Here is a 55802-nt window from a genome sequence, read left to right as displayed (position 1 = left end):
TCATCGCGGTCATCTCGGCCATCGCCTCGATCAACCCGATCTGGTCCATGGGTCCCTACCGGCCGGACCAGGTGTCCACGGGCGCCCAGCCCGACTGGTACATGGGCTTCTCCGAGGGCCTGATCCGTGTCATGCCGGGCTGGGAGATCAACTTCTGGGGTCACACGCTCGTCCTGGGTGTGTTCATCCCGCTGGTGATCTTCCCGTTGGTCCTGGTCGCGATCGCGGTCTACCCGTTCATCGAGGCCTGGGTCACCGGTGACAAGCGCGAGCACCACATCCTGGACCGCCCGCGCAACGCTCCGACGCGTACGGCCTTCGGTGTCGCCTGGCTCACGGTGTACTTCGTGCTGCTGATCGGTGGCGGCAACGACCTGTGGGCCACGCACTTCCACCTGTCGATCAACTCGATCACCTGGTTCGTCCGGATCGCGTTCTTCGTCGCCCCGGTGCTCGCGTTCATCGCGACCAAGCGGATCTGCCTCGGCCTCCAGCGCCGCGACAGGGACAAGGTGCTGCACGGCCGCGAGTCGGGCATCATCAAGCGCCTGCCGCACGGTGAGTTCATCGAGGTGCACGAGCCGCTCAGCCAGGACGCGCTGCACACGCTCACCGCGCACGAGCAGTACGTGCCGGCCGAGATCGGCCCGACGGTCGACGACAACGGCGTCGAGCGCAAGGTGAAGGGCTCCGAGAAGCTGCGGGTCAAGCTGAGCAAGGCGTACTTCGGCGAGGAGTCCCAGATCCCCAAGCCGACCGTCGAGGAGTACAAGGAGATCACGAGCGGCCACGGCCACCACTGATCGCTGCGCTCGCCACGCGCACCGAAGGGCCCCGTCCGAACACCGGACGGGGCCCTTCGGCGTGCCCTGCGGCTGGATAGGGTGGGGCCACACTCTTCTACGACATCCTGGAGCGGCCTTATGAGCGCTGTGACCCCCGCTGGAGGCGACATCGCGGCGGGCCGTTCCTGGCCCGAGGTACTGAGCGCCCTGCTCGCCGGGCAGGACCTGAGCTCCGGTGACACGGCGTGGGCCATGGACCGCTTCATGAGCGGGGAGGCCTCGGACGCCCAGATCGCTGGCTTCATGGTGGCGCTGCGGGCCAAGGGGGAGACGGTCGAGGAGATCACCGGTCTCGTCGAGGCGATGTACGCGCACGCGCAGCCGCTGGACATCCCCGGGCCCGCCGTCGACATCGTCGGCACCGGCGGCGACCGGGCGAAGACGGTCAACATCTCGACGATGTCCGCCATCGTGATCGCGGGCACCGGGGCGAAGGTCGTCAAGCACGGCAACCGGGCCTCGTCCTCGGCGAGCGGTTCCTCCGACGTCCTGGAGAAGCTCGGCATCAACCTGGACCTGTCGCCCGCGCGGGTGGCCCAGGTGGTGGAGGAGGCCGGCATCACCTTCTGTTTCGCGGCCAGGTTCCACCCGTCGATGCGGTTCGTCGGCGGGGTCCGCCGGGACCTCGGGATCCCGACCTCGTTCAACCTGCTCGGCCCGCTGACCAACCCCGCGAGGGTCACCGCCTCGGCGGTCGGCTGCTTCGACACCCGGATGGCGGGGCTCATGGCCGGAGTGCTCGCCGAGCGCGGCTCCTCCGCGCTGGTCTTCCGCGGTGACGACGGTCTCGACGAGCTGACGACCACGGCCACTTCACGGGTGTGGGTCGTCCGCGACGGCAAGGTGCGCGAGGAGGCCTTCGACCCGCGGGACGTCGGTCTCGAACTGGTGCCGGTGGAGGCGCTGCGGGGCGCGGACGCCTCGTTCAACGCCGAGGTCGCCCGGCGTCTGCTGGACGGCGAGACCGGAGCGGTGCGGGACGCGGTCCTGCTCAACTCGGCCGCGGCGCTGGTGGCGTTCGCACCGACGGAGGCACCGCTCGTGGACCAGATCCGGGTCGGCATGGCGAAGGCGGCCGAGTCGATCGACTCCGGCGCGGCCAAGCGGACCCTGGAGCGCTGGGCGGCGGCCAGCAACGCCTGACGCCACCGGCTGTCGTCCCGCGATCCGGACACGGGTTGCGGGACGACGATCACATCGCGTACGTTCTTTGACCAGGTCATGAGTGACAGTCATGAGGCCCCGGCCGACTGTCCGGCAACCCTCCGTCCGTGGCGGGGTGCCCCGGGTGAAGACCAGGCCGTAGGCAGCGAGGTCTACGGCAAGCGCGGGCCCCTCTCGAATCCAGGGGTCCTGGTCGTTCGAGGGAGTCTTCCGTGAGCAAGCGAATGCGATAGGGCTGCCGAGCCCCGCCTCCGCGCACCCTTTTCCTCATCTCCGCATGCCCTGCTTCGGCATGCTCTCTCACGGGAGTTCCCCATGTCTGTCTCCACCGCTGCCGCCGCCCAGACCATTTGTGCCCCGCTGCCCGTTCTGGGAAGCGATGTCACCGTCCCGCTCGTCACCGGCGGCGAGGTCACCTACGCGGCCCTCGACTACGCGGCCAGCGCCCCCGCGCTTCAGCGCGTGTGGGACGACGTGGCGGCCTACGCCCCCTACTACGGCAGTGTCCACCGCGGCGCCGGCTACCTCTCCCAGCTGTCGACGGACCTCTTCGAGAACGCCCGTAAGACGATCTGTGAGTTCCTGGACTGCCGCGCCGACGACCAGCTGATCTTCACCCGCTCGACCACGGACTCCCTGAACCTCCTCGCCGCCGCCCTCCCCGCCGACTGCCAGGTCTTCGTCTTCGAGACCGAGCACCACGCGAGCCTGCTGCCCTGGCAGGACGCCCGCGTCACCTACCTCGACGCCCCGCGCACCCCGGCCCAGGCCGTCGAGACCCTGGAGAAGGCCCTGGCGGCCCGCGACCCCTACGGCCCGGCCCTGGTCTGCGTGACCGGCGCCTCCAACGTCACCGGCGAGCTGTGGCCGGTGCGTGAGCTGGCCGCCGCCGCCCACGCGCACGGCGCCCGGATCGTCCTGGACGCCGCCCAGCTGGCCCCCCACCACCCGGTCTCCGTGCGGGACCTGGACGTCGACTGGATCGCCTTCTCCGGCCACAAGCTGTACGCGCCCTTCGGCTCCGGTGTCCTCGCGGGCCGCGCCGACTGGCTCCAGGCCGCCGACCCCTACCTCGCCGGCGGCGGCGCCAGCCGCAAGGTCACCCGCCGTACGGACGGCGGCGTGGACGTCGAGTGGCACGAGACCGCGGCCCGCCACGAGGCCGGGTCCCCGAACGTGATCGGCGCCTACTCCATCGCCTCGGCCTGCAAGGCGCTCACCGAGGCCGGCTTCGACACCCTGGTCGCCCGTGAGCGGCACCTGATCGAGAAGGTGAAGGCCGGCCTCGCCGAGGTCCCGGAGGTCCGGATCCTCTCCCTCTTCGGGGACGACGCCCCGCGCGTCGGCGTCATCTCCTTCGTCGTCGAGGGCTGGAACAGCTCCCACTTCGCCGCCGCCCTCTCCGCCGAGTACGGCATCGGTGTCCGCGACGGCCTCTTCTGCGCCCACCCCCTCGTCCGCACCCTCCTCGGCAGCGACCCCCAGACCCAGGGCGAGTGCGGAGCCCCGGAGGCCGCGCCCGGCGAGAAGTCCCTCAACGCGATCCGGGTGAGCTTCGGCGCGGGCACGCCGGACGAGCACGTCGAGCGCTTCGTGACCGCCGTCAAGGAACTCGTCCAGGACGGTGCGAAGTGGAAGTACCGCACGGAGGACGGCCGTTGCGTCCCGGCGGTCTGACCTGCTGACAGGCCTGCTATACCCTGCCTCCTCGACAGGTTCACGCCGACGGGGGAGCAGGAAGTGCAGGTGCTGCGCGCGACGGACCCACGCAGGATCGGCCCGTACGAGGTACGCGGCCGACTCGGCTCGGGCGGCATGGGCGAGGTCTATCTCGCCGAGTCACGGGCGGGACTGCGGCTGGCGGTGAAGGTCGTGCGGTCCGAGTACGCCCAGGACCGCACCTTCCGCGCCCGGTTCCGGCAGGAGGTGCGGGCCGCGCAGACGGTCGGCGGGACGGGGACGTACACCGCGCGTGTGGTCGACGCCGACCCCGAGGGCGAACACCCCTGGATGGCCACGGAGTTCGTGGAGGGCCCCAACCTCAGGGACGCGGTGCTGGACGGCGGGGCGCTGCCGGAGACGGCGGTACGGGTGCTGGCGGCGGCGCTGGGTGAGGCGCTGGGCGCCATCCACGCCAAGGGCATGGTCCACCGGGACCTCAAGCCCTCCAACATCCTGCTCGCCCCCGACGGCCCCCGGGTCATCGACTTCGGGATCGTCCGGGCGCTGGAGGCCACGGCGATGACCCGCACGGGCGCGATCGTCGGCTCGGTCGGCTATGTCTCGCCCGAGCAGATCCGCAACGGCGGCCAGGTCGGCCCGCCGAGCGACGTCTTCGCCCTGGGCGCGGTGCTGGCGTACGCGGCGAGCGGCCGCGAGCCCTTCGGCGAGGGCCAGGACTCGGTGATCCTGCTGCGCGTGCTGACCCGGGACTTCGATCTGAAGGGCGTCCCGGACGGGCTGCTGCCGCTGGTGGAGTCCTGTCTGCGGGACGAGCCGGGCGAGCGGCCGACGCCGGAGGCCGTCATCGGGGCCGTGGGGCATACGCCGGGAACGCTGCGGGAGAGCGTACGGTCCGGCTGGTTCCGGGACGTCCCGGCGGAGTCCGTGGCGGTCAAGGGTGACGAACGGTGGCTTCCGCAGGGGGAGTCGGGGGAGCGGGAGAGCCGGGTCGAGTACGTGGCGCCGGTGACGGCGACGGACATGCCGGTGCCGGGTGTGGTGGTGCCGGAGGTCCCGGTGACGGCCGTGGTCCCCGGTTCCGCGCCCGCGCCTTCGCGGCGCCGGCTGTTGCGGGCCGTGGCGGGCGGGGGCGTGGTCGCCGCCGTCGGGGGAGCGGGCGGCTGGTGGTGGTTCGGGAGGCCGGACGTCGACGCTGAGGGGAAGGTCGGGAGCGCGAGTGCGCCGGGGGCCGTCGCGCGAAAGGCGGCCGTGAGCTGGACGTACGAGGCCGGCGGCGCGCCGAGCCTGAGCGGCGGCCCCTGCGGGGTGCTCTCCGCCGACGGCCGGACGCTGTACGTCGCCGTGGCCGACGGGACCCTGCGGGCCGTGGGCAGCGACGGCAAGGAACGCTGGGGGGTGCCCCTCATCAAGGGGGAGGCCACCGTCACCAGGCCGGTTGTCACCGCCGACGGGATCTTCGTCGCCGTGGTCACCGACACCGTGAACGCGGACGGGGAGCCGGCCGAACCGGGCCGGCTCATCGCGGTGAGCGCCGAAGGCGAGCAGATGTGGACGAGGGCTCTGCCCAGCCCGTACTTCCGGCAGCCCGTGGCACTCGCAGGCGCCGTCGTCGTCGGTTCCGCGGTGCGCGCCTTCGACGGCGCGGGTGTCGTGCAGGCGTACGACAGCCGGGGCAAGGTGCGCTGGGACGCCTCGGTGGGCGGTGCGCCGACCGAGGAGCTCGTCGTGGCCGATGGCGTCCTCTACGTGCCCTGCTACGACAACCACCTCTACGGGATCACCGACGAAGGCGCCGCCAAGCCGTTCGACGCCCTGCTGGACGGTGATGCCGGCCGCCCCGCCGTGAGCGGCGACACCGTGGTCGTGAGCACCGGGAACCAGGCGAACGAACTGTTCGGGCTGGACCTGGCGGGCCGCCTGAAATGGAGGGAGCAGGGCATCGCCGGTTCCTACGTCCCGGCGAAGGCGGCCACCTTCGACTTCCTGGGGGTGACCGCCGCGGAGGCGACGCTCCGGGCGATCACGAAGGACGGCGAGGTGGCCTGGACGTACGGCGGAGGCGGGGCCTTCTCGGACCCGGTGCTGGTGGACACCACCGTCTACGTGCGCACGGACACCGAGATCCACGCCCTCGACGTACAGGGCAAGCGGCTCTGGAAGGCCGAGGTGGGTGCCGATCCGGGCGTCCTGCTGAGCCCCGTCGTCCGCGGCCGCCGTGTCTACGCCGGCACGGCCAAGGGCATCACCGCCCTCGACGTCACCGCCTAGCTGTCGAGCCCGATCGCGAACGCCGCCTCCAGGTCGTGCTGGGAGTACGTGCGGAAGGCGACGTGGGTGTCGGTGCCCTCGACGCCCGGGATCTTGCTGATGCTGCCGGGGATGACCTCGGCGAGGTCCTCGTGCTGCTTGACCCGGACCATGGCGATCAGGTCGTAGGTGCCGGTGACGGAGAAGACCTCGCTCACGGAGTCCAGGGCCGCGATCGACTCGGCGATCTCGGGGATCCGGTCCACGCTGGTCTTGATGAGGACGATCGCGGTGATCACTGCTGGTTCTCTCCCTCGGGGGCCGCTGCTGGGGCGGTCTTCACTCTAGTGGCACGGCCGAATCGCACCCAGGCGAAGGCGAAGCCCAGGCCGAAGCCCACGAGGTGCGCCAGATACGCCACTCCCGGGCCCTGCGACGCCTGTCCCGCCGCCAGCCACTGCAGGGTCGCCCAGAAGGGCAGCACGACCCAGGCGGGGAAGCGCAGCGGGAGGAAGAAGAGGAACGGGAGCAGGCTTGTCACCCGGGCCCCGGGGAACAGATAGAGAAACGCTCCGAGGACCGCGGAGATCGCCCCCGAGGCTCCGACCAGTGACTGCTCGGAGTCGGCGTTGGCGGCCGCGTAGCCCAGCAGCGCGAGATAGCCGCAGCCCAGGTAGAAGAGCGTGAACTGGACGCGGCCCATCCGTTCCTCGGTCAGCACGCCGAAGACGTAGAGGAAGAGCATGTTGCCGAGGAGGTGGACCCAGCTGCCGTGGACGAAGAGCGCTGTCGCCGGGGTGAGCACGGCTCTGGCGGAACCCTCGAACAGTTCTGCGGGGACTACGCCCCAGCGGTGGAAGTAGGCGCGCTGGACGGCCGTCAGCGCGTCGCCGGAGCCGTACGCCGGATTGAGGCCCGCTGCCGGGCCGACCACGAAGAGCGCGCAGCACAGGGCGATGAGGCCGTAGGTCATCGGTGCCGACCGCCACAGCGATCTGCTCGCCCGGCCGGCCACCACGCTCCAGTTGCTGATCATGAACACAGAGCATGACGTAACGGGACGCAAGCCGACAGACCGCCTCGCCGCCGTGGACGGACCAGCGGCGAGTCCCCGCCAGGCCGTAGGGTTACGGCCACACGCGCCGGGAGACCGGCGCGTCGCGGACAATGGAGACCTAGAAGGAATGAGCACAGTCACGATGACGGTTCCCCTGCCGACCGCCTCGACGCGGTGGCGCTGCACCCTCTGTGGCAACCTCACGCGCTTCGATGTGACCCGCTCGTCGAAGGTCGTCGAGTACGTCCACCTCGACCTCGCCGGTGAGCCGAAGGTCGAGGAGCGCGAGGTGGTCAGTGAGACCATCGAGTCGGTGCGCTGCCGCTGGTGCAATGCCGTGGATCAGGTGGAACTCGTGGACAGGCCGGGCGCCGGCTCCTGAGGGAGCGGGCCCTGCGGAACGGTTGGGGTGTTGACGGATGGTGGAGAGCGCAGGCGGGGGGCCGGGCGACGGCGCCGCTGAGGTGCTCGACCGTCCGCTGCCCGACGGCGTCCGCCGCCGGGTCGTGCAGATCGTGTCCGACGGTTTCGGCGGGCTGACCGTCGGCGAACTGCCCGCACAGCTCAGACAGTACGCGCGCTTCGCGCCCAACCGGCGGGCCAAATTCGCCGGCAACGCGATGGCCGCGGCACTGGAGACCGATCCGCTCTTCCGGCAGCGGATCGGGGAGAAGTTCAGAGAGTCCCAGCCGGAGCTGTCCGGCGCCCTCGACTCCGGCGCACCGCCCCCGGCCGCGGATCCGCTCGACGTGGCGGCCGCGGCCTATGTGCTGCGCCCCACCGGCTGGGTGAAGCTCGTGACGGCGGCCGGCGAGGAGGCCCAGCGGGCCGACGCCGAGCGCGCCGACGAGGAGAGCCGCGCCGAGCTGGAACGGCTGCGTGAGGAGCTCGCGCACGCGCGCGAGCACACCCGGACCGAGACCGAGCGGCTGCGCACCGAGCTGGAGTCGGCGAAGAAGGAAGCCGAATCGCTGCACCGGAAGCTGCGCGCCGCCCACAGCGACGTCAAGCGCGGCGAGGCCGCCCTGCGCAAGATCCAGGGCGAGATCGAGACCGTACGCGCCGAGGGGCAGAACCAGGTCTCCGCCGCCGAGGTCGAGGCCCGGCGGCTCAAGGCCCGCCTGAGCGAGGTCGAGGCCGCCCTCGAGGCCACCCGCAGGGCGGCCCGCGAGGGGCGCAGCGTCGAGGACATGCGGGTGCGGCTGCTTCTGGACACCGTGCTCGACGCGGCCCAAGGGCTGCGCCGGGAGCTGGCCCTGCCGCCGGTGTCCGTACGGCCGGCCGAGACCGTCGACGCGGTCGAACCGGGACGAATGACCCCGAAGGACATCGCGGCGCGGGCCCTGTCCGAGAACGACCCCGCGATCCTGGACCAGCTTCTCGCCCTGCCGCAGGCGCACTTGGTGGTCGACGGCTACAACGTCACCAAGACCGGCTATCCCCAGATGCCCTTGGAGAAGCAGCGGCTCAGGCTCCTCGGTCAGCTCTCGCAGCTCGCCGCCCAAACCGGGGCAGAAGTGACGTGTGTCTTCGACGGGGCGGAGCTGGCCGCGCCGGTGCTGCTCGCGCCGCCGCGCGGAGTGCGGGTGCTGTTCTCCAAGCCCGGTGTCACCGCTGACGAGTTGATCCGCCAGCTGGTGCGCGCCGAGCCGCCGGGGCGGCCGGTCATCGTCGCCTCCACCGACCGCGAGGTCGCCGACGGGGTGGCCAAGGCGGGGGCCCGGCCTGTCGCTTCGGCGATGCTTTTGAAGCGGCTGTCCTGATCGTCAACTTCCAGGTTTAATGCCCGAATTAGCGCAATCGTCACGCAACGTAGCGTCAATCCGGCATCACTGCTCGTGAGTTGTGTGTAAAGAATGCAGCCTGTGACGGGTTTTTTCTCGTGAGGATTTGAACTGATCACAAGAAGGTCACTAGGGTCTGGGCTCGAACCTCCGAACGGGTGATCACTCACAAGAAGGAGCTCACCTCCGTGGCGTCCCACCGTCGACCCAAGCAGCCGAGCCGCACGCGCGTGACCGTGCTGACCACAGCTGCTGCCGCTGCAGTCGCTCTGAGCGCCAACGCCGCCAACGCGGCACCGAGCGAGAAGCCCAGCAAGGACGAGGTCAAGTCCAAGGTCGACAAGCTCTACGAGGAGGCCGAGCAGGCCACCGAGAAGTTCAACGGCGCCAAGGAGAAGCAGGAGAAGCTCCAGAAGGAGATCTCCACGATCCAGGACAACGTCGCCCGCGGCCAGGAGGAGCTCAACGACCTCCGGGACTCCATGGGTCTGGCCGCCGCCGCCCAGTACCGCACGGGCAGCATCGACTCCTCCCTCCAGCTCTTCCTGTCGTCCAACCCGGACGACTACCTGGACAAGGCGTCCACCGCCGACCAGCTCAGCGCCCAGCAGGTCGACGCGCTGAAGAAGATCCAGGAGAAGCAGCGCGAGCTCGCGCAGGAGCGCTCCGAGGCCTCCGAGAAGCTCAAGGACCTCTCGAGCACCCGCACCGAGCTGGCCAAGAAGAAGAAGGAAGTCCAGGGCAAGCTCGCCGAGGCGCAGAAGCTCCTCAACAGCCTGACCGCCGCCGAGAAGGCCGCCCTCGCCGCCGAGCAGGACCGCGCCAGCCGCTCCTCCGCCGAGCGGGTGGACCTCGGCAAGTCCACCCCCGCCTCCGGCCGGGCCGCCGCCGCCTTCTCGGCCGCGCAGTCCCAGCTCGGCAAGCCGTACGTCTACGGCGCCACCGGCACCGCCTCCTACGACTGCTCGGGCCTGACCTCCTGGGCCTACGCGCAGGCCGGCGTCGGCATACCGCGCACCTCGGAGGCGCAGGCCAACTACGGCACCCGGATCTCGCAGAGCCAGCTCCAGGTCGGCGACCTCGTCTTCTTCTTCAACGACCTGCACCACGTCGGTCTGTACGCGGGCAACGGGCAGATCATCCACGCGCCGCGCAGCGGCACGGTCGTCCGCTACGAGTCGATGAGCACGATCGGCGGCCCGTTCATGTTCGGCGTCCGCGTCTGACCCCGAGCGGTCCGAGATCAGGACACCGCACCGCCCGAACGGGCGAATCATGACAACCTGAACTGACCCCGCGCCCCGCCTATGACCTGCGTCAGAGGCGGGGCGTCGCGTTGTGCGCCCCTGACGGTCGTTGGTGAGGGCCCCTCCACGGGGCTACTGTCTGCCGCGTTTCCCTGTCCGCCAGCGGAAGGAGTGCGGCTTCCCGTGGGGTTCCATCGCCGCCTTGTACCGTCCGGGTTCGACCGGGGCGCGTCCGCCGCGCTCTGTGTCCTGTCAGCCACCGCCGCGGCCCTCGGAGCCGTACCGGCGTCGGCCGTGCCGCACGACGACACCCGTGCCGAGGTGGACCGTCTCTACGAGCAGGCCGAGCAGGCCACCGAGGCCTACAACAAGGCCGACGAACGGGCCGACACCCTCCGCAAGCAGGTCTCCACCGCCCAGGACCGGATCGCCCGGCAGCAGGAGCGCATCAACTCCATGCGGGAGGCGCTCGGTTCGCTGGCCGGCGCCCAGTACCGCGCCGGAGGTCTCGACCCCTCCCTCGCCCTGCTGTTCTCCGACGACCCGGACGACTACCTCGACAAGGCCGCCGCCCTCGACCGGATCAGCGCCCACCAGGCCGGTGAGCTCAAGGACCTCCAGGAGGCGATGCGCGAGCTCACCCAGGAGCGCACGGAGGCGGCCGGGCAGCTCTCCGAGCTGGAGAAGAGCCGCAAGGCGGTGGCGACCCACAAGCGGACCGTCGAGAAGAAGCTCGCCAAGGCCCGTGAGCTCCTCAACTCCCTGCCGTCCGCGGAGCGCGCCGCCTACGACCGGGCCTCTCGGTCGGGCCGTGCGGACATGCCCGACCTCGGCGGCGTGGTCCCGCCCAACGGCAGGGCCGGTGCCGCGGTCGCCGCCGCCCGCGGCGCGCTCGGCAAGCCGTACGTCTGGGGCTCCACCGGCCCCTCGGGCTTCGACTGCTCGGGCCTGATGGTGTGGTCGTACCGTCAGGCCGGTGTCTCCCTGCCGCGCACCTCGCAGGCCCAGCGGCATGCCGGCCGCCAGGTGCCGCTCTCCCAGGCCCAGCCCGGTGATCTGGTCACCTACCGGTCGGACGCCAGCCATGTCGGGATGTACGTGGGCAACGGCCAGGTCATCCACGCCCCCTACCCCGGCGCACCCGTGCGCTACGACCCGGTGGGCATGATGCCGGGGGCGACGGTCACCAGGGTCTGACCAACGCCTCGGTGCCGCCGTACGATCGGCGAATGGCTGGTCGAAGGCGGGCGTCGAAGCACGGTGTCGTGGCGCTGTGCCTGCTGCTGGTCTCCTTGGTGGGATGCGGCGGCAGGCCCGTCTCCGACACCGCCAGGACCGATGTCCAGCGGCTCCTGGACCGGCGCTCGGCCGCCGTCCTGGACCGGGACCGGGCGGCCTTTCGCAGGACGGGCGACCTGGACTGGTTCGAGAACGCCCGTGGGGTGCCGTTCGCGGCCTGGTCGTACCGTCTGACCGCCCTGCACCGCGACGGGGCCACGGCCACCGCCGAGGCCGCGCTCGACTACCGGATACAGGGCTACGACAACGCACCGGTCAGCGTCGGCCGCACCCTCACGCTGAGCCTGGACGCCGGCGGCCAGTGGTACGTGGACACGGAGAGGCCCGCCGAGAAGTCCGCCGAGCAGCTCTGGGACCAGGGCGAGGTGGCCGTCGTGCGCGGCGAGCACAGCCTCGTCCTGGGCGCCGAGCAGTCGACCGAGGCGCTGCACTCCTACGCCGATCTGGCGGACCACGCCGTTCCGGCCGTCTCGGCGGCCTGGGGCACCGACTGGTCCCGGCATGTCGTCGTCCTCGTCCCGAGCTCCCTGGACGGCATGGCGGCGCTGCTCGGCTCACCCGCCTCCTCGTACCGCGGGATCGCGGCCGTCACCACGGGCGAGACGGGCGCCCCGGCGAGCGCGCCCGCGGACCGGATCATCGTCAACCCCGACGCGTACGGCGTCCTCGGCGATGTCGGCAAGCAGGTCGTGCTCACCCACGAGACCACCCATGTCGCCACCCGCGCCCACACCAGCGCCGCCACGCCCCTGTGGCTGTCCGAGGGGTACGCCGACTTCGTGGGCTACCTCGGCTCCGGCCGCTCGCCCGCGCAGGCCGCTCCCGAACTCTGGCGGGCCGTGACCGACGGGCGGGTGCCGGCGGCGCTGCCCGAGGACGGGGACTTCGGCTTCAGCGGCGAAGCGACCGAGCTCGCCCAGGCCTATGAGAGCGGCTGGATGGCGTGCCGGATGGTCGCGGAGCAGTGGGGCGAGCCGAAGCTGCGGGAGTTCTACGAGGCCGTGGGCGCCCACAAGGAGCGGGCCGGGGCGGTCGAGGACGCGCTGGAGCGGGTCCTGGACACCGACCTGGTCGACTTCACCGCGCGGTGGCGGGACTATCTGCGCGCTCGGCTGGGCTGACCGAGCTGCTCGATCGCCTCCGTCAGCCAGGCGCGCTCCGCCGTCCCGGTGGCTCGCGCGACCCGCAGCATCCCCGCCCGGAACAGGTCGTCCGTCTCCTCCGCGCGGACCGGCTCGCCACGGTCGTAGAAGAAGCTCGTGGGCGCGTTCAGGAAGTCCAGGCGGCGGCGCAGCACCTCGGCCTGTTCGCGGCGGTCCGGCAGGTGCCGTAGGAACGACAGGACCGTGTTGAAGCGGACCTGGTCGGTGATCTCGGCCTGCTTGGGGTGGCGCAGGCGCTCCAGCAGCTCCTCGCGGCCCTCGTCGGTGAGGGAGAGGATGCGGCGGGGGGCCGCGCTCGCGCCCGGCTCCTCGTGCTGGTCGAGCTTGCCGGCCTTGATGAGGCGTGTGATCGCCGGGTAGAGGGCGCCGTCGCTGACCGGGCGGACATGGCCGCTGAGCGCCTTGATGCGTTCCTTCAACTCGTAGCCGTGCAGGGGCTCTTCGGCCAGGAAGCCCAGGATCGACAGCTCCAGCACCGTGATTCCTCCTTGCGGGTGTCGTGACGCCATGCTACCTCTTATCGAGCTACCTCGAATCGAGGTAGCTCGATAAGAGGGGGTCCCCACGTGGACAGTCACCGCAAGCAGCTCATCGCCCTGGCCCACCCCGTCTACTTCTCGCTCCTCGCCCCCGTCGCCGCCGGGATCATCAACACCGTCTGGGTCTCCCGGCTCGGCGGCCCGGCCGTGGCCGCCGTCGCGGTGGCGACCAACACCGAGAACGTGCTGCTCGGCGTCGCCCTGGTCTTCGGCTCCGGTACGACCGTGCTGGTCGCGCACGCCCGCGGCGCGCGGGATCCGGGGGCCGTGCGGGCGGCCGTGCGCGGGGGCTGGGCGGTGTTCTGGCTGATCACCCCGCTGGTGGCGGCGGGCGGATTCCTGCTGCGCGAACCCCTCGCCCGGCTGGTCCTGGGCGGGGGCGCGGCACTGCCCCTGGCGGTCGGCTACTTCGCGGTCTCGATGCCGGGCATCGCCGTCTTCTTCGCCCAGCAGCTGGTCGACGGGATCCTCAAGGGCACGGGGGACACGAGGACCCCGATGCGGCTGGCGCTGCTCGCGAGCGGGCTGATCCTGGTCTGCGACCCGTTCCTCATCCACCTCTACGGCGTCCAGGGCGCCGCCGCCTCGACGGTGCTGTGCCGGGGCGTGGCGTTGGGGGCGGGGCTGGTGGCGTTGCGGCGGAACGCGCTGCTGCGCACCGCCGCCGGGCCCGGGGTGGCCTTCCGCAGGACACTTCGCACGGGGCTGCCCATGGCCGCCGACTTCACCGTGCGACAGAGCGGGGCGCTGGTGCTGGTCGCGATCGTGGCGCGGCTGGGGGTGACGGCGGTGGCCGGGTACTCGATCGCGTACAAGGTCATGTACGTGGCCACCATGGGCTTCTACGCGGTACGCCAGGCCGCCTCCATCCACACCGCGCATCTGGTGGGCGCGGGCCGGGACGCGCGGCGGGCGATCGGGCGGCAGGCCGTGCTGGTCTCAGGAGGGTTCGCGCTGGGGGCCGCCCTTCTGCTGGCCCTGACCGCCCCCTGGATCATGGCCGCCTTCGGCGCCGGACCCGGCGTCGCCCGGGACGGAGTGCTCTTCCTGCGCTGTGTCGGCCCCTATCTGCTGCTGATGGCCTGCTTCATCGCGCTCGGCGGGGTCTTCGAGGGCAGCGGAGGGGCGCCGGTGCTGCTGCGGGTGACGCTGCTCGGCACGGCGGTCCAACTGCCGCTGGCGTACGGGCTGTCCGGGCTGGGGCTGCCCGGGGTGTGCCTGGCGCTCGCGCTGTCCATGGCGCTGCAGTGCGCGGTGGTCGCCCTGCTCGCGGCCCGGCGTCAGGAGGTGACCGAGGTCTTGGTGGCGCGGGCCTCGGTCTGAGGGGCGGAGCCCCGCTCCGCAGCGGTCGGTGTCAGGGGGAGACCGAGGTCTCCTCGGTGGTGAGCGTGGCCTGCGCGGGCAGCGGCTTCTCGGCCTCGGACGACACCGTCGAGCGCCACAGCTCCACGGCCGCGAGGACGGCCGCCGCGACCAGCAGGCCGTTGCGGATGAACAGCAGCGTGACGCCGAGGCCGTCGCTGGCGACGACGTTGCCGAAGTAGATCGGGAACTCCAGCACCGTCACGAAGGACGCCACCAGCACGATCAGGGCGGGCACCCCCATCCGGCTCGCCCGGAAGCACAGGCACGCGGCCGCGAGACCGATCAGCCACACCATGTACTGCGGGCTGATCACCCGGCTCGTCGTGGTGAACATCAGCACCGCCACGAAGGCCGCGTCGGCCGCGGTGTGCGCCTGGAAGCGGGTGGCCGTCAGCCGCCACAGCAGCAGCCAGCCGAAGGCGAGACCGGTCAGGGCGAGGGCGGCCGTACTGACGACGTTGACCCAGGGGCCGAGGAATTCGACCGAACCGTAGTTGAGCAGCACCTGGCCGTCCCAGCCGTACTGCCGGGCCACATGGAAGACGAGGGAGCCCAGCGACTCCACCTCGGTGCCCCGGTCGGCCTGGAACGTCAGGAAGGCGAAGGCGCCGGGCATGGACACGGAGAACAGGGCCGCGAGGCCGGCCGCGGTGACCGCCGTCGCCATCCAGGTGCTCCGGCTGCGGACGGCGACCAGCAGCAGCACCGGCCACACCTTGAGCATCGCCCCGAGGCCCACGAGGATGCCCGCCACGCGAGGGTGCCGGGCGCCCGCGAGCAGCGCGGCCACCGCGACGGTGGTGACCATCACGTCGTAGCGGGCGTAGACCGTCGGCCCGAGCAGCGGCACGCCCACCACCCACACCCAGACACCGCGCAGCGAGCGACCGGGGCGCAGGCCCGCGTACAGGAGCAGGGAGAAGGCGACCAGGTCGGCGAGGAAGGCGAGGAGGAAGAACGCCGTCGCGTACGGGAGGAAGGGCAGCAGTCCGGGGGAGAGGATCGCGAGCGCGGCGGCCGGCGGGTACTGCCAGGTGACGTCGTCCAGCGGGAACGTTCCGGTGCGCAGGACGTCGTACCAGCCCTGGTAGATCACGGAGACGTCGCTGGTGACGTCCGGGCCGGGGAAGACGAACACCTTGAGCACGAACAGGAGCAGCAGCAGCCGCGTCAGGCCCCAGGTCACCAGCAGTCCGGCCGGAGACCGCCTCGCACCCGCAATGTTCACCGGAGCCCCTGTTCGCCCGTCGCCGTTCCCGAGATTGCCACTCTTGAGATGGCCATGATGTCCCGTCCACCTGTGTGCTTGCCATAAACGCGGCCGTGCCGAGCCGTGGGCGGGCCGTGGAGCGGGGCGGGCGGGTGCTTTGGATAGGGTCGGCGGCGATGCACAAGACCCTGATCGTGACGAACGACTTCCCGCCCAGGCCGGGCGGTATCCAGGCATTCCTGCACAACATGGCGCTGCGGCTGGACCCGGAACGGCTCGTCGTCTACGCGTCCACCTGGAAGCGCGGCCGCGAGGGCGCCGAGGCTACGGCCGCCTTCGACGCCGAACAGCCCTTCACCGTCGTACGCGACCGTACGACGATGCTCCTGCCGACGCCCGCGGCCACGCGTACGGCCGTCGGACTGCTGCGGGAGCACGGCTGTACGTCGGTGTGGTTCGGTGCGGCCGCGCCGCTCGGGCTGATGGCGCCCGCGCTCCGGAAGGCCGGGGCCGAACGGCTGGTGGCCACGACCCACGGGCACGAGGCGGGATGGGCCCAGCTGCCCGCCGCGCGGCAGCTGCTGCGCCGGATCGGGGAGGGCACGGACACCATCACCTACCTCGGCGAGTACACCCGGTCGCGGATCGCCGGGGCGCTGACGCCCGCGGCGGTCTCGCGGATGGTGCAGCTGCCGCCGGGGGTGGACGAGAAGACCTTCCATCCGGGGTCGGGGGGCGCTGCCGTGCGGGCCCGGCTCGGGCTGACCGACCGGCCGGTGGTGGTGTGTGTCTCGCGGCTCGTGCCGCGCAAGGGGCAGGACACGCTGATCCTGGCGATGCCGCGGATCCTCGCAGCCGAGCCGGACGCGGTGCTGCTGATCGTCGGCGGGGGGCCGTACGAGAAGGAGCTGCGCAGGCTCGCCGCGCAGACCCGGGTCGCCGACTCCGTCCGCTTCACCGGTGCGGTGCCCTGGTCCGAGCTGCCCGCGCACTTCGGCGCGGGGGACGTCTTCGCCATGCCCTGCCGGACCCGTCGGGGCGGCCTCGACGTCGAGGGGCTCGGGATCGTGTACCTGGAGGCGTCGGCGACGGGGCTGCCGGTGGTGGCGGGGGACTCGGGCGGTGCCCCGGACGCCGTACTGGACGGCGAGACCGGCTGGGTGGTGCGGGGCGGTTCGGTGGAGGAGACGGCCGAGCGCGTCGTCGTACTCCTCGCGGACGCGGAACTGCGGAGCCGGATGGGGGAGCGGGGGCGGGAGTGGGTCGAGGAGAAGTGGCGCTGGGATCTGTTGGCGGAAAAGTTGAAGACGTTGCTATAGCCGGAAGCGGATAATCCGCCGATGCTGCGCGCATGACAGCAAAACTGATGCAGCGTCAGCTGACGAGACGTCACATACTGGGCATGGCCGCCCTCCAGACGGCCGCCGCCGCAGGTCTCACCCGCATCGGTCTCCAGTCGGCACAGGCCGTAGAACCGGCCGCCGTCGACAACGCCCCCGCCATCGTGGTCGGTTCGGGCTACGGCGCCGCCGTGGCCGCCCTCCGCCTCGGTCAGGCGGGCATCCGCACGATCATGATCGAGATGGGCCGGCTCTGGAACACCCCCGGCTCCGACGGCAAGGTCTTCTGCTCCACCGCCAATCCGGACCAGCGCTCCATGTGGTTCCGCACCCGCACCGAGGCGCCGCTGGCCACCTTCCTGTGGCTGGACGTCGTCAACAAGGACATCAGCCTGTACCCGGGCGTCCTGGACCGGGTGCGCTTCGCCAACATGTCCGTGTTCGTGGGGCGAGGCGTCGGCGGCGGCTCCCTGGTGAACGGCTGCATGGCGGTGACCCCGCTGAAGTCGTACTTCGCCGAGCAGTTCCCCACCGTCGACGCCGACGAGATGTACGGCACCTACTTCCCGCGCGCCAACTCCATGCTCGGCGTCAACACCGTCGACCCCACGTGGTTCGAGTCGACGGAGTGGTACCGGTTCTCGCGCATCTCCCGCAAGCACGCCCAGAAAACCGGCCTGAGGACCACCTTCGTGCCCAGCACCTACGACTTCGCCTACATGCAGAAGGAGGCCGCCGGCACGGCGACCAGGTCGGCTCTCGCGCAGGAGGTCATCTACGGCAACAACCACGGCAAGAAGAGCCTCGACAAGACGTATCTCGCCGCCGCGCTCGGCACCGGCAACGTCACCATCAACACGATGGAACGGGTCAGGGCCGTCAGCCGGGCGAGCGACGGGACGTACGTGCTGACCGCCGACCGCATCAACGACGCCGGCACGGTCGTCGAGACCAAGCAGTACAGCTGCACCTACCTCTTCCTCGGCGGCGGCAGCCTCGGCACCACCGAACTCCTCGTCCGGGCCCGCGACACGGGCACCCTGCCCGCCCTGGACGCGAGCGTCGGCGCCGGCTGGGGACCCAACGGCAACACCATGCTCGGCCGGGCCAACCACCTGTGGGACACCGTCGGGGCCAACCAGTCGACCATGCCGGTCATGGGTATCGACGACTGGGCGAACACCGCCAACCCGGTCTTCGCGGAGATCGCTCCTTTACCCACGGGACTGGAGCACTGGGTCAGCCTCTATCTGGCGATCACCAAGAACCCGCAGCGCGCGACGTTCACGTACAACAGCGCCACGGGCGGCGTGAACCTCGGCTGGACCGCCGCGCAGAGCGCCGTGTCGTCGGGCATGGCCAAGAAGCTGTTCGACCGGATCAACTCGGCGAACACCACGATCTACCGGACCGACCTGTTCGGCTCGAGCAACCGGACCTTCGCCGACGACTTCACCTACCACCCGCTGGGCGGCTGTGTGCTGGGCAGGGCGACCGACAACTACGGGAGGGTGAAGGGGTATTCGAAGCTGTACGTCACCGACGGCTCGCTCGTGCCCGGATCGATCGGGGTGAACCCGTTCGTGACGATCACGGCGCTCGCCGAACGGACGATGGCGCGGGTCCTCGTGGAGGACACCGCGCCATGACGCTCTTTCAGCGAGCCTGCTACTTCTGGTAGATCGCCTCGACCTCGTCCGCGTAATCCTTCGCCACCACGTTGCGCTTGAGCTTCAGGGACGGCGTCAGGTGGCCCGAGTCCTCCGTGAACTGGGAGGAGAGAATGCGGAACTTCCGCACCGATTCCGCCTTCGACACCGCGGCGTTGCCGTCGTCGATCGCGGCCTGGATCGCCGCGTTCAGATCCGGGTCGTCGACCAGCGACGCCGCGGTGACACCCGCCGGCTTGCCGTGCTCGGCCGCCCAGCGGCCCAGGAACTCCTCGTCGATGGTGATCAGCGCGCCCACGAACGGCCGTCCGTCGCCCACCACCATGCACTCCGCGACCAGCGCGTGCGCGCGGATGCGGTCCTCGATCACGGCCGGCGCGACGTTCTTGCCGCCCGCGGTGACGATGATCTCCTTCTTGCGGCCGGTGATCCTGAGGTAGCCGTCCTCGTCGAGGGTGCCGATGTCACCGGTGTGGAACCAGCCGTCGGCCAGCGCCTCCTCGGTCGCGCCCGGGTTGTTCCAGTACCCCGTGAACAGGTGCTCGCCGTGCAGCAGGACCTCGCCGTCGTCCGCGATCCGGATCACCGAGCCGGGCAGCGGCTGGCCGACCGTGCCGATCTTCTGGCGGTCCCAGGGGTTGAAGGCGGTGGCCGCGCAGGACTCGGTCAGGCCGTAGCCCTCCAGGACCGTGAAGCCGATGCCGCGGAAGAAGTGACCGAGGCGCTCACCGAGCGGGGCGCCGCCGGAGATGGCGAACTCGCCCTTGCCGCCCAGGACCGCGCGCAGCTTGCTGTAGACCAGCTTGTCGAAGGTCTTGTGCTTGATCTTCAGACCCAGCGACGGGCCCGAGGGGGTGTCCAGCGCCTTGCTGTACGCGATCGCGGTGTCCGCGGCCTTGTCGAAGATCTTGCCCTTGCCGTCCGCCTGCGCCTTGGCCCGGGCCGAGTTGTAGACCTTCTCGAAGACGCGCGGGACACCGAGGATCAGGGTCGGCCGGAAGGAGGCCAGCTCGTTGGTGAGGTCCTTGATGTCCGGGACGGTCCCCAGCTTGATCGGCGCCATCATCGGGGCGATCTGCACGAGGCGGCCGAAGACGTGCGCGAGCGGCAGGAAGAGCAGGACGGAGCATTCGCCGGTGCGGAAGAGCGGGCGCAGGCGCTCCACGATGTTCCCGCACTCCGCGAAGAAGCTGCGGTGGGTCAGCACACAGCCCTTGGGGCGGCCGGTGGTGCCGGACGTGTAGACGATGGTCGCCGGGTCGTCGGCCTTGGCGAGCGAGCTGCGCTCCTCGACGGCGGCGTCGCTGATGTCCTTGCCGAGCCGGCCCAGCTCCTCCACGCCCCCGGCGTCGATCTGCCAGACGTGCTTGAGGGCGGGCAGCCCGTCGCGCACCGACTCGACGGCGGCCACGTGGGTGTCCAGCTCGACGACGACGGCGGTGGCGCCCGAGTCGGAGAGGATCCACTGGACCTGCTCCGCCGAGCTGGTCTCGTACACCGGCACGGTGATCGCGCCCGCGCACCAGATCGCGAAGTCGAGCAGCGTCCACTCGTAGCGGGTGCGCGACATCAGGCCGACCCGGTCGCCGGGCTGGACACCGGAGGCGATGAGCCCCTTGGCGGCGGCGTGGACCTCGGCCAGGAAGGTCGTGGCGGTCACGTCCTGCCAGACACCGCCCACCTTGCGGGCGATCACGGCGACGTCGGGATGCTGCGCGGCGTTTCTACGGACGATGTCCGTGAGGTTGCCGTCCGCAGGGACCTCGTACAAAGCCGGAAGGCTGAACTCGCGCAAGACTGCTGCTCCTCATAGGGCGCCGGCGCCACGACGTTGTGCGATGCGACGGTGCGGTCCAAGGCTCGGGCAGGTGCTCGGGATCTTCGGTGGTTGCGCCACTTGTTGAAATCCTGAGCACGACTGGACTGCCCGGACGTTACCCGCCGGTATGGCGTCTCCGACAGGGGGGTCCGGCGAGATGTTCGCTGCGTCACACAGATTGGTGCTTCTTTTCGCGCACAGTAGTCCACCCATTTGATGACTAGCCAGTAACCGCAGGCGCCATCGGCACTGTTCACGTATGCCGCACACGCCTACCCTTGATCGCCATGGCACCCACACCGGCCGGTAACCGGAGGACACGCGTACATGTGGTCAGCGACGTGCACGGCAACGCCCGTGACCTGGCCAGAGCCGGCGAGGGCGCGGACGCCCTGATCTGTCTGGGTGATCTGGTCCTCTTCCTCGACTACGCCGACCACTCGCGCGGCATCTTCCCCGACCTGTTCGGAACGGAGAACGCCGACCGCATCGTGGAACTGCGCACCGCCCGCCGCTTCGAGGAGGCCCGTGAGTTCGGCGCCCGGCTGTGGGCCGGCATCGGCACCGACCGGGCGGCCGCGATCGAGAAGGCGGTACGCAAGCAGTACGCCGAGATGTTCGCGGCCTTCCCGACACCGACGTACGCCACCTACGGCAACGTCGACATGCCGCCCCTGTGGCCCGAGTACGCCGGACCGGGCACCACCGTGCTGGACGGCGAGCGGGTGGAGATCGGAGGACGGGTGTTCGGATTCGTGGGCGGCGGGCTCAGGACCCCGATGCGCACGCCGTACGAGATCAGCGACGAGGAGTACGCGGCGAAGATCGAGGCGGTCGGCGAGGTCGACGTGCTGTGCACACACATCCCGCCCGAGGTGCCGGAGCTGGTCTACGACACCGTCGCGCGCCGTTTCGAGCGGGGCAGCCGGGCGCTGCTGGACGCGATCCGGCGCACCCGGCCCCGGTACGCCCTGTTCGGGCACGTCCACCAGCCACTGGTGCGACGGATGCGGATCGGGGCGACCGAGTGCGTCAACGTGGGGCACTTCGCGGGGAGCGGCAGGCCCTGGGCCCTGGAATGGTGAGTGGGCGGTGAAGTCGGGCGCTCACGTGCGCGGTAGCCTTCACGCTGCACACACGTGCGCAGCACGACCTGCCCTACCGGCCCGCATCTGGAGGAGCCACAGCGATGGCGGAACATACCAGCTCGAGCATCACGATCGAGGCGGCACCGGCCGATGTCATGGGGGTGATCGCCGACTTCGCCCGCTACCCGGACTGGACCGGCGAGGTGAAGGAGGCGGAGGTCCTCGCGACCGACGCACAGGGGCGTGCCGAGCAGGTGCGGCTCGTCATGGACGCGGGGGCGATCAAGGACGACCAGGTCCTGGGATACACGTGGACCGGTGACAACGAGGTCTCCTGGACGCTCGTGAAGTCCCAGATGCTGCGGTCGCTGGACGGGTCGTACATCCTGAAGCCGGTGGGCAGCGGGTCGACCGAGGTCACCTATCTGCTGACGGTCGACGTCAAGATCCCGATGCTCGGGATGATCAAGCGCAAGGCCGAGAAGGTCATCATCGACCGCGCGCTGGCCGGGCTGAAGAAGCGGGTGGAGTCGGGGACGAAGTAAGGGGACTACCGTTCAGTCCCATGCGCACCCTCCTGATCACCGGGCCTGGCGGTAGCGGTCGTACGACCGTCGCGGCCGCCACCGCTCTCGCCGCCGCCCTGTCCGGCGTTCGCACGCTCGTGCTGAGCGCCGATCGCACCGACAGCCTCGGCGCGGTGCTCGGAACGGCGACCGGGGCGGCCCCGGTGCAGGTCCGTGAGGGGCTCACCGCGTGGCGGCCCGACGCCACCGCCGGGTTCCGGGACGACCTCGCCGCCTTCCAGGAGCGTGCCGCCAACGTTCTCGATCTTCTCGGTGCTTCCCGGCTGGACGCCGAGGAGGTCACCCCCCTCCCCGGCGCCGAGGAACTGACCCTGCTGCGCGCCCTGCGCGACGCGGCCCTCTCCGAGCGGCACGAACTGCTCGTCGTGGACCTTCCGCCCACGCCGCAGGCGCTCGCGCTGCTCGCCCTCCCCGAGGAACTCCGCCGCTATCTGCGCCGTCTCCTGCCGCCCGAGCGACAGGCGGCCCGTGCGCTGCGGCCCATGCTCGGACGGCTGGCCGGGGTGCCGATGCCCTCGGAGTGGCTGTACGAGACCGCCGCGCGGTGGGACACGGAACTGGCCGCGGTCGAAGCGGTCGTCACGGACCGGAACACCGTCGTACGGCTGGTCACCGAGCCCGGCCCGGCCGGCGCCGACGCCGTGCGCTCCGCCGGCCTCGCCCTCGCCCTGCGCGGTCTGCGCCCCGACGTCCTGGTGGCCAACCGGGTCCTGCCCGAGCAGGCGCACGACACCTGGCTCGCCGGTCTCGCCGCCCAGCAGCGCAAAGCGCTGGAGGAGTGGCAGGAGACCCACGACGTACGACCGGTCCGCCACCTCGGTCACGACCCGCGCGGCACCGACGACCTCGCCGCCCTCACCGTCCCCGGTGTCGACGACGCCACCTCCGCCGTCGAGTGGTCCATCGACGACCGCCTCGCCGACGACGGCGTCAGCCGGGTCTTCGTATGGCGCATCCCGCTCCCCGGCGCGATACGCGACGAGCTCGACCTCATCCGGCGCGGCGACGAACTCGTGGTCACCGCCGGACAGTTCCGCCGTATCGTGCCCCTTCCCTCCGCCCTGCGGCGCTGCACCGTCGCCGGCGCCGCCCTGCGCGACGGAGAACTGTGCATCCGGTTCGCGCCGGACCCCGACCTCTGGCCGGAGACACGGTGAACGTGGTACGCCCATTCGGGTAACGTCGTAGGGACGAACCGCAGTCAGGAGTCCGTCATGAGCGAAGAGCTCCCCCCGTCAGACGCCGTCGGTCGTGAGGCTGTCGACGAGGTGCGGGCCACCGACGCCGACGCCTGGGCGACGGCGTGTGCCGAGGATCTCGCGGCGGAGAAGGCCCGCCGTCGCGCCGAGTACGGCCAGCCCGCGGGCTCGGCCGCCGAGGAGCTGCGCAAGCTCGTCGACGCCGTCAGCGACAAGCTGTCCTCGATCCAGTCGCCCCTCTTCGGAGCGGTCGCGGGACCCGCCGCCCAGCAGGTGGTGCACCAGGTCGTCCAACAGGCCAAGGCCGCCGTCGAGCCCGTCATCGAGCGCAACCCCGACGTCTTCGACCACCTCGCCGCGGCGGGCACCGAACTGCTCGCCGCCTACCGCTCCGCCGTCCAGGCCCAGGAGCAGCGCTGGACCCAGCGGAACACCGATCAGAAGGACCCGGAAAAGCCCCGCCAGGACCGGGGCGACGACTCCGGCCCCGGGGAGCGCATCGACCTGGACTAGAGCGCCCCTCGGGTGGACGACGGGAGTCTGGCGGCAGGCCCTCGGGTACGGTGGGCCGTAGCGGGGCTCGACCGAAACTGAGGGATTCATGGGACTCACCATCGGCGTCGATATCGGCGGCACGAAGATCGCGGCCGGCGTGGTCGATGAGGAAGGCAACATCCTCTCGACCCACAAGGTGCCGACCCCGGGCACGCCCGAGGGCATCGTGGACGCCATCGCCTCCGCGGTGGACGGCGCGCGCGCCGGGCACGAGATCGTCGGCGTGGGTATCGGTGCGGCCGGTTACGTCAACCGGCAGCGCTCGGAGGTCTACTTCGCCCCCAACATCGACTGGCGCAACGAGCCGTTGAAGGACAAGGTCGAGGCCCGCGTGGGCCTCCCCGTCGTCGTCGAGAACGACGCCAACGCGGCCGCGTGGGGCGAGTACAAGTTCGGCGCCGGCAAGGGCCACCGCAACGTCATCTGCATCACGCTCGGCACCGGCCTCGGTGGCGGCATCATCATCGGCAACAAGCTGCGCCGCGGCCACTTCGGTGTCGCCGCCGAGTTCGGCCACATCCGGATGGTCCCGGACGGCCTGCTGTGCGGCTGCGGCTCGCAGGGCTGCTGGGAGCAGTACGCGTCGGGGCGTGCGCTGGTGAGGTACGCCAAGCAGCGCGCCAACGCCACCCCGGAGAACGCCGAGCTCCTTCTCGGCCTCGGTGACGGCAGCCCCGACGGCATCGAGGGCAAGCACATCTCCATGGCCGCCCGGCAGGGCGACCCGGTCGCCGTGGACTCCTACCGTGAGCTCGCCCGCTGGGCCGGCGCCGGCCTCGCCGACCTCGCCTCCCTCTTCGACCCGTCGGCCTTCATCGTCGGCGGCGGCCTCTCGGACGAGGGCGAACTGGTCCTCGACCCGATCCGCAAGTCCTACAAGCGCTGGCTCGTCGGCGGCAACTGGCGCCCGGTGGCGGATGTGATCGCGGCCCAGCTCGGGAACAAGGCCGGACTGGTGGGCGCGGCGGACCTGGCAAGGGAGCCCGACCCGATCATGTGATCGGGGGCGCGGTGGCCCACTCAGGGGCGCGGGGCTGTATAAAACATGCGGCTCCGCCGCGTGGGCGCGACGAGCCACGACGATCCGGCAGTCGCGCACACACCTCGCGCCCCGAGCCTTCAGGCGCAAAAATCACCCCATGGCATTCGACGATTCCACGCTCGTCCGAGTCCTGAGCTACAACGTCCGCTCCATGAGGGACGACACCGAAGCACTGGCCAGAGTCATCCGCGCCTGCGCCCCGGACCTCGTCCTCGTCCAGGAAGCCCCCCGCTTCTTCCGCTGGCGCAAGAAACTCGCCCGCCTGGCCCGCGCGGCGGACCTCGTGACCCTCACCGGCGGCGCCACAGCCGCGGGACCGGCGATCCTGTGCAACCTCCGCACCACGGTCGAGCGCACGGAAGACGTCCTTCTCCCGCTCACCCCGGGACAGCACCGACGCGGCTTCGCCACCGCGGTCGTCCGGATCGGCGGCGCCCGCCTCGGCGTACTCAGCTGCCATCTCTCCCTGCGGAAGGACGAGCGCTACGAGCAGGGCGGCATGCTCCTGGACCGCCTGGCCGCACTGGGCGTGGAGCACGCGATCGCGGGCGGCGACCTCAACGAACGCCCCGGCGGCCGCACGTTCACCCGTCTCTCCGACACCCTCCAGGACTGCTGGGCCACGGCCCCCGACGGCGCCGAGCACACCTGGATCCGCACCGAACCCCACCAGCGCATCGACGCGATCTTCGCGACGAAGGGCATCGAGGTGCTCGGCTGCGGCGTACCGCTCGAACTCCCCGGCGTCACCGGAACAGACTTGAGGGCGGCCACGGACCATCTTCCGGTCCTGGCCACCCTCAGAGTTCCGGCGGGCTGAGACTCAGACGACCGCCCCGCGCCCCGGGTCGTCGTCCTCGTCCTCATCCGTCCGCATCCGCATCACCAGCGTCGCGAACCCGCCCAGGAAACCGCCGATGCCGATGGTGGCGAGCCACCAGGTCATGTCCCAGCTGAGCAGTATCGCCAGCAGGAGCAGCAGGGGGCCGCCCAGGACAGCCAGCCACGCGAACTTCGCGGTGGTGTCCGCGGCCGGCAGCGGCGGCGGCTCCGGCGGGACGAAGTGGCCCTCGTCGTCCTCGTCGAAGTCCTCCTCCACCGGCTCGGGCGCCGTGTAGTCACGCGGGCCGACACCGGGAGCGAAGGCGACGGAGCTGCCCAGCGGCTTGGCCGAGGCGGGCTTCTCCGGCTTCTCGTCCTCCTTCGGCTCCTCGGAGTTGGTCTCCGGCTCCAGCAGCGCCAGGTCCTCCACCGACTTGAACGGCTTGGCGCCCGGCGGATCCTTCGGCTCCTCGCCGTACCCGGCGACGATCGCCTCCCAGGCGGCCGCCTCGTCGAAGGGCACGCCCTGCTCGTCCGGCTCACGGTCCTCGCGGTCGGAGTCGCTCTCAGCCACGTGCGGCCGTCCCTTCCTTGCCGATACCGGTTGCGAGCCGGCCGATGAACGCGAAGCTCTCCTCGAAGATCCGCTCCGCGTCATGGTCCAACGTCGCCACGTGGTAACTCTGTTCCAGCACGATCTCCGATACGTCCGTCGAGGACACCCGGCTCAGCACGCGCGCGGAGTCGGCCGCCGGCACCACATGGTCCTCGGCGCTGCGCAGGACCAGCAGCGGCTGGGTGACCTGCGGGAGTTCGCCGTCGACCAGGCGGAAGAACTGCCGCAGAGAGTGCGCGGAGTGCAGCGGCACCCGGGTGTACCCCAGCTCGTGGGCGCCCTCCTTGGCGATGTCGTCGGCGATCCCCGGCGTCGTCCGCAGCAGATGGCGCACCACCGGAAGGGCGTACGGCGCGAGGCCGTGCATACGGTTCGCCGGGTTGACGACCACCACTCCGGCGACCTCGTCGCCGTGCTTGGCGGCCAGCCGCAGGGCGAGGGCGCCGCCCATGGACAGTCCCGCCACGAACACCTGGGAGCAGCGCTCGCGCAGGGCCCGCAGCTCGCGGTCGACCTCCGCGTACCAGTCCTGCCAGCCGGTGAGTGCCATGTCCTCCCAGCGGGTGCCGTGCCCCGGAAGGAGAGGCAGCGACACGGTGAGACCGCGCTCGGCGAGGTACTCCGCCCAAGGGCGCAGCGACTGCGGGGAACCGGTGAAGCCGTGGCAGAGGAGGACGCCTGTCTCCCCGCCCTCGTGGCGGAACGGCTCGGCTCCAGCAAGGACCGGCACCTTCGGTCTCCTGTTCATGAGAAGGATGTGAACGAGTCCAGGTGAGGTTCACCGTACGCGACCGCACTGACACCGACCAGGGTCGTCGGGCCCTTTGCCGACGCTCCGGGTTAAGGTCTCACCGACAGACACAGGAGGCACGGGGTTGTTGTACGGAACGATGAAGGTCGCCATCGGCGGGCCGCTGAAGGTCGCCTTCAGGCCCTGGGTGGAAGGCCTCGAGAACATCCCTGACGCGGGCCCCGCGATCCTGGCGAGCAACCACCTGTCGTTCTCGGACTCCTTCTTCCTGCCCGCGGTCCTCGACCGCAAGGTCACCTTCATCGCCAAGGCGGAGTACTTCACCACGCCAGGGCTGAAGGGCCGGCTCACGGCCGCGTTCTTCAAGGGCGCCGGGCAGCTCCCCGTGGACCGCTCCGGTGCGCGCGGCGCGGGTGAGGCGGCGGTCAAGGCCGGCATCGAGGTGCTGGAGCGCGGTGAGCTGTTCGGGATCTACCCGGAGGGCACGCGCTCGCCCGACGGCCGCCTGTACCGGGGCAAGCCGGGCGGCCTCGCGCGCGTGGCGCTCGCCACCGGTGCGCCCGTCATCCCGGTCGCCATGATCGACACCGAGAAGATCCAGCCGCCCGGGCAGGTGATGCCGAAGCTGATGCGGCCGGGCATCCGCATCGGCGCGCCCCTGGACTTCAGCCGGTACCAGGGCATGGAGCACGACCGTTTCGTGCTGCGCGCGGTGACCGACGAGGTCATGTACGAGATCATGAAGCTCTCCGGCCAGGAGTACGTCGACATGTACGCGACCGCCGCCAAGCGGCAGATCGCGGACGCGGCGAAGGCCGAGAAGGAAGCGGAGAAGGCGGCGAAGGCCGCACTCGCGAAGGCTGAGAAGGAACGCTCCGAGTCCTGACGGGGCTGCGGGGCCGGGGGTGGGGACATGGCCAGGCGTGAGCGTGTGATGAGGATGTCGGTGGAGCTGCCGCTGTGGCGCGCGCTCACCGGGTACCGGGTGCTGACCATGCTGTACGCGGTCGGACTGTTCGCCACCAACTACGAGGACTACGACCGCCCGGGCATCGCCGTCGCGTACTACGTCGTCCTGTGCGGCTGGACGCTCGCCACCCTGCCCCGGGTCCAGAACGAGGCCGCCTGCACCAAGCGCTTCCTGGCCGTGGACCTCGCCGTCGCGGTCACCGGCATCCTCCTGACCCCGCTGGTCGTCAACGACCACCACATCGACACCGGCGGGCCCACCCTGCCGTCGATATGGACCGCCGGCTCGGTCCTCGCGTACGCCATCAAGGGCGGCTGGCGCTGGGCCGCGTTCGCCTCCACACCGGTCGCCGTCGCCAACCTGATCGAGCGCGGCCAACCGGCCCGGGACACCGTCCACAACGTCATCCTCGTCTGGGTCGCCTCCATCGCCATCGGATACGTCGTCGAGGTCGCCCGCGCCTCCGAGCGCACCCTGGCCCGCGCCCTGGAGATCGAGGCCGCGACCAGGGAGCGGGAGCGGCTCGCGCGGGACATCCACGACAGCGTGCTCCAGGTGCTCGCCATGGTGCAGCGGCGCGGTGCCGTCATCGGCGGCGAGGCGGCCGAGCTGGGCCGGATGGCCGGCGAGCAGGAGGTGGCGCTGCGCACGCTGGTCTCCGGTGGGCTGAGGCCCGTCTCGTGGGCGTCGGAGGACGCGGCCCAGGGGGCGGTCGTACGGGCCGTCGACGAGCCGGATCCCGAGGGTCCCGTGGATCTTCGCGCGCTGCTCGCCCCGTTCGCCGCCGCCAAGGTCAGCTTCGCCGAGCCCGGCGCCCCGGTGGAACTGCCCCCGGCCGCCGCGAAGGAGCTGGCCGCCGCGGTGGGGGCCGCCCTGGACAACGTACGGAAGCATGCCGGTGAGCACGCGCGCGCGTGGATCCTCGTCGAGGACGAGCCCGACGAGGTCGTGGTGACCGTACGGGACGACGGGCCCGGCATCCCCGAGGGGCGGCTCGCGCAGGCCGAGGGGGAGGGGCGGATGGGGGTGGCCCTGTCGATCCGGGGGCGGTTGGGCGAACTCGGCGGCAGCGCCGAACTGATCTCGGTGCCCGGGCAGGGCACGGAGGTCGAGCTGAAGGTACCGAAGGTTTCACGGGGGAAGGCAGGACAGCGATGAGTGACCAGGACCCGATCAAGGTGATGGTGGTCGACGACCACCCGATGTGGCGCGACGCGGTCGCCCGTGACCTCGACGCGTCCGGCTTCGACGTGGTGGCCACCGCGGGCGACGGCGACCAGGCGGTACGCCGCGCCAAGGCCGCCGGGCCGGATGTGCTCGTGCTCGACCTGAACCTGCCGTTGAAGCCCGGCGTCCAGGTCTGCAAGGAACTCGTCGGGCACAACCCGGCGCTGCGGGTTCTCGTACTGTCGGCGAGCGGTGAGCACGCGGACGTCCTCGAGGCCGTGAAGTCGGGCGCGACCGGCTATCTGCTGAAGTCGGCGTCCACCGAGGAACTGCTGGACGCGGTACGCCGTACGGCCGTCGGGGACCCCGTCTTCACGCCCGGCCTCGCCGGACTCGTCCTCGGGGAGTACCGCCGGCTGGCCTCCGAGCCCGCGCCCGCCCCGGACACCGACCAGCCCAAGGCGCCGCAGCTCACCGACCGGGAGACGGAGGTGCTGCGGCTGGTCGCCAAGGGCCTGAGCTACAAGCAGATCGCCGAGCGTCTGGTCATCTCGCACCGCACGGTTCAGAACCACGTCCAGAACACCCTCGGCAAGCTGCAGCTTCACAACCGGGTCGAGCTCGTCCGGTACGCCATAGAACGCGGGCTCGACGACGAATAGAAGCGCCAGCTTGACGACGCGTAAACCAACGACTCGCTGATTCACCGGAATTGCCCTTCCCGCCCATCGCTGTGTGACCTGGATCACCATTAGCGTGACCCTCACAGGCAACCGCGGCGAAGGGACATTTCCATGCGGGTCGGAGTACTGACCGGAGGCGGCGACTGCCCCGGGCTCAACGCCGTCATCCGGGGCATCGTCCGCAAGGGCGTGCAGGAGTACGGCTATGACTTCGTCGGCTTCCGGGACGGCTGGCGAGGACCACTGGAGAACGACACCGTCCGCCTCGACATCCCCGCCGTGCGCGGCATCCTGCCCCGCGGCGGCACCATCCTCGGCTCCTCGCGGACCAACCCGCTGAAGGCGGAGGGCGGTATCCGCCGCATCAAGGAGAACCTCGCCAAGCAGGAGGTCGAGGCGCTCATCGCCATCGGCGGCGAGGACACCCTGGGCGTGGCGGCACGGCTCAACGACGAGTACGGCGTCCCCGTCGTCGCCGTACCGAAGACCATCGACAACGACCTGTCCGGCACCGACTACACCTTCGGCTTCGACACCGCGGTCGGCATCGCCACGGAGGCCATCGACCGGCTGCACACCACCGCCGAGTCCCATATGCGGGTCCTCGTCTGCGAAGTCATGGGCCGGCACGCGGGCTGGATCGCCCTCCACTCGGGGCTCGCCGGCGGCGCCAACGTCATCCTCATCCCCGAACAGCGCTTTGACGTCGACCAGGTGTGCGCCTGGGTGACCTCCCGCTTCAAGGCCTCCTACGCCCCGATCGTGGTCGTCGCCGAGGGTGCGATGCCCAAGGACGGTGACGCGGTCCTCAAGGACGAGTCGCTGGACTCCTTCGGACACGTCCGGCTGTCCGGGGTCGGCGAGTGGCTGGCCAAGGAGATCGAGAAGCGGACCGGCAAGGAGGCCCGTACGACGGTCCTCGGGCACATCCAGCGCGGCGGGACCCCCAGTGCCTTCGACCGCTGGCTCGCCACCCGCTTCGGACTGCACGCCATCGAGGCCGTCCGGGACGGCGACTTCGGCAAGATGGTCGCGCTGCGCGGCACGGACATCGTGCGGGTACCGATCGCGGAGGCGACGGCCAAGCTGAAGACGGTGGATCCGAAGCTGTACGAGGAGGTCGGGGTGTTCTTCGGCTGACGCCGGAGCCCGGGATCAACTCCCCTTCCTGTGAAGTGCGTTGTGCGACATCCGAACGCCGCCGCGGTTACCGTGGCGGCGTTCGCGGCGCAGGTGTCACGAGAAGGGCCGATGGCCGGGGGCGGAGGCGCTGCTGGAGCGGCACGAGGGCGAAACGCGCCGAGCCCGGCCCCGCGGCAGCGGAGAGCGCTGACAGAGCGGCTCCGCAGGGGTCTGTGAGATATTCGCCGGTATCAGACAATTCCGGCGCACCTCGGAGGGTCGCGTGGAGATTCTCGCCTTCGGAGTCCAGGCGGACGAGAAGCCCCTGATCCAGCAGGCCTTCCTGGGCCATCACGAGGTCCGCTGTCTCGACGTCTTCCTCAACGAGGACACCGCCCCCATCGCGGCCGGCTACGAGGTCATCTCCACCAGCGTCAACGCCGAGCTCGGCGCCCGTGTCCTGGAGGTCCTCGCGGCCGGCGGCACACGGATGATCGCCCAGCGGTCCACCGGGTTCAACAACATCGATCTCAAGGCCGCCGAACGGCTCGGCATGACGGTCGCCCGGGTCTCGTACTACTCGCCGTACTCCGTCGCCGAGTTCGCCTGGACCCTCGCCATGGCGGTCAACCGTCGTATCGTCCGCGCCTCCACCCGCACCCGGGACTTCGACTTCCGTCTCGACGGCCTGATGGGCCGCGACCTGCGCGGCCGCACCGCCGGCGTCCTCGGCACCGGCAAGATCGGCGAGGCTTTCACCCGGATCGCCCACGGCTTCGGCATGCGCTTGCTGGGGTGGGACGTCGCCGAGAATCCGGTGTGCGGGGAACTCGGCATGGAGTACGTCCCCAAGGAACAGCTCCTCGCCGAGTCCGACCTCGTCACCCTGCACGTCCCGCTGATGCCGGAGACCCAGCACCTCATCGACGCCGACGCCCTGAAGGCGATGAAGGACGACGCGATCCTGGTGAACTCCAGCCGCGGCGGCCTGATCGACACCACCGCCCTCGTCACCGAACTGCGCGCGGGCCGCTTCGCGGGCGTCGGCCTCGATGTGTACGAGGCGGAGGCGGGCCTGTTCTTCCTCGACAAGTCCCTGGAGGCCATCGAGGACGACACCCTGGCCCGCCTGGTCACCTTCCCGAACGTCCTGGTCACCTCCCACCAGGCGTACTACACCGAGGACGCCGTCGGCCAGATCGTCGACGCCACGGTGCGCAACGTCCTGGACTACAGGGCCGGCCGCCGCTCGGAGAACGTGCTCGTCCCGCGCAGCTGACCCACCAACTCCCGTACGACCGCGGCACCGTTCAGCGTGAGCACCGACTCCGGGTGGAACTGCACCCCGGCGAAGCCCGGCCCACGCAGGGCGTGCACCTCGCCCGAGGCGCTCCGGCTGACCTCGACCTCGTGCGCGGCCAGCTCGGCCGCCGTCTCGTCGTCGCAGTGCGCCACGAAGCTGTTGTAGAAGCCCACGGTCTCCGGCCGCCCGAACAGGTCGACCGTCGTCTGCGCGCCCTGGTAGGGCACTTCCTTCCGCACGATCTCCAGCCCCAGCTCGGCCGCCAGCAGCTCGTGCCCGAGGCAGACGCCCAGCACACCGTGCCGGTTCTCGCGGACGACGTGGGCGGTCAGGTCACGCAGGAAGCCCATCTTGGGGTCGGTCAGGTCGCGGGGGTCGCCGGGGCCGGGGCCCAGGACCACCGGACCCTCATGAGCGAGGACCGCCTCGCGCAGACCGGGCTCGTCGTAACGCCGGACGGTGACGTCCAGTCCGCTGGAGCGCAGCACGTGCGCGAGCATCGCCGTGAAGGTGTCCTCGCCGTCCACGACCAGGGCGTGGCCGGTGAGCTCCGCGTCCTTCGTGGGAGCTTCCTGCATCCGCAGCCAGAACGGGGCGAGCGACGAGCGTCGACCGTCGAGCGCGGCCCGCACCCGGGGATCGTCGGCCAGCCGGGGACGTACGCCTTCCTCGCGCGGCCTCTGCTCACGCACCCCCAGCGCCGCCAGCACCCCCGCCGCCTTCGCGTGCGTCTCGGCCACCTCGCCCGCCGGGTCCGAGCCGCGGACGAGCGTGGCGCCGACCGGTACCCGCAGCCGGCCGTCCGCGTCGATGTCCGCGGTGCGGATGAGGATGGGGGAGTCCAGGGTCTGGGCCCCGCCGGAGTCCTTGCCGAGCAGCGCCAGCGCCCCCGCGTAGTAACCGCGCCCCCCGATCTCGTGCCGCTCGATGACCCGGCAGGCGTTCTGCACGGGCGAGCCGGTGACGGTCGCCGCGAACATGGTCTCCTTCAGCACTTCCCGCACATCCAGCGAGGACTTGCCGCGCAGCTCGTACTCCGTGTGCGCGAGATGAGCCATCTCCTTCAGCCGCGGCCCGATGACGACTCCGCCCATGTCGCCGACGGTGCACATCATCTTGAGCTCCTCGTCGACGACCATCGACAGCTCCTCGATCTCCTTGCCGTCGGCCAGGAAGTCGAGCAGGTGCTCGGGCGTGGGCCCCTCGGCGGGATAGCGGTACGTCCCGCTGATCGGGTTCATGACGACCGTGCCGCCGGACATGCGCACATGCACCTCGGGGCTGGCGCCGACCAGGGTCCGGTCACCGGTGTGCACGACAAAGGTCCAGTACGCGCCGCGCTCACCCTCCAGGAGCCGCCGGAACAGGGCGAGGGCATCGGCTCTTCCGAACCCCGGGATCTCCCCCTCGTACGTCCGCCGGATCACGAAGTTCGCGCCCTCGCCCTGCCCGATCTCCTCCCGCAGCACGCGCCCGACGATCCCGGCGTACTCCTCGTCGCCGACGTCGAAGCCACCGCGTTCGACACGCACGTCGTGCGCCGGGAGCTGGGCCAGGACCTCGTCCAGGTCCAGCGTGTGGGTCTCCTCGGGCGTCAGCACCGCGAGCGGCGTCCCGTCGTCCCGCACGTCGAAGCCGCGCTCGCGGATCTGGCGGAAGGGGACCAGGGCGAGGCCCTCGTCGGGGAGGTCGGCGAGACGGTCGTACGAAGTGACCGGGCCGAGCAGCAGCTCCACGGCCTGTTCGTCATGGCCCGGTGTACGTCGGCGCAGCAGGGCGAACGGGCGGGGATCGTCGAGCAGGTCGGTCAGATGCATGGGTCCGTTGTCCTTCTCGGTGAGAGTTCACTGGGAGGAACGGACCCCGGAAACGCCGAAGGCCGCCCCTCGGGCGGCCTTCGCGAAGTCTTGCGTACGCGCAGTCAGTGGGCCGCCGGATGAGCGGTCCACCACCAGTTCTGGGTCGAGTGCGCGAACATGCGAGGCACCTTACCCCACGCGCACTTGAGCGTGGGTGCGTCTCACCTGTCGAGCCGTGCGAAAACGACGCGACACGACCCCGTAATGTTGAGGTCGTGACCGTGAACGCTAAGACCGGCCAGAGCGCCGGCAACACCTGGCGAGACCTGCCCGCGGCGCAGCAGCCCGAGTACCCCGACACCGAGGCTCTGCGCGCAGTCGTTGCGGACCTCGAGTCGTATCCGCCGCTCGTCTTCGCGGGCGAGTGCGATCAGCTGCGCGCCCGGTTGGCGGCCGTCGCCAAGGGAGAGGCGTTCCTCCTCCAGGGCGGCGACTGCGCCGAGGCCTTCGACGCCGTGTCCGCCGACCACATCCGCAACAAGCTCAAGACCCTGCTCCAGATGGGCGCCGTGCTGACGTACGCCGCCTCGGTGCCGGTCGTGAAGGTCGGCCGTATCGCCGGCCAGTACTCCAAGCCGCGCTCCAAGGGCACCGAGACCCGCGACGGCGTGACCCTGCCGACGTACCGCGGCGACTCGGTCAACGGCTTCGAGTTCAACGAGAAGGCCCGCATCCCGGACCCCGAGCGCCTGAAGCGGATGTACAACGCCTCCGCCTCCACGCTCAACCTGGTGCGCGCCTTCACCACGGGTGGATACGCGGACCTGCGCCAGGTGCACGCCTGGAACCAGGACTTCGTGAAGTCGTCCCCGTCCGGGCAGCGCTACGAGCAGCTCGCGCGGGAGATCGACAACGCGCTGAACTTCATGCGGGCCTGCGGCACGGACCCGGAGGAGTTCAAGACGGTCGAGTTCTACGCCTCCCACGAGGCGCTGCTCCTCGACTACGAGTCGGCGCTGACCAGGGTCGACTCGCGTACGGGTCAGCTGTACGACGTCTCGGGCCACATGGTCTGGATCGGTGAGCGCACCCGCCAGCTGGACGGCGCGCACATCGAGTTCGCCTCCAAGATCCGCAACCCGATCGGGATCAAGCTGGGCCCGACGACGACGGCCGAGGACGCGCTGCAGTACATCGAGCGCCTCGACCCGGACCGCGAGCCGGGCCGTCTCACCTTCATCGTGCGGATGGGCGCGGACAAGGTCCGCGACAAGCTGCCCGAGCTGGTCGAGAAGGTCACCGCCTCCGGCGCGACCGTGGCCTGGGTGAGCGACCCGATGCACGGAAACACCTTCGAGGCGGCCTCGGGTCACAAGACCCGTCGCTTCGACGACGTGCTCGACGAGGTCAAGGGCTTCTTCGAGGTCCACAAGGGCCTGGGCACCCACCCGGGCGGCATCCACGTGGAGCTCACCGGCGACGACGTCACCGAGTGCGTGGGCGGCGGCGACGAGATCTTCGTCGACGACCTGCACCAGCGCTACGAGACGGCCTGCGACCCGAGGCTCAACCGCAGCCAGTCCCTGGACCTGGCGTTCCTCGTCGCGGAGCTGTACCGGGACTAGTAGCAGATCAGCAGTGGATGCGCCTGTTACAGGGGCATGAGGTGGGGCGCGGATCACATACGATCCGCGCCCCACTCCACTTTTGCGGTTCCTGCGCGCCGGGTAAGGTTAGGTTAGCCTCACCGATTATCGGGGCGGCACCACTGATCTATCCCGGCGGGAGGTGAACCGCGTGTACGTCTGCAGTTGCTTCGGTATCACCGAGCAGCAGGTCAAGAAGCACGCGGCGGACGGTGCCTGCACTCCGCGCCAGATAGCCTCCGCCTGCAAGGCGGGCACCGACTGCGGTTCCTGTGTGCGGCGCATCCAGGCGCTGCTGGGCCGGGGCGCCTGCCCGACACGTGACCTCGCCGACCAGGGCCGACCGGTCCTCGCCGGGCTGGACGAGGCCGCCTAGCTCTCCGGCTGCTCGATCAGCTGCGCGATGTAGAGCGCCTCGCCGAGCTTCTCCACCAGTTCGAGCTGGGTGTCGAGGTAGTCGATGTGGTGCTCCTCGTCCTCGAGGATCGACTCGAAGATGTTCGCGGACGTGATGTCGCCCTTGGCGCGCATCACCTCGATACCGCGCTTGAGGCGGTCGATCGCCTCGACCTCGACCTGCCGGTCGGCCTCGAACATCTCCTTGACCGTCTGCCCGACCCGGACGTGGAACAGGCGCTGGTAGTTCGGCAGCCCGTCCAGGAAGAGGATCCGGTCGGTGAGCACCTCGGCGTGCTTCATCTCGTCGAACGACTCGTGGCGCGTGTACTTGGCGAGCTTCGTCCAGCCGAAGTTCTCCTGCATCTTCGCGTGCAGGAAGTACTGGTTGATCGCGGTGAGCTCGCCGGTGAGCTGCTCGTTGAGGAATTCGATGACCTCGGGGTCGCCCTGCATCGCAGAGGCTCCTTCCAACCGGGGGGAACTGGCAGGTTGCGCCGCATCCTTGCACCGGTATCGAAGATCGTCCAGTAAGTCTTCACTTAGTAAGTAAGGGCATGCTTAGTCCGGTTTGAGGCGAATTAGCAAGGGGCTGGTCATGTGCACTGCCCCAGGTCTGTCAGGATGGAGTCATGGGTCAGCCGGTGGAACGCGAGTCAGGAGAAGCGGCACAGTCCGAGCTTCCGCCGGGACAGCGAATCCAACGCGGCTGGCCGGTCACGCACTACGGGCCCGTCCCCAAGTTCCGCCCCGAACGCTGGGAGTTCCGCGTCTTCGGAGCCACCGCCGACGGTGAGAAGCAGTGCTGGAACCACGACGAGTTCACGGCTCTGCCGCACGCCACCGTCGTGGCCGATCTGCACTGCGTCACGAAGTTCAGCATGCTCGGCGCGGAGTGGGGCGGGGTCCCCGCCCGGACCATCCTGGACATCGCCCCGCCGGACCCGGCCGTCACCCATGTGATGGTGTGGGCCGAGTACGGCTTCAGCTCCAACCTGCGCCTCGCGGACTTCGCCGCCGAGCGCACGATCTTCGCCACCCACAAGGACGGCGAGCTGCTCACCGCCGAGCACGGCTTCCCGCTCCGGCTGGTCGTCCCCCATCTGTACGCCTGGAAGGGGCCCAAATGGGTCCGCGGCGTCGAGTACATGACCGCCGACCGCCGTGGCTTCTGGGAGGAGCGCGGCTATCACAACGTCGGCGACCCCTGGCGGGAGCAGCGCTACTCCTACCAGGAGGTGCCGGGGGACGGCCCGGACCTGTAGGGCTCAGTGGTGGTACTGGTGCACCACCGCGTGGCCCTTGCCGCGGCCGATCATCCACTTGTTGACCGGCGTGGTGAGGACGAAGGCGATGGCCAGGGCGATCGCCAGCGCGCCCCAGAACAGCGGGTCGGCGAGTTCGGCGTCCATGGCCCCCGGCCACAGCACGATCACTCCGTTGTCGACCAGCTCCATCACGGCGATGGACAGGGTGTCCGCGGCCAGCGCCACCTTCAGTGCGGCGCGCAGGTCCAGGCCCGCCTTCATGACGCCGCGCAGGGTGAGCGCGTAGCCGAAGAAGAAGGCGAGGACGATCGCCAGGATCAGGGTCGGGGTGTTGCCCCAGCCGAGCGCGGTGCCGATGACCATGCCGAGCACCTCGCCGATGGCACACCCCGTGAGGCAGTGGAGGGTGGCCCGGACGGCCATGGCCCAGCCGCCGTCTGTCTGGTGGTGAGCGTGTCCCGCGTGCGCCTCGTGCTGCATGAGTGCCCCCAATGTCAGGTAACGGTTCCTGCACCGAGTAAGAACCGTATACCCCCCAGGGGTATTCCGTAACGGGTTATGCGTCTCGCAGTTTCTTCAGCCGCTCCACGTCCGCCGCGTGTCCCTCCTTGCCGCCGGGCGTCTCGATGATCAGCGGTACGCCCTCGGTGGCGGGGTGGGTCATCAGCGCCCGGAACGGGTCCTCGCCGATATGGCCGGCGCCGATGTTCGCGTGCCGGTCCTTGTGGGCGCCGACCACGTCCTTGGAGTCGTTGGCGTGGATCAGCTTCAGACGGCCCTCGCCGACGGTGTCCACCAGCAGATCGAGGGTCTGGTGCATGCCGGAGGGGCCGGTCAGGTCGTGGCCGGCCGCGAAGATGTGGCAGGTGTCGAGGCAGACGCCCAGCTTGGGGTGGGCGTCCAGCGCCTCGAAATATGGACCGAAGTCCCAGGTCCGCGAGCAGAGCGAGGCGCCCTGACCTGCGGTCGACTCCAGCAGCAGATACGGGTCGTCGTCGTGGGTGAGCTCGTCGAGCAGCGGCAGCATGTACTCCCGGACCTGCTTGAGGGCGACGGACCGGTCCCGGCCGCCGGTCGCGCTGCCCGTGTGCACGACGACACCGAGCGCCCCGATCTCCCGCCCGCGCCGCAGCGAGTGCCGCAGGCTCTCCACCGACTTCTCCACCGTCGCCTCGGTGTGCGAGCCGAAGTTGATCAGATACGGGGCATGGACGTACGCCGGGATCGACTCCGCCGCGCAGGCCGCACGGAACTCCTCGTCCTGCCGCGGGTTGCCGGTGGGCGTGGCCCAGCCGCGCGGGTTGGCGACGAAGACCTGCACGGTCTCGGCCGCGAGGTCACGGGCGTAGGACAGGCCGACGGAGTTCAGACCGCCGGCCACGGGGACATGGCCGCCGACGGGGTTGCGCTGAGTCATCACCCGACCAGGGTGTCACGCGGCGCGGGGCACCCTGGCGTCGGATGGTGGCAAGGCCCGCTCAGCGGATCTCGATGGTGATCGTCGATCCCTTGGGGGCGGTCTGGCCGCCCTCCACGGACTGGTTCTTGACCGTGTCGCCGAACAGTCCGAGGAGCCCGCGGTCCTCGTCGACCTCGAAGCCGGCCCCCTCCAGCGCTGCCTTCGCGTCATCGACGCTGTCGCCGACCACGTCCGGGACCTCGACCATCTCCGGGCCCTTGGAGATCGTCAGCGTCACGGTGTCACCCTCGGCGGCCCTGCTGCCGTCCTGCGGGGTCTGCGCGGCGACCAGGCCCTTGTCGTACTCGGAGTTGACCTGCTCGGAGGCGACCTTCACCTTCAGGCCCGCGTCCTCCAGGTCCGCCTTCGCGTCCTCCAGGCTCTCGCCGGTGACGTCCGGGACGTCCACCGGGCTGCCCTTGCTGACGACCAGGGCGACCGCCGCGCCCGAGCGGAGCGTGGTGCCCGCCTCCGGGTCGGTACTGATCACGAAGCCCTTGATGACGTCGTCGCTGAACGCCCGGGTCACCATGCCCGGTTCGAGGCCGTCCCCCTTGAGCCGTGCCCTCGCCTTGTCGAGACGCAGGCCCTTCAGGTCGCCCAGCTTCACGGTCTCGGGGCCCTTGGACACGGTCAGCGTCACGGAGTCGTTGCTCCGGATGCGGGTGCCCACGGTCGGGTCCGAGCCGATGACCCGGCCGCGCTTCACGGTGTCGCTGTACTCCTGCTTCACCGTGCCGACCTCGAGCCCGGCCTCCTCCAGCCGGTCCCGGGCCTGCGTCTCGGTCTTGTCGATCAGTGCCGGGACCTTGGTGAACTGGCCGGAGTTGATGTACCAGACGCCGGCTCCGACACCGAGGATCAGCAGCAGGGCGACGACGATCGCGAGCGGCCCGCGCGGGGGTCCCGAACGGCGCCGGGGCGGCGGGGGCGGCGGGGACTCGAACCGGCTCGTGTGGTGGAGCGCGGTCCCGTCCTCGTTGACCGGCAGCGGCCGCGGCACCGTCAGAGAGCGCGGGATCACGCTGGTGCGGTCCTCGGCGCCACTGTGCGCGACGGACAGGGCCTGCGGCGGCACCAGGTCCAGCTGGTCCTCGCTGAGCGCGCCACGTGCCGCGCGGGCCAGCGCGAGCAGCGCCACCGCGTCGTAGGGACGGATGTCCGGGGTGCGGGCGGTCGCCGAGGCGACCAGCTCGTCCAGCTCGAACGCCAGCCCCGGCACGATGCCCGAGGGCGGCGGGACGTCCTCGTGGAGATGCTTGTAGAGCACCACGGCGGGGGAGTCCCCGTCGTGAGGCTTCTCACCGGTCAGCATCTCGTACAGCACGACACCGCACGCGTAGACGTCGACGCGGGGATCGGCCGTGCCGCTCTCGATCTGCTCCGGCGCGAGATACGAGACGGTGCCGAGCACGGTGCCCGTGGTGTTGGTGACGGTGTCGACGGAGCGGACGAGCCCGAAGTCGGCCACCTTCACCCGGCCGTCGTCCCCGATCAGCACGTTCTCGGGCTTCATGTCCCGGTGCACGAACCCCGCGCGGTGCGCGGCGCCGAGCGCGGCGAGGACCGGCTCCAGGATGTCGAGCGCGGCCCGCGGCTGCAGCGCGCCACGGTCACGCAGCACGTCACGCAGGGTGCAGCCGGCCACATACTCCATGGCGAGATAGACGTACGACCCGTCGGTGCCCTGGTCGAAGACCTGCACCACATTGGGGTGGGCGAGCCGGGCGACGGACTTGGCCTCGCGGATGAACCGGTCGACGAAGGTGACGTCGGCGGCGAGGCCCGGGTGCATCACCTTCAGCGCGAGCACGCGGTCGAGGCGGGTGTCCACGGCCCGGTAGACCGTGGCCATCCCGCCGACCGCGATCCGCGCGTCCACGCGATAGCGGCCGTCGAGCACCTGCCCGACCAGAGGGTCCTGAAGGGTCGTATCCACGCAGGTGAGTGTACGAGCCGCGACTGACAGGGCCGCGGGTTCGGGCGAGATCGGGGCGGGACTGAAGCCGTCCTGTGACGGACGTCGCAACGACTTTCGGCCTGCATCGAACGTACGTTCAGAATGCGGGGCGTTCGGGATCCAGTTGCGCCAACCCCTTCCTGGGGGACGAGGCTTCGGCGAAATGCCGCTTGGGGATGCGCCCCGCCCGGTACGCCAGCCGGCCCGCCTCCACCGCGTGCCGCATCGCGTGGGCCATCAGCTCCGGCTCCTGGGCCCGCGTCACCGCCGAGGCGAGCATCACACCCGCGCACCCCAGCTCCATCGCGAGCGCCGCGTCCGACGCCGTGCCGGCCCCCGCGTCCAGGATCACCGGCACGCGCGCGTGCTCGACGATCAGCTGGAAGTTGTGCGGATTGCGGATCCCGAGCCCGGAGCCGATCGGGGAGCCCAGCGGCATGATCGCCGCGCAGCCCACGTCCTCCAGCTTCCGCGCGAGGACGGGGTCGTCGTTGGTGTACGGCAGCACCGTGAAACCGTCGTCGACCAGCGTCTCCGCGGCATCCAAAAGCTCGATGGGGTCCGGCAGCAGGGTGCGTTCGTCGGCGATGACCTCCAGCTTGATCAGCTCGGTGCCGAGGGCCTCGCGCGCGAGGCGGGCCGTCAGTACGGCCTCGCCCGCGGTGAAGCAGCCCGCGGTGTTCGGCAGCACCTCGATGCCGAGCCTGGTCAGCACGGACAGGACCGAGCCGTGCACCGTCGGGTCCACGCGCCGCATCGCGACCGTGGTGAGCTCGGTGCCGGAGGCGATCAGCGCCCGCTCCAGCACATCCAGGCTGGGCGCGCCGCCGGTGCCCATGATCAGGCGGGAGGGGAAGGCCGTACCGCCGAGGACGAAGGGATCGTCGGCCATGGGTCAGCCTCCTTGGACGGCGGTGAGGACCTCGACGCGGTCTCCCTCGGAGAGGGACGTCGACGGCCAGTGTCCGCGCGGGACGACGGTTTCGTTGAGGGCCGCGGCCACTCCGGCGGGGGCCGGGGCGAGGGCCCGCACGACGGTGTCGAGAGCCGTGCCGGGAGCGATCTCCCGCGGCTCTCCGTTGACGGAGATGTTCATGCGGGCAGCTCCGTGAAGGTGAAACGCCGGGGGGTGAAGGCGCGGACCTCGTCCGGCAGTTCACCCGTGGTCAGCACATGGGCCATCGCGTCGCCGGTGACCGGCGTGAGCAGCACACCGTTGCGATAGTGGCCGGTCGCCAGGAGCAGCCCCGGGAGCTCGGTCGGTCCGAGCAGCGGAGCGTTGTCGGGGGAACCGGGGCGCAGTCCCGCGCGGGTCTCCGTGAGCGGCAGCTCCGTGATGCCCGGCACCAGCTCATGGGCGTCGCGCAGCAGCTCGTACACCCCGCCCGCGGTCACCGAGGTGTCCCAGCCCTGCTCCTCGCTGGTCGCCCCGATCACCAGCTCGCCGTTCTCGCGCGGCACCAGATAGACCTGGCTGCCACGGACCACGGCCCGCACGGTCCGGTTCAGGAAGGGCGCGTACCGCTGTGGCACGGTCAGCCGCAGCACCTGCCCCTTCACGGGGCGCACCGGCGGCAGGACCTCGTCGGGGACACCGGCGAGCCGCCCGCTGAGGCTGCCGGCGGCGAGCACCACCTGGGCCGCGCCCAGCCGGGTGCCGTCGGTGGCCGTGATGCCGGCGGCCCGGTCCGCCACGAGGTCCAGGCGCTCGGCCCAGAGGCGGTGGAAGACCACGCCCGCCCGCTCGCAGGCGGCCAGCAGCGCCTTGATCAGCCGCCGGGGGTCGATCTGATGGTCGCCGTCGACCCGCAGCCCGCCGCGCACACCCGGTGCGAGCATCGGCTCCAGGCGCCGGCACTCCCGCCCGGACAGCCACTCCGAATCCAGGCCCGACTCCTGCTGCAGGGCGTGCAGTTCCCGCAGATGGGCACGGTCGTCGGCGTCCAGTGCGACGGCGAGCGTGCCGCAGCGGCGGTAGCCGAGGTCGTGGCCGGTCAGCTCGGTGAGCTCGGCCGCGAACTCCGGATAGCGGCGGGCCGAGGCCAGGTTCAGGCCCAGCAGGGTCTGCTCGCCGTAGTGCAGTTCCGTGACGGCGGCCAGCATCCCGGCGGCCACCTGGGCGGCCCCGCCGCCCGGTTCGGGATCGACGACGGCCGTGGCGAAACCGCGCTGCGCGGCCCGCCAGGCCGTGACGAGGCCGATGATTCCGCCCCCGACGACGAGGACGTCTGACGTACGTGAGGACATGGGCGTCCAGCCCCTCCCTTCGCCGGCATGACCCGGATCAGGTTCGTACGGTCGGAGGCCGCCAGCCTCCCTCTCAGCCCGGTGCGTCCGGGCTCCCGCGAGTGCTCTACGTTGGCCACCCTAGCTCTTGGTTTTGCGCTTGTGTAAGGGAGCCTGCTGCCATGCCCCGCTCGCTGGACGGCCTCGTCCTCGCCCCCGTCGCCGACCAGGCCCCAGGTCAGGTGGGTACCCGCACCCGGTTCGCGTACCACGAGAAGAGCGGCGAGATCTGGGCCGAGTACACGGGCGGCGACGTCGTGCGCGGGCATCTGGTCGGCACCCGCGAGGGCGACCGGCTCGACTTCCGGTACGTCCAGCTCAAGCACGACGGGACGACCTCATCGGGGCACTGCGTGTCCACGGTCGTCGAACTGCCGGACGGGCGGGTGCGGCTGGAGGAGCGCTGGGAGTGGGAGTCGCAGCCGGGCAGCGGGACGAGCGTTGTGGAGCAGGTCACGGTGCAGGACCGCTGACTGACAAATTGTCAGTTGTCTATGGTGATCCGGTGAGCGAGCAGACGGAGCAGTCTCAGCGGCGCGTGGTCGTGGTCGGCGCGGGCATGGCCGGCGTACAGACCGCGGTGGCCCTGCGCGAACAGGGCTTCACCGGCACCGTGACCCTCATCGGCGCGGAGCCGCATCAGCCGTACGACCGGCCGCCGCTGTCGAAGGCCGTACTGCTCGGCAAGGCCGAGGGCTCCGCCTTCGACGTCGACTTCGAGGCACTCGGTATCGCACTGGAACTGGGCCGCGAGGTGCTGGGCGTCCGCCCCGCCGAGCACGAACTCGACACCGAGTGCGGGCCCGTGCCGTACGACGTCCTGGTCCTCGCCACCGGTGCCGAACCGATCCGGCTGCCCGGCGCGGAGGGCGTCCCCGGCGTGCATCTGCTGCGCACCCTCGACGACGCCGAGCGGCTGCGGCCCGTACTCGCCCGGCAGCACGACATCGTGGTGGTCGGCGCGGGCTGGATCGGCGCCGAGTTCGCCACCGCCGCGCGGGAGGCGGGCTGCGCGGTCACGGTCGTGGAGGCCGCCGAACGGCCGCTCGCGGGGGCGCTGCCCGCGGAGGTGGCCGCGCCGATGTCGTCCTGGTACGCCGACGCCGGTGCCGAGCTGCGCACCCACGCGCGCGTGGAGCGGGTGCGGCCCGGAGAGGTCCTCCTGGACGACGGCACGCGGCTGCCCGCGGATGCCGTCGTGGTCGGCATCGGCGCCCGCCCCGCCACGGTCTGGCTGGCCGGCTCGGGCATCGAACTCGGCGCGCACGGCGAGGTCGTGGCCGACGACCGGCTGCGCACGTCCGCGCCGGACGTCTACGCGGTCGGCGACTGCGCGTCCTTCCCTTCGGGAAGGTACAGCGAGCGGCTGCTGGTCCACCACTGGGACAACGCCCTCCAGGGCCCGCGAACGGTGGCGGCGAACATCATCGGCGAGACGCCCGCGGTCTACGACCCCGTGCCGTACTTCTGGTCCGAGCAGTTCGGCCGCTTCGTCCAGTACGTCGGCCACCACACCTCCGCCGACACGGTCCTGTGGCGCGGCGACCCGTCCGGCCCGGCCTGGACGGTCTGCTGGCTGCGCGAGAACCGCCTCGTCGCCCTGCTGGCGGTGGGCCGGCCCCGGGACCTGGCACAGGGACGGCGGCTGATCGAGGCGGGGCCGGAGCTGGACCCGGAGCTGCTGGCGGACCCGTCGCGACCGCTGAAAGCGGCAACGGTGTAGTGCGAAAGCCCAGGTCGCAGGGGTCTGGCTTCCGACTGTCGGTGCGGGATGGCAGGCTTGATGCCGTGACCGAGATTGACGCAAAGATCGATGCTCTCGTCCCCGCCTGGCTCACCCTCCCCGACATCGCGGAAATCCTCGATGTCGAGGTGACGCGTGCGCGCCAGCTGGTCAAGGACGGCCAGCTCATCGCCGTACGCCGTGGTGAGAACCGCGCACTGCACGTCCCCGCCGCCTTCATCGACGGGGTCGAGCAGAAGGTCGTCAAGGGCCTCGCCGGGACCTTGACGCTCCTGAGGGACGACGGCTTCTCCGACGAAGAGATGCTGGAGTGGCTCTTCACCCCCGACGACAGCCTGCCCGGGACCCCCGCCCAGGCGCTGAGCGAGAACCGCGGCACGGAGGTGAAGCGCAGGGCCCAGGCGCTCGCCGTCTGACCCAGGACCGCCGAACCGGACGTGCCCCACACCTGGCGACGATGACCTGCGGGTTCGTCGCCAGGACGTGGGACGGACCCGCTCGTCGCACCTGGGCCCGGGCGTGGGCCGGGGAGACGTCCCTGTGGTTCACTACGCCCGGCCCGCCCAGGTCGACCGCACCGGCCCGCGGCCCGTACGCCACCGACAACGGGGGACACCCATGCCCGTCACGTCCGACACCGACGCCCGCGCCCAGCTGGCCGACGCCCGGCTCTATCTCTGCACGGACGCCCGCAAGAAGCAGGGCGACCTGCCCGACTTCCTGGACGCGGTCCTGGAGAACGGCGTTGACTTCATCCAGCTCCGCGACAAGACCCTGGAGGCGGACGAGGAACTGGGCTGGCTGGAGCTCTTCGCCGACAAGTGCCACATGTACGGCAAGGTCCTCTCGGTGAACGACCGCGCCGACGTGGCGCACGCGGCCCGGGCCACCCACCCCTGGCCGCCCGCCGTCCTGCACCTCGGCCAGGGCGACCTCCCGGTCCCCGCGGCCCGTGCGATCCTCGGCGACGACATCCTCGTCGGCCGCTCCACGCACTCCGAGGCCGAGGCCGCCGCGGCCGCCGTCCAGGACGGCGTGGACTACTTCTGCACCGGCCCGTGCTGGCCGACCCCGACCAAGCCCGGCCGCCACGCACCCGGCCTCGACCTGGTCCGGTACACCGCCTCCCTCGGCACCGACCGCCCCTGGTTCGCCATCGGCGGCATCGACCTCGCCAACCTCGACCAGGTGCTGGAGGCGGGCGCCCGCCGGGTCGTCGTCGTACGGGCCATCACGGAGGCGGACGACCCGGGAGCCGCCGCGGCGGAGTTCGCGAAGAGGCTCAGGGACCCGGCGTGACGGGCCCCGGTGTCCGAAGGGTGGACAACAAGTCGACAAAACGGGCAAATTTCCCGGATCCGGTTGGGTGACCGCTGCCCCCTGGCTAACCTGCGGGTATGGCCCTCGGAACCGCATCCACCAGGACTGACCGCGCACGCACCGTGCGCGACATGCTCGCCACGGGCAAGGCGACGTACTCGTTCGAGTTCTCGGCGCCGAAAACCCCCAAGGGGGAGCGGAACCTGTGGAGCGCGCTCAGGAGGGTCGAGGCGGTCGCCCCGGACTTCGTCTCCGTCACGTACGGTGCCGGCGGCTCCACCCGCGCGGGCACCGTCAAGGAGACCCAGCAGATCGTCGCGGACACCACGCTCACGCCGGTCGCCCACCTCACCGCGGTCAACCACTCCATCGCCGAACTGCGCAACATCATCGGCCAGTACGCCGACGCCGGGATCCGCAACATCCTGGCCGTGCGCGGCGACCCGCCCGGCGACCCCATGGGCGACTGGGTGGCCCACCCGCAGGGGCTGACGTACGCCGCCGAACTCGTCCGGCTCATCAAGGAATCGGGCGACTTCTGTGTCGGCGTCGCCGCCTTCCCGGAGATGCACCCGCGGTCCGGGGACTGGGACGCCGACGTCGCGCACTTCGTCGACAAGTGCCGGGCCGGCGCCGACTACGCCATCACGCAGATGTTCTTCCAGCCGGAGTCCTATCTGCGACTGCGTGACCGAGTCGTCAAAGCGGCCTGCGAGACCCCCGTCATCCCCGAGATCATGCCGGTGACCAGCGTGCGGATGCTGGAGCGCCTGCCACAGCTCAGCAACGCGGCCATCCCCTCTGTCCTGAAAGAGCGGATCCTCACAGCAAAAGACGATCCGGCCGCTGTACGCTCCATCGGTATCGAGTTCGCCACGGAGTTCTGCGCCCGGCTGCTGGCCGAGGGAGTGCCCGGACTGCACTTCATCACGCTCAACAACTCCACGGCGTCGCTGGAGATCTACGAGAACCTGGGCCTGCACCACCCACCGCAGGCCTAGACCGGCCGCACCGATATACGACACACTGCGTAGCGGTCACTGGGAGAGGGGCGTACATGGGCTGGACGGTCCTCTACATCGCGTTCGGAATCGTCGCGCTGTGGTTGCTGGGCGAGGTGCTGCTGCAGTACAAGGCACGGCTCCGCTGGCGACTGCTCGCCTTCGCCGGCTTCGTGGGCGTCGTACTCGGTGTGCTCATCCCGTCGGTGGTCGTCATCGGACTGGGCGCCATCGCCTTCGCGGTCGGCCAGACCTACGTCACCCTCTCCTTCCGCCGCGGCTTCGAACAGGGCTGGGCGGTCAATCCGCCGGAGGCCCTGGGCGGCCTCGTCGGCGGCAAGCGCGGCGGCCGCCGCGAACGCGGCCGCGAGGAGCCGACCCTGGAGGTCTCCGACCTCGAGGCGACGGACGCCGCCTACGGCGACGAGGGCAACTACGTCCCGAACGCGTCCCGTTACGGCCAGGACGACTACGACCGCGACGACGTCTTCACGCCCGCCCGCCCCGCGGCCGCCGAGGTCTACGAGCCGCAGCCGATGCCCGACGACACCGGCTCCTACGGCATATACAACGACGGCACGTACGCCGGTCAGGGACAGACCCAGGACCAGTACGCGACGGCCGCCCAGGGCGCCGACCAGAACTACGGCTACGACGGCTACACCGGCTATGACCAGCAGCAGTACGGCTACGACATGGCCGGACAGCAGCAGTACGCCGCCTACTCCGACCCGTACATCGGCACCCAGACCTACGGCGGCTACGACACCTCCTACGGCGGCCAGCAGCAGTACGGCCAGCAGGCCTACGGCCAGGACCAGTACGGCAACCCCACCTACGGCGAGACCCCGGCCGGCGGTGTGTGGGTCCCGCAGCAGCGCACCGACGAGACCTACGGCGGCGAGCTCCCGCAGGAGCAGCAGTACCCCTACCAGGGCAACGGCCAGCAGAACAACGGCCAGCAGGGCAACGGCTACGACGAGCAGTACCGCTTCTGACCAGCGGTCACCGAGAGCCCCGGAACTCCGGCCCCTCCACGATCAGCCCGGCCACCAGCGCACCCGACATGCCGGCGTGCGGAAGGCCTCCGCCCGGGTGGGACCAGCCGCCCACGGTGAACAGACCGGGCAGCCCGGTGGTGTTCGCCGGGTGCAGCAGGCGGCCTTCGGCCGCGGCCAGAGCCGGGGCGGGAACCGCGCCTCCCTCCGCGCCGGTCGCCTCCGCGATGTCGGCCGGGACCCGCACCTCGTGCCAGAGAAGGCGCTCGCGCAGATCCGGTACGGCACGCTCGGCCGCGGTGATCAGGGTGTCCGCGTGATCGTCGAAGACCTCGGACGTCGGCCGCTCCCGGTCGGCGTCGGCGGGCACCGTGGCGGTGAGGGTGATCGCCTCGTGGTCCGGGTCCGGGACCACCCCCGGGTCGTCGGGGCGCAGCACGGTGAGCGTGGGGTGTGGATCGAGCCCCCGGGACGCGCCGAACAGCAGGTCCAGCTCCCGCTCCCGGTCCTCCGCGTGCACGACCGTCCGGTGCGCCGCTCCCTCCGGGCGCGGGCCGCGCAGCGCCACCAGCACCGTCAGACGGCTCGGCAGCCCGCGCTGCGGAGGAACCGCACCGGCCTCCCGCACCGCGGTGCCCCGCACACAGCGGCTCAGCACATCGGGAGCGACACCGGCGACGACGAAGTCCGCCTCCGCCACCTCCCCTCCCCCAGAGCCGAAAGCCTGGGAGGTGCCCCCAGCCAGTTCGAGCCCCGCCGCCCGGCCGTCCTTCTCCAGCACCCCGGTGACCTCGGCACCGAAGTGGAACTCCACCCTGCGCGCCACACACCGCTCGTACACCGCGCGCGCCAACTCCCGCATGCCGCCGCGGACATACCAGGTGCCGAAGGCGTGCTCCATGTACGGCAGCACCGCCGCGCTCGCCGGGGCGACTCGCGGATCCAGGCCGGACGCGAGGGCGTGGCTCTCCAGGAGGGCGACGAGCCTCGGATCGCGCAGCTCCCAGGCGCCGACCTCGGCGAGCGTGCCGGCCCGGCGGGTGCGGAGCAGCTTCTTGTGCGGGACCGACGGATAGGGCTCGCGGTCGGCCAGCACCGACCAGTTCGGCCAGAGCGGTTCCTCCAGGAGCGGCCGGCGGGTGCGGTCCCAGGCCTCGCGGGCCCGGACCAGGAAGTCGCCCCAGCGGGCGCCCGCGTCGGAGCCGAGCGCCTCGTCCAGCGCCGAGACGACACCCGCGCGGGAAGCGTTCGGCAGACTGGCCTCCGTGCCGTCCGCGAAGACGTGCCGTGTCGACGGGTCGACCTGGACCAGCTCGACGACCGACTCCAGCGGCTCCTTGCCGGTCTTGACGAACAGATCGCGGTAGACCGCGGGAACGGTGAGCAGCCCCGGTCCGGTGTCGAAGGCGAAGCCGTCGCGCTCCAGGCGGCGCACCGCACCGCCGTACGTCTCCGTACGTTCGTACACCGCCACCCGGTGGCCCGCGACGGCCAGCCGGGCGGCCGTCGCCATCGCGCCCATCCCGGCGCCGATCACCGCAATCCGTGCCATGCCTGCGACTTTATCGGCCGCCACTGACAGCCCCCGCCGCGGGCGCCTTCTGAGGACCGCCGGGGGTCACCAGCCCGGTGGATGCCCCGTCCGCCCCGCGAGCCGCCTCTCCTCGCGCCGTTGCGCCCGGCGGCGCAGGAACCGTCGGATCCGGGAGATCAGGAAGACGAGTATCACCAGGCCGCCGACCAGCAGGACGGCCGCGATGCTCGCCGCCGCCACCGGGTGGAATATGGCGAAGGTGACGATCCCGGCGACCCCGAGGTCCTCGGCCAGGCTCACGATCACGTTGCTGAACGGCTCGGGCGAGGAGTTCACCGCCATCCGCGTCCCCGCCTTGACGGCGTGGCTGGCCAGCGCCGTCGAACCGCCGACCAGACCCGCGACCGCGTCGTTGAGCGAACCGCTCTGCCCGGCGAGCACCGCACCGACCCAGGCGCCCGCGGCAGGGCGGATCAGCGTGTGGACCGAGTCCCACGCCGAGTCGACGTACGGGATCTTGTCGGCGACCGCCTCGCACAGGAACAGCACGCCGGCCGTGATGAGGACCTCAGGGCGCTGGAGCGTCTCGGGGACGTCGTCGCTCAGCCCGGTCGCGCCGAAGGCGCCGAGCAGCAGCACGACGGCGTACGCGTTGATTCCGCTGGCCCAGCCGCTGGTGAAGACGAGAGGGAGTACCGACACGGAGGCGATCGTAACCACTCGGCAACGGAGCGGCGTGGGCCTGAGTACACAGGTCTGAGTATCCGTACCTAGGGGGCGAGATGAGTACGCGCGCGGATGGGGGCCGACCTGCGCGAACGAGAGAGTGGGACCACGGAGAAGGGGAACGGCTCGGCACCGGCGACACGGGGCGCCGGAGCGGAGCCGCCCCGGATCCGCTCCTTCCGCCGGCGGAAGTCGGCGGGAGCGAGGCACGGGGGGCCCGGGGGAACGACCGAACGGGGGTCCAACGGGGGAAAACGGGGGAGCACGAGAAGGCGCCGGTTCGAGGTGGCCCGCGGGGGACGCGGCCACAGCGGACCGGCGCTTTCGTCTGTCCACGCGCGCGTAGCGCCGGTTCAGCCCCGGCCGCTCACCCGTCCCTGCAGCAGCCGTGACAGCGCCGAGTGCACATCGTCCAGGGAGCGTTCCGACTGGAACGCCTTCCAGTCCAGGGCCGCCACCAGCACCATGCCGACCAGGGCGGACGCGGTCAGGGAGACATCGATCGCCTCGTGGAACTCGCCGTTCGCGATGCCCTCGCGCAGCACGTCCTCGACGACCGCCACCGCCTGCTGCCGGACCACCAGGAGCGTGGACTGCCAGGCCCGGTTGGTGCGCCAGAGCTCGGCCACGTACAGCTGGGTGAAGGCCGGATAGCGGTCGATGAAGACCAGGCCGGCCCGGATCATCGCGTCCAGGGCGTCCGTCTTGCTGCCGCCCTCCCGCGCCGTCCGCTCCGCGGCCTCCCGGAGGGAGGCGGTGAGCAGTCCCACACCGTGCCGCAGCAGCTCCTCGAAGAGGACGGACTTGCTCGCGAAGTTGTAGTAGACCGTGCCCTTCGCCACCCCGGCCCGCTCGGCGATCTCGTCGACGGTGGTGGCGGAGAAGCCCTGCTCCGCGATGAGCGTGACGGCCGCCTCGTAGAGCTTCTGCCGGGTGGCCTCGCGGCGCGTGCTGCCGCTGCTGCTTTCCATGGTCCCGATTCTCACAGCAACCGGGGACCCTGCGGTCGTCGAGGTCACAGGCTCAGCTCCGGGTGCAGCCGGTCGAGCGTCCACACCTGGCGGCGGCGGGCCGACAGCGCGGTCAGCGCGAGCGCGCCCGCGGTGAAGGCGACGAGCACCACGCACGCGTGCCAGACCGGACCGAGACCGCCGCCCGAGATGAGCCTGCGGAGCGCGTCGACGACGTAACTCATCGGCAGGAAGGGGTGGAGCGCGTTGAAGAAGCCCGGGCTGGTCTGCACGGGGTACGTGCCGCCCGCGGACGTCAGTTGGAGCATCAGGAAGGCGAGGACGAGGATCCGTCCCGCCGCCCCGAAGCGGGCGTTCAGCCACTGCACGATCGCCGCGAAGCACGCCGTGACCAGGAAGAGGAAGCCCACCGTGCCGGCCGCCCGCACCATCTGCAGGCCGATCGCCCAGTGCAGCACCGACATCAGGGCCACCGTCTGGAGCACCCCGACCGCCACCACCGGCAGCCAGCCCGCCAGGGCGATCCGCCACGCGGGGGCGCCCGCGGCGAGCGCGCGCCGGTTCATCGGTGCGACCAGCATGTACGCCACCATCGCGCCCACCCACAGGGACAGCGGGATGAAGTACGGGGCGAACCCGGTGCCGTAGTTGGGCGCCTTGTGCATGTCCTTGGAGACCAGCTGGACGGGGTCGGCCATGACCTCGGTGCGATCGTCGCGGTCCTGCTTGTCGTAGTCGGGGATCTGGTCGGCGCCGTCGTGGAGCCCGTCCGAGAGCTTCCCGGAGCCGTCGACCAGCTTGTACATGCCGCCGTTCAGGTCGGCGGCGCCGGTCTTGAGCTTGCCGACCCCCTCGTCCAGGTCACCGGCACCGGTCCTGGCCGTGCCGAGCCCCGTGTGCAGCTTCTTGGCGCCCGCGGCGACCTTCCCCGCGCCCTCGTTCAACTCGTTGACCTTGGAGACGGCGTCGTCGAGGTCCTCGGAGAGGTGCGGTGCCCGGTCGGCGAGCGCCTGGGCCTGCTTCTGCAGGGTCGCCAGGTTCTTGTCGAGCTTCTTCAGGTCGCCGTCCTGGTCGCCCACGAGGGTGTTGAGGTCGTCGGCGATGGTCGCCACGTCGGCGGCCGCGTCCTTGGCCTTCTCCAGGTCGGCGCAGGCCGCGTCGGGCAGTAGGGCCTTCTCGCAGCGCGTCCGGTGGATCTCCTCCAGCGTGTCGGAGGCCGTGCGGGCGCCCTTGGCGGCGACGGGGGCCGTCGTCACCAGGGTGTCCAGGTGCTTGCGGATCGCCTTGCTGGAGTCCGCGACGAGCTGGGCGGTGTCGCCGATCGTCTTCTCGTTGTCCTCCAGGAACGGGCCCGCCTTCGCCGCGACCCCGTTGACCTTGTCGGCGAGCGTCTGGGTGCCCTCCGCGACCTGCTGCGAGCCGTCCTCCAGGTCGCCCGCGCCCTTGTCGAGCTTGTTGAGCCCCTTGGCCAGCTTGCCGCTGCCGCTCTTGGCGTCCTTCAGCCCGTCGGCGAGGTCCTTGGACCCCTTCTCGGCCTTTCCGAGCCCGCCCTCCAGCTTGTCGGCGCCCTTGGCGGCTTTGACCGTCGCGCCGTGGATGTCGGAGAACGAGATGAAGATCCGGTCCAGGAACGACCGCGACGCCTTGGTGGACGCGGCCTGGCGCACCTCGCTGAAGACCGTGCGGGAGATCTGCCCGACGATGTAGTTGTTGGCGTCGTTGGTCCGCACCTGGAGCGCTCCCGTCTCGGGGGAGTCGCCCGCACTGGACGCGATCCGCGCGCTGAAGTCGGTCGGCACGGTCAGCGACAGGTAGTACGTGCCGTCCTCCACGCCCGCGCGTGCCTCGGCGGCGCTCACCTCGTGCCACTCGAAGACGTCGCTGTCGTGCAGCCCCCGGGTGATGTCGTCGCCCGCCGCGAGCTTCTTCCCGTCGGCGGTCGCCCCCTTGTCGTCGTTCACGAGCGCCACGGGGATGCGGTCCAGCCGGCCGTACGGATCCCAGAACGACCACAGGTACAGGGCGCCGTAGAGCAGGGGCAGCACCAGCAGCGCGACCAGCGCGGCCCGCGGCAGCTTCCCCCGTCCGAAGCGCCGGAGCTCAAGCGCGGCCAGTCGCGGCGAGCGCATCGGCGTCCTCCTTCTTCCGAGCCGAGCCCTGGAGGGCGCTTTGCGTGGACACCTTCACGGCCCCCTCGGGGGCCTCGCTGCACACCGCCACGACCGTGGTCCCCGCCTCGGCGATCGACGTCAACAGCGCCCAGACCTCGGCCCGTTCCGCGTCGGACAGCTTCAGATCGGCGTCGTCGACGCCGAGCAGCCGCGGCCGCCCGATCAGGGCGAGCGCGATGGACAACCGCAGCGCCTCCAGCCGCTCCAGATCGCGTACGGCGGTCCGGGAACCCTTCGGCAGGGCCTCCCGGTCGAGACCGGCGGCGCTCAAAGCGGTGTCGATCCGCAGCCTCACCTCGTTCGCGCGCTCGGCACGCGGCCGCAGCAGCCCGCGCAGGGAGTCGCCGAACCGGTGCTGCAACAGCGCCCGTTCGCGCAGGTGCTCCCCGACGGTCAGGGCCGCGTCGAGGTCGGTGACACCGGCGACGTTGGCCACGGCGCTCATCCGCCGTACCGCCGTGAGCTGCTTCGGCAGCCGGGCCCCGCCCACGGCCGCCGTCCCCTCGGACGCCTTCATCCGCCCGGTGAGCGCGAGCAGCAGACACGTACGGCCCGACCCCGACGCCCCCTCGACGGCGATCAGCGCACCGGGCTCTGCGTCGAGGCCGATCCCGCGGAACGCCCATCCGCGCGGCCCCTTGAGCCCGAATCCCTCGGTTGTGACGGCGACTCCGCCCACGGCCCACCCCCTGATGTCCAGAACTGCCGGAGTTTTTGAACTGACTGGTCAGTGCAAAAAGTAACCCGAACCTTCGATCGAAGCAAAAGCCCAGGTCAGAACGGATTGTCAGTGGCATACCTCACGATGGGCACATACGGCATCCCGTATCGGGACGTGCCGTCACACAGACGACAGGAGGTTCGTCATGGCCACCTACCACGCAGCAGCCGCCCGCCGGCGCCGCGCCACCGGCCCTGCCCCCTCACTGACCGGTCCGGCGAGCGACGTACACCCCGTGCTCCGCCGGACCACGGCCCCGCCCGCCGCCCTCGACCTGCTCGCCCAGGCCCGTGCCGGACTCGACGAGGCCGCCGTCCTGGAGACACCGAACGAGCGCTATGCGACGGCCCACCTCGCCGCCCTGCGCACCGCCGCCGCCGTGCTCGCCGCGCGCGGACGTCCGGAGCCCTCGCCCCGACGCCGGGCCAAGATCCGGAGCGCCTGGGAAGTGCTCCCCGAGATAGCCCCCGAGCTCGCCGAGTGGAGCGCGCTCTTCGCCGCCGGTGCCCGCCGCCGCGCCCGGGCCGAGGCCGGCATCCAGGGCGCGGCCAGCCGCCGGGACGCCGACGACCTCATACGCGACGTGGCGATGTTCCTGCGCCTCGTCGAACGGATGCTCGTCCTCCAGCCGGTCCTGCCCCAGCCCCGCCAGGACATGGACGAGCCGGAACCCGACGACCACGACAGGGACCGGGACATGCCGGACGCGGGCTGAGCTCTCCGGCACGGCACGGCGCGGCACAGGCTCTGCGCGCCCGGGATGCCACGGTGGTCGGGCGAGGTGACGGAGGCAATAGGGTGGAGGGCGCCTGAAGCCTTCCTTCTCCGGTACCCGGGCGAGGAGGGCAGACCGATCGCTCCGCCGCGCAAGAGGCGGTGCCGCGCCGAGGAGTCAACTGCCGTGTCGGACCCGCTGCGACCCCGCGCCTCTCTCCGTACCGCCGTGGTCTGGGAGGTCCTCCAGGACGCCCTCGAACGGCGGGTCAAGGCCACGGGCCGGGACGCCCTGGACGTCCTCGACACCGGCGGCGGCAGCGGCAACTTCGCCGTGCCCGTCGCCCGTCTCGGCCACCGGGTCACCGTCGTCGACCCCAGCCCCAACGCGCTGTTCGCCCTGGAGCGCCGCGCCGCCGAGGCCGGCGTCGCCGACCGGGTGCGCGGTGTCCAGGGCGACGCCCACGGTCTCTTCGACGTGGTCGAGCGCGGCGCCTACGACGCGGTGCTGTGCCACGGCGTCCTGGAGTACGTGGACGACGCGGCCGAAGGTCTCCGCAACGTGGTGGCCGCCCTGCGCTCCGAGGGTGTCCTCAGCCTGCTCGCGGCGGGTCTCGGCGGCGCCGTGCTCGCCCGGGCCCTCGCCGGCCACTTCAAGGAGGCCAAGCAGGCGCTCGAGGACCCGAACGGACGCTGGGGCACCGGCGACCCCGTGCCGCGGCGCTTCACGGCCGACCAGCTCACCGACCTG

The 55802-nt window shown here is 71.0% G+C and carries 55 protein-coding genes and 2 riboswitches (2 of these 57 running past the window's edge); of the genes, 34 read left to right on the top strand and 21 right to left on the bottom strand.

What is annotated here, in order from left to right; genetic code table 11:
* The 4 genes from ACIOHP_RS17665 to ACIOHP_RS17650 all read left to right on the top strand — a co-directional run.
* On the top strand, positions 1-803 hold the 3' end of the coding sequence (locus tag ACIOHP_RS17665; protein WP_361545389.1) for a cytochrome bc complex cytochrome b subunit. The gene continues 838 nt to the left of window position 1, outside the view; only the last 803 of its 1641 coding nucleotides appear in the window; its start codon lies beyond the left edge, outside the window; its stop codon occupies positions 801-803.
* 120 nt (positions 804-923) lie between these two features.
* The gene (gene trpD / locus ACIOHP_RS17660) at positions 924-1988 is read left to right on the top strand and encodes an anthranilate phosphoribosyltransferase (RefSeq protein WP_401888369.1); all 1065 of its coding nucleotides are present in this window, start codon (positions 924-926) and stop codon (positions 1986-1988) included.
* Positions 1989-2062: 74 nt separating this feature from the next.
* A riboswitch (SAM riboswitch) is annotated at positions 2063-2179 on the top strand.
* Between the two features lie 145 nt (positions 2180-2324).
* On the top strand, positions 2325-3686 hold the full coding sequence (locus ACIOHP_RS17655) for an aminotransferase class V-fold PLP-dependent enzyme (RefSeq protein ID WP_401888366.1): 1362 nt from the start codon (positions 2325-2327) through the stop codon (positions 3684-3686).
* 63 nt (positions 3687-3749) lie between these two features.
* The gene (locus ACIOHP_RS17650; protein ID WP_401888364.1) at positions 3750-5960 is read left to right on the top strand and encodes a PQQ-binding-like beta-propeller repeat protein; all 2211 of its coding nucleotides are present in this window, start codon (positions 3750-3752) and stop codon (positions 5958-5960) included.
* Here the strand turns inward: ACIOHP_RS17650 and ACIOHP_RS17645 are convergent.
* Positions 5957-6238, bottom strand: a complete 282-nt coding sequence (locus ACIOHP_RS17645; protein WP_046261229.1) for an Lrp/AsnC family transcriptional regulator — start codon at positions 6236-6238, stop codon at positions 5957-5959. The two genes, ACIOHP_RS17650 and ACIOHP_RS17645, sit on opposite strands and share 4 nt — an antisense overlap.
* The gene (locus ACIOHP_RS17640; protein WP_401888361.1) at positions 6235-6975 is read right to left on the bottom strand and encodes a rhomboid family intramembrane serine protease; all 741 of its coding nucleotides are present in this window, start codon (positions 6973-6975) and stop codon (positions 6235-6237) included. Before ACIOHP_RS17640 ends, ACIOHP_RS17645 begins: the two co-directional genes overlap by 4 nt.
* A 163-nt stretch (positions 6976-7138) precedes the next feature.
* Here ACIOHP_RS17640 and ACIOHP_RS17635 point away from each other — a divergent pair, with 163 nt between their 5' ends.
* The 5 genes from ACIOHP_RS17635 (at position 7139) to ACIOHP_RS17615 (ending at position 12447) form a co-directional block, all read left to right on the top strand.
* Positions 7139-7378 carry a hypothetical protein gene (locus tag ACIOHP_RS17635; RefSeq protein ID WP_037719539.1) on the top strand — a complete coding sequence of 80 codons (240 nt, stop codon included), beginning with the start codon at positions 7139-7141 and terminating at the stop codon, positions 7376-7378.
* A gap of 37 nt (positions 7379-7415) precedes the next feature.
* Positions 7416-8759 (top strand): NYN domain-containing protein, encoded by a 1344-nt coding sequence (locus tag ACIOHP_RS17630; RefSeq protein ID WP_361545371.1) that lies wholly within the window; start codon positions 7416-7418, stop codon positions 8757-8759.
* Positions 8760-8968: 209 nt separating this feature from the next.
* On the top strand, positions 8969-10006 hold the full coding sequence (locus ACIOHP_RS17625) for an NlpC/P60 family protein (protein WP_401888404.1): 1038 nt from the start codon (positions 8969-8971) through the stop codon (positions 10004-10006).
* A 204-nt stretch (positions 10007-10210) separates the two neighbouring features.
* Positions 10211-11224 (top strand): NlpC/P60 family protein, encoded by a 1014-nt coding sequence (locus tag ACIOHP_RS17620; RefSeq protein ID WP_401888357.1) that lies wholly within the window; start codon positions 10211-10213, stop codon positions 11222-11224.
* A 32-nt stretch (positions 11225-11256) separates the two neighbouring features.
* Positions 11257-12447 carry a hypothetical protein gene (locus ACIOHP_RS17615; RefSeq protein WP_401888354.1) on the top strand — a complete coding sequence of 397 codons (1191 nt, stop codon included), beginning with the start codon at positions 11257-11259 and terminating at the stop codon, positions 12445-12447.
* Here ACIOHP_RS17615 and ACIOHP_RS17610 read toward each other — a convergent pair.
* Complete coding sequence (locus tag ACIOHP_RS17610; protein ID WP_361545363.1) at positions 12423-12965, bottom strand: PadR family transcriptional regulator; 543 nt, start codon at positions 12963-12965, stop codon at positions 12423-12425. The genes ACIOHP_RS17615 and ACIOHP_RS17610 overlap by 25 nt on opposite strands.
* Before the next feature lie 90 nt (positions 12966-13055).
* On the opposite strand from ACIOHP_RS17610, the gene ACIOHP_RS17605 reads away from it, so the two are divergent.
* Positions 13056-14351, top strand: coding sequence for an MATE family efflux transporter (locus ACIOHP_RS17605; RefSeq protein ID WP_401888351.1), 1296 nt, complete (start codon positions 13056-13058; stop codon positions 14349-14351).
* A 31-nt stretch (positions 14352-14382) separates the two neighbouring features.
* On the opposite strand, the gene ACIOHP_RS17600 is transcribed toward ACIOHP_RS17605, so the two are convergent.
* A complete protein-coding gene (locus ACIOHP_RS17600; protein WP_401888348.1) occupies positions 14383-15621 on the bottom strand; it encodes a glycosyltransferase 87 family protein in 1239 nt (412 codons plus the stop codon).
* A 158-nt stretch (positions 15622-15779) separates the two neighbouring features.
* On the opposite strand from ACIOHP_RS17600, the gene ACIOHP_RS17595 reads away from it, so the two are divergent.
* Positions 15780-16922, top strand: a complete 1143-nt coding sequence (locus ACIOHP_RS17595; protein ID WP_401888345.1) for a glycosyltransferase family 4 protein — start codon at positions 15780-15782, stop codon at positions 16920-16922.
* Positions 16923-17005: 83 nt separating this feature from the next.
* Positions 17006-18592, top strand: coding sequence for a GMC oxidoreductase (locus ACIOHP_RS17590; protein WP_401888401.1), 1587 nt, complete (start codon positions 17006-17008; stop codon positions 18590-18592).
* A 19-nt stretch (positions 18593-18611) separates the two neighbouring features.
* Here ACIOHP_RS17590 and ACIOHP_RS17585 read toward each other — a convergent pair whose 3' ends face one another.
* A complete protein-coding gene (locus ACIOHP_RS17585; protein WP_401888342.1) occupies positions 18612-20408 on the bottom strand; it encodes an AMP-dependent synthetase/ligase in 1797 nt (598 codons plus the stop codon).
* A 311-nt stretch (positions 20409-20719) separates the two neighbouring features.
* Between ACIOHP_RS17585 and ACIOHP_RS17580 the strand changes: the two genes are divergently transcribed.
* The 6 genes from ACIOHP_RS17580 to ACIOHP_RS17555 all read left to right on the top strand — a co-directional run bounded on the left by ACIOHP_RS17580 (position 20720) and on the right by ACIOHP_RS17555 (position 25723).
* Positions 20720-21517: a metallophosphoesterase gene (locus tag ACIOHP_RS17580; RefSeq protein ID WP_361488594.1), complete on the top strand. Its 798-nt coding sequence runs from the start codon at positions 20720-20722 to the stop codon at positions 21515-21517.
* Positions 21518-21621: 104 nt separating this feature from the next.
* The gene (locus ACIOHP_RS17575) at positions 21622-22065 is read left to right on the top strand and encodes an SRPBCC family protein (RefSeq protein ID WP_401888339.1); all 444 of its coding nucleotides are present in this window, start codon (positions 21622-21624) and stop codon (positions 22063-22065) included.
* 20 nt (positions 22066-22085) lie between these two features.
* Positions 22086-23264 carry an ArsA family ATPase gene (locus ACIOHP_RS17570; protein ID WP_401888337.1) on the top strand — a complete coding sequence of 393 codons (1179 nt, stop codon included), beginning with the start codon at positions 22086-22088 and terminating at the stop codon, positions 23262-23264.
* A gap of 57 nt (positions 23265-23321) precedes the next feature.
* Positions 23322-23819, top strand: coding sequence for a DUF5304 domain-containing protein (locus ACIOHP_RS17565; RefSeq protein WP_361545344.1), 498 nt, complete (start codon positions 23322-23324; stop codon positions 23817-23819).
* An 88-nt stretch (positions 23820-23907) separates the two neighbouring features.
* Positions 23908-24861: an ROK family glucokinase gene (locus ACIOHP_RS17560; protein WP_351682480.1), complete on the top strand. Its 954-nt coding sequence runs from the start codon at positions 23908-23910 to the stop codon at positions 24859-24861.
* A gap of 139 nt (positions 24862-25000) precedes the next feature.
* Positions 25001-25723 (top strand): endonuclease/exonuclease/phosphatase family protein, encoded by a 723-nt coding sequence (locus ACIOHP_RS17555; RefSeq protein ID WP_401888334.1) that lies wholly within the window; start codon positions 25001-25003, stop codon positions 25721-25723.
* 3 nt (positions 25724-25726) lie between these two features.
* On the opposite strand, the gene ACIOHP_RS17550 is transcribed toward ACIOHP_RS17555, so the two are convergent.
* Both ACIOHP_RS17550 and ACIOHP_RS17545 read right to left on the bottom strand, forming a co-directional pair.
* Positions 25727-26299 carry a hypothetical protein gene (locus ACIOHP_RS17550; RefSeq protein WP_361488581.1) on the bottom strand — a complete coding sequence of 191 codons (573 nt, stop codon included), beginning with the start codon at positions 26297-26299 and terminating at the stop codon, positions 25727-25729.
* Positions 26292-27071: an alpha/beta hydrolase gene (locus ACIOHP_RS17545; protein WP_401888398.1), complete on the bottom strand. Its 780-nt coding sequence runs from the start codon at positions 27069-27071 to the stop codon at positions 26292-26294. The genes ACIOHP_RS17550 and ACIOHP_RS17545 overlap by 8 nt, the downstream gene beginning before the upstream one ends.
* 160 nt (positions 27072-27231) lie before the next feature.
* On the opposite strand from ACIOHP_RS17545, the gene ACIOHP_RS17540 reads away from it, so the two are divergent.
* The 5 genes from ACIOHP_RS17540 (at position 27232) to ACIOHP_RS17520 (ending at position 32313) form a co-directional block, all read left to right on the top strand.
* Positions 27232-27978, top strand: coding sequence for a lysophospholipid acyltransferase family protein (locus tag ACIOHP_RS17540; RefSeq protein ID WP_401888396.1), 747 nt, complete (start codon positions 27232-27234; stop codon positions 27976-27978).
* Between the two features lie 27 nt (positions 27979-28005).
* The gene (gene macS / locus ACIOHP_RS17535) at positions 28006-29220 is read left to right on the top strand and encodes a MacS family sensor histidine kinase (protein ID WP_401888331.1); all 1215 of its coding nucleotides are present in this window, start codon (positions 28006-28008) and stop codon (positions 29218-29220) included.
* Entirely contained in the window at positions 29217-29891 is a 675-nt protein-coding gene (locus tag ACIOHP_RS17530; RefSeq protein WP_361545334.1) for a response regulator transcription factor, read from the top strand. Before macS ends, ACIOHP_RS17530 begins: the two co-directional genes overlap by 4 nt.
* 132 nt (positions 29892-30023) lie before the next feature.
* Positions 30024-31052 (top strand): 6-phosphofructokinase, encoded by a 1029-nt coding sequence (locus ACIOHP_RS17525; protein WP_361488576.1) that lies wholly within the window; start codon positions 30024-30026, stop codon positions 31050-31052.
* 265 nt (positions 31053-31317) lie between these two features.
* The gene (locus ACIOHP_RS17520) at positions 31318-32313 is read left to right on the top strand and encodes a 2-hydroxyacid dehydrogenase (RefSeq protein ID WP_401888327.1); all 996 of its coding nucleotides are present in this window, start codon (positions 31318-31320) and stop codon (positions 32311-32313) included.
* Here ACIOHP_RS17520 and ACIOHP_RS17515 read toward each other — a convergent pair.
* Together ACIOHP_RS17515 and ACIOHP_RS17510 are read right to left on the bottom strand one after the other, a co-directional pair.
* Positions 32265-34154 (bottom strand): anthranilate synthase family protein, encoded by a 1890-nt coding sequence (locus tag ACIOHP_RS17515; protein WP_401888325.1) that lies wholly within the window; start codon positions 34152-34154, stop codon positions 32265-32267. The two genes, ACIOHP_RS17520 and ACIOHP_RS17515, sit on opposite strands and share 49 nt — an antisense overlap.
* Before the next feature lie 104 nt (positions 34155-34258).
* The gene (locus ACIOHP_RS17510; protein WP_071528813.1) at positions 34259-34315 is read right to left on the bottom strand and encodes a trp operon leader peptide; all 57 of its coding nucleotides are present in this window, start codon (positions 34313-34315) and stop codon (positions 34259-34261) included.
* A gap of 96 nt (positions 34316-34411) precedes the next feature.
* Between ACIOHP_RS17510 and ACIOHP_RS17505 the strand changes: the two genes are divergently transcribed.
* Together ACIOHP_RS17505 and ACIOHP_RS17500 are read left to right on the top strand one after the other, a co-directional pair.
* Positions 34412-35761 carry a class II 3-deoxy-7-phosphoheptulonate synthase gene (locus ACIOHP_RS17505; RefSeq protein ID WP_307031984.1) on the top strand — a complete coding sequence of 450 codons (1350 nt, stop codon included), beginning with the start codon at positions 34412-34414 and terminating at the stop codon, positions 35759-35761.
* A gap of 163 nt (positions 35762-35924) precedes the next feature.
* On the top strand, positions 35925-36158 hold the full coding sequence (locus ACIOHP_RS17500; protein ID WP_361488564.1) for a (2Fe-2S)-binding protein: 234 nt from the start codon (positions 35925-35927) through the stop codon (positions 36156-36158).
* Here the strand turns inward: ACIOHP_RS17500 and bfr are convergent.
* Entirely contained in the window at positions 36155-36634 is a 480-nt protein-coding gene (gene bfr / locus ACIOHP_RS17495; RefSeq protein ID WP_030596293.1) for a bacterioferritin, read from the bottom strand. The two genes, ACIOHP_RS17500 and bfr, sit on opposite strands and share 4 nt — an antisense overlap.
* 176 nt (positions 36635-36810) lie before the next feature.
* On the opposite strand from bfr, the gene ACIOHP_RS17490 reads away from it, so the two are divergent.
* A complete protein-coding gene (locus ACIOHP_RS17490; protein ID WP_401888321.1) occupies positions 36811-37443 on the top strand; it encodes a sulfite oxidase-like oxidoreductase in 633 nt (210 codons plus the stop codon).
* Positions 37444-37446: 3 nt separating this feature from the next.
* Here ACIOHP_RS17490 and ACIOHP_RS17485 read toward each other — a convergent pair whose 3' ends face one another.
* The 6 genes from ACIOHP_RS17485 to thiO all read right to left on the bottom strand — a co-directional run bounded on the left by ACIOHP_RS17485 (position 37447) and on the right by thiO (position 43112).
* The gene (locus ACIOHP_RS17485) at positions 37447-37926 is read right to left on the bottom strand and encodes a DUF4396 domain-containing protein (protein ID WP_361545317.1); all 480 of its coding nucleotides are present in this window, start codon (positions 37924-37926) and stop codon (positions 37447-37449) included.
* A gap of 76 nt (positions 37927-38002) precedes the next feature.
* Complete coding sequence (locus ACIOHP_RS17480; protein WP_401888318.1) at positions 38003-38863, bottom strand: deoxyribonuclease IV; 861 nt, start codon at positions 38861-38863, stop codon at positions 38003-38005.
* 61 nt (positions 38864-38924) lie between these two features.
* Complete coding sequence (gene pknB / locus ACIOHP_RS17475; protein WP_361545311.1) at positions 38925-40844, bottom strand: Stk1 family PASTA domain-containing Ser/Thr kinase; 1920 nt, start codon at positions 40842-40844, stop codon at positions 38925-38927.
* 118 nt (positions 40845-40962) lie between these two features.
* Positions 40963-41757 (bottom strand): thiazole synthase, encoded by a 795-nt coding sequence (locus tag ACIOHP_RS17470; RefSeq protein ID WP_401888316.1) that lies wholly within the window; start codon positions 41755-41757, stop codon positions 40963-40965.
* A 3-nt stretch (positions 41758-41760) separates the two neighbouring features.
* Positions 41761-41961 (bottom strand): sulfur carrier protein ThiS, encoded by a 201-nt coding sequence (gene thiS / locus ACIOHP_RS17465; protein WP_401888313.1) that lies wholly within the window; start codon positions 41959-41961, stop codon positions 41761-41763.
* Positions 41958-43112, bottom strand: coding sequence for a glycine oxidase ThiO (gene thiO / locus ACIOHP_RS17460; protein ID WP_401888310.1), 1155 nt, complete (start codon positions 43110-43112; stop codon positions 41958-41960). Before thiO ends, thiS begins: the two co-directional genes overlap by 4 nt.
* Positions 43110-43221: riboswitch (TPP riboswitch) on the bottom strand. (Overlaps the previous gene by 3 nt.)
* A 52-nt stretch (positions 43222-43273) precedes the next feature.
* On the opposite strand from thiO, the gene ACIOHP_RS17455 reads away from it, so the two are divergent.
* The 6 genes from ACIOHP_RS17455 to ACIOHP_RS17430 all read left to right on the top strand — a co-directional run bounded on the left by ACIOHP_RS17455 (position 43274) and on the right by ACIOHP_RS17430 (position 48214).
* The gene (locus tag ACIOHP_RS17455; protein WP_361545299.1) at positions 43274-43624 is read left to right on the top strand and encodes a hypothetical protein; all 351 of its coding nucleotides are present in this window, start codon (positions 43274-43276) and stop codon (positions 43622-43624) included.
* A 32-nt stretch (positions 43625-43656) separates the two neighbouring features.
* Complete coding sequence (locus ACIOHP_RS17450; RefSeq protein ID WP_401888308.1) at positions 43657-44874, top strand: NAD(P)/FAD-dependent oxidoreductase; 1218 nt, start codon at positions 43657-43659, stop codon at positions 44872-44874.
* A 65-nt stretch (positions 44875-44939) separates the two neighbouring features.
* Positions 44940-45311: an Rv2175c family DNA-binding protein gene (locus ACIOHP_RS17445; RefSeq protein WP_266893585.1), complete on the top strand. Its 372-nt coding sequence runs from the start codon at positions 44940-44942 to the stop codon at positions 45309-45311.
* A gap of 202 nt (positions 45312-45513) precedes the next feature.
* Positions 45514-46194 (top strand): thiamine phosphate synthase, encoded by a 681-nt coding sequence (gene thiE / locus ACIOHP_RS17440; protein ID WP_401888306.1) that lies wholly within the window; start codon positions 45514-45516, stop codon positions 46192-46194.
* A 98-nt stretch (positions 46195-46292) separates the two neighbouring features.
* A complete protein-coding gene (metF, locus tag ACIOHP_RS17435) occupies positions 46293-47216 on the top strand; it encodes a methylenetetrahydrofolate reductase [NAD(P)H] (RefSeq protein WP_266893589.1) in 924 nt (307 codons plus the stop codon).
* 56 nt (positions 47217-47272) lie between these two features.
* Positions 47273-48214 carry a hypothetical protein gene (locus tag ACIOHP_RS17430; protein ID WP_361545288.1) on the top strand — a complete coding sequence of 314 codons (942 nt, stop codon included), beginning with the start codon at positions 47273-47275 and terminating at the stop codon, positions 48212-48214.
* Between the two features lie 7 nt (positions 48215-48221).
* Here the strand turns inward: ACIOHP_RS17430 and ACIOHP_RS17425 are convergent, their stop codons facing one another.
* From ACIOHP_RS17425 to ACIOHP_RS17405, 5 genes are all read right to left on the bottom strand, one after another.
* Positions 48222-49766, bottom strand: a complete 1545-nt coding sequence (locus tag ACIOHP_RS17425) for a phytoene desaturase family protein (RefSeq protein ID WP_401888302.1) — start codon at positions 49764-49766, stop codon at positions 48222-48224.
* A gap of 66 nt (positions 49767-49832) precedes the next feature.
* On the bottom strand, positions 49833-50450 hold the full coding sequence (locus ACIOHP_RS17420; RefSeq protein WP_361488520.1) for a DUF4126 domain-containing protein: 618 nt from the start codon (positions 50448-50450) through the stop codon (positions 49833-49835).
* A gap of 377 nt (positions 50451-50827) precedes the next feature.
* Positions 50828-51445 carry a TetR/AcrR family transcriptional regulator gene (locus ACIOHP_RS17415; protein WP_361488517.1) on the bottom strand — a complete coding sequence of 206 codons (618 nt, stop codon included), beginning with the start codon at positions 51443-51445 and terminating at the stop codon, positions 50828-50830.
* Between the two features lie 44 nt (positions 51446-51489).
* On the bottom strand, positions 51490-53574 hold the full coding sequence (locus tag ACIOHP_RS17410; RefSeq protein WP_401888300.1) for a YhgE/Pip family protein: 2085 nt from the start codon (positions 53572-53574) through the stop codon (positions 51490-51492).
* Positions 53546-54295: an ATP-binding cassette domain-containing protein gene (locus tag ACIOHP_RS17405; protein WP_401888297.1), complete on the bottom strand. Its 750-nt coding sequence runs from the start codon at positions 54293-54295 to the stop codon at positions 53546-53548. Before ACIOHP_RS17405 ends, ACIOHP_RS17410 begins: the two co-directional genes overlap by 29 nt.
* A 187-nt stretch (positions 54296-54482) precedes the next feature.
* Between ACIOHP_RS17405 and ACIOHP_RS17400 the strand changes: the two genes are divergently transcribed.
* The gene (locus tag ACIOHP_RS17400) at positions 54483-55052 is read left to right on the top strand and encodes an SAV_6107 family HEPN domain-containing protein (RefSeq protein WP_401888294.1); all 570 of its coding nucleotides are present in this window, start codon (positions 54483-54485) and stop codon (positions 55050-55052) included.
* Between the two features lie 186 nt (positions 55053-55238).
* Positions 55239-55802: the 5' portion of a methyltransferase gene (locus tag ACIOHP_RS17395; protein WP_361545272.1), read on the top strand. It continues 207 nt past the right edge of the window; 564 of the gene's 771 nt are visible here — the first part of the coding sequence; its start codon is at positions 55239-55241; the stop codon falls past the right edge of the window.

Origin of the sequence: Streptomyces sp. NPDC087859, assembly GCF_044742595.1 — a bacterium.
GTDB lineage: Bacteria > Actinomycetota > Actinomycetes > Streptomycetales > Streptomycetaceae > Streptomyces > Streptomyces canus_F.
This window is presented reverse-complemented; position numbering and strand designations above follow the sequence as displayed.

Bases quoted from the DNA above. Each gene is read 5' to 3' on its own strand.
- ACIOHP_RS17575 (WP_401888339.1), top strand. From the start codon at position 21,622: ATGGCGGAACATACCAGCTCGAGCATCACGATCGAGGCGGCACCGGCC.
- thiS (WP_401888313.1), bottom strand. From the start codon at position 41,961: ATGAACATCTCCGTCAACGGAGAGCCGCGGGAGATCGCTCCCGGCACG.
- ACIOHP_RS17655 (WP_401888366.1), top strand. From the start codon at position 2,325: ATGTCTGTCTCCACCGCTGCCGCCGCCCAGACCATTTGTGCCCCGCTG.
- ACIOHP_RS17410 (WP_401888300.1), bottom strand. From the start codon at position 53,574: ATGCGCTCGCCGCGACTGGCCGCGCTTGAGCTCCGGCGCTTCGGACGG.
- ACIOHP_RS17415 (WP_361488517.1), bottom strand. From the start codon at position 51,445: ATGGAAAGCAGCAGCGGCAGCACGCGCCGCGAGGCCACCCGGCAGAAG.
- ACIOHP_RS17515 (WP_401888325.1), bottom strand. From the start codon at position 34,154: ATGCATCTGACCGACCTGCTCGACGATCCCCGCCCGTTCGCCCTGCTG.
- ACIOHP_RS17565 (WP_361545344.1), top strand. From the start codon at position 23,322: ATGAGCGAAGAGCTCCCCCCGTCAGACGCCGTCGGTCGTGAGGCTGTC.
- ACIOHP_RS17530 (WP_361545334.1), top strand. From the start codon at position 29,217: ATGAGTGACCAGGACCCGATCAAGGTGATGGTGGTCGACGACCACCCG.
- ACIOHP_RS17540 (WP_401888396.1), top strand. From the start codon at position 27,232: ATGAAGGTCGCCATCGGCGGGCCGCTGAAGGTCGCCTTCAGGCCCTGG.
- ACIOHP_RS17640 (WP_401888361.1), bottom strand. From the start codon at position 6,975: ATGATCAGCAACTGGAGCGTGGTGGCCGGCCGGGCGAGCAGATCGCTG.
- trpD (WP_401888369.1), top strand. From the start codon at position 924: ATGAGCGCTGTGACCCCCGCTGGAGGCGACATCGCGGCGGGCCGTTCC.
- thiE (WP_401888306.1), top strand. From the start codon at position 45,514: ATGCCCGTCACGTCCGACACCGACGCCCGCGCCCAGCTGGCCGACGCC.
- ACIOHP_RS17490 (WP_401888321.1), top strand. From the start codon at position 36,811: ATGGGTCAGCCGGTGGAACGCGAGTCAGGAGAAGCGGCACAGTCCGAG.
- ACIOHP_RS17455 (WP_361545299.1), top strand. From the start codon at position 43,274: ATGCCCCGCTCGCTGGACGGCCTCGTCCTCGCCCCCGTCGCCGACCAG.
- macS (WP_401888331.1), top strand. From the start codon at position 28,006: ATGGCCAGGCGTGAGCGTGTGATGAGGATGTCGGTGGAGCTGCCGCTG.
- ACIOHP_RS17590 (WP_401888401.1), top strand. From the start codon at position 17,006: ATGGCCGCCCTCCAGACGGCCGCCGCCGCAGGTCTCACCCGCATCGGT.
- ACIOHP_RS17485 (WP_361545317.1), bottom strand. From the start codon at position 37,926: ATGCAGCACGAGGCGCACGCGGGACACGCTCACCACCAGACAGACGGC.
- ACIOHP_RS17425 (WP_401888302.1), bottom strand. From the start codon at position 49,766: ATGGCACGGATTGCGGTGATCGGCGCCGGGATGGGCGCGATGGCGACG.
- bfr (WP_030596293.1), bottom strand. From the start codon at position 36,634: ATGCAGGGCGACCCCGAGGTCATCGAATTCCTCAACGAGCAGCTCACC.
- ACIOHP_RS17630 (WP_361545371.1), top strand. From the start codon at position 7,416: ATGGTGGAGAGCGCAGGCGGGGGGCCGGGCGACGGCGCCGCTGAGGTG.
- ACIOHP_RS17560 (WP_351682480.1), top strand. From the start codon at position 23,908: ATGGGACTCACCATCGGCGTCGATATCGGCGGCACGAAGATCGCGGCC.
- ACIOHP_RS17555 (WP_401888334.1), top strand. From the start codon at position 25,001: ATGGCATTCGACGATTCCACGCTCGTCCGAGTCCTGAGCTACAACGTC.
- ACIOHP_RS17480 (WP_401888318.1), bottom strand. From the start codon at position 38,863: ATGACTCAGCGCAACCCCGTCGGCGGCCATGTCCCCGTGGCCGGCGGT.
- ACIOHP_RS17595 (WP_401888345.1), top strand. From the start codon at position 15,780: ATGCACAAGACCCTGATCGTGACGAACGACTTCCCGCCCAGGCCGGGC.
- ACIOHP_RS17400 (WP_401888294.1), top strand. From the start codon at position 54,483: ATGGCCACCTACCACGCAGCAGCCGCCCGCCGGCGCCGCGCCACCGGC.
- ACIOHP_RS17570 (WP_401888337.1), top strand. From the start codon at position 22,086: ATGCGCACCCTCCTGATCACCGGGCCTGGCGGTAGCGGTCGTACGACC.
- ACIOHP_RS17580 (WP_361488594.1), top strand. From the start codon at position 20,720: ATGGCACCCACACCGGCCGGTAACCGGAGGACACGCGTACATGTGGTC.
- ACIOHP_RS17525 (WP_361488576.1), top strand. From the start codon at position 30,024: ATGCGGGTCGGAGTACTGACCGGAGGCGGCGACTGCCCCGGGCTCAAC.
- metF (WP_266893589.1), top strand. From the start codon at position 46,293: ATGGCCCTCGGAACCGCATCCACCAGGACTGACCGCGCACGCACCGTG.
- ACIOHP_RS17635 (WP_037719539.1), top strand. From the start codon at position 7,139: ATGACGGTTCCCCTGCCGACCGCCTCGACGCGGTGGCGCTGCACCCTC.
- ACIOHP_RS17430 (WP_361545288.1), top strand. From the start codon at position 47,273: ATGGGCTGGACGGTCCTCTACATCGCGTTCGGAATCGTCGCGCTGTGG.
- ACIOHP_RS17470 (WP_401888316.1), bottom strand. From the start codon at position 41,757: ATGGCCGACGATCCCTTCGTCCTCGGCGGTACGGCCTTCCCCTCCCGC.
- ACIOHP_RS17615 (WP_401888354.1), top strand. From the start codon at position 11,257: ATGGCTGGTCGAAGGCGGGCGTCGAAGCACGGTGTCGTGGCGCTGTGC.
- thiO (WP_401888310.1), bottom strand. From the start codon at position 43,112: ATGTCCTCACGTACGTCAGACGTCCTCGTCGTCGGGGGCGGAATCATC.